Origin of the sequence: Paractinoplanes deccanensis, from assembly GCF_016862115.1 — a bacterium.
GTDB classification, from domain to species: domain Bacteria; phylum Actinomycetota; class Actinomycetes; order Mycobacteriales; family Micromonosporaceae; genus Actinoplanes; species Actinoplanes deccanensis.
In genome coordinates this window covers 1-55235 of sequence record NZ_BOMI01000178.1, presented here as the reverse complement: position 1 = coordinate 55235, position 55235 = coordinate 1, and the positions used below count along the sequence as shown (strand labels likewise).

The 55235-nt window shown below is 72.2% G+C and carries 56 protein-coding genes (1 of these 56 running past the window's edge); 21 read left to right on the top strand and 35 right to left on the bottom strand.

The window, feature by feature from the left end; all coding sequences use genetic code 11:
* Positions 1 to 160: the 5' portion of an ROK family transcriptional regulator gene (locus Ade02nite_RS42320; RefSeq protein WP_203776401.1), read on the bottom strand. The gene continues 1019 nt to the left of window position 1, outside the view; only the first 160 of its 1179 coding nucleotides appear in the window; it begins with the start codon at positions 158 to 160; its stop codon lies off the left edge, out of view.
* A gap of 42 nt (positions 161 to 202) precedes the next feature.
* On the opposite strand from Ade02nite_RS42320, the gene Ade02nite_RS42315 reads away from it, so the two are divergent.
* On the top strand, positions 203 to 1036 hold the full coding sequence (locus Ade02nite_RS42315; protein ID WP_203776399.1) for a LacI family DNA-binding transcriptional regulator: 834 nt from the start codon (positions 203 to 205) through the stop codon (positions 1034 to 1036).
* A 7-nt stretch (positions 1037 to 1043) separates the two neighbouring features.
* Here the strand turns inward: Ade02nite_RS42315 and Ade02nite_RS50860 are convergent, their stop codons facing one another.
* Positions 1044 to 1283, bottom strand: coding sequence for an integrase core domain-containing protein (locus Ade02nite_RS50860; RefSeq protein ID WP_369076684.1), 240 nt, complete (start codon positions 1281 to 1283; stop codon positions 1044 to 1046).
* An 85-nt stretch (positions 1284 to 1368) separates the two neighbouring features.
* On the opposite strand from Ade02nite_RS50860, the gene Ade02nite_RS50855 reads away from it, so the two are divergent.
* Positions 1369 to 1527 (top strand): hypothetical protein, encoded by a 159-nt coding sequence (locus Ade02nite_RS50855; protein WP_369076683.1) that lies wholly within the window; start codon positions 1369 to 1371, stop codon positions 1525 to 1527.
* Between the two features lie 281 nt (positions 1528 to 1808).
* Here Ade02nite_RS50855 and Ade02nite_RS42305 read toward each other — a convergent pair whose 3' ends face one another.
* Positions 1809 to 2423 carry a TetR/AcrR family transcriptional regulator gene (locus Ade02nite_RS42305; RefSeq protein WP_239169445.1) on the bottom strand — a complete coding sequence of 205 codons (615 nt, stop codon included), beginning with the start codon at positions 2421 to 2423 and terminating at the stop codon, positions 1809 to 1811.
* Between the two features lie 85 nt (positions 2424 to 2508).
* Here Ade02nite_RS42305 and Ade02nite_RS42300 point away from each other — a divergent pair, with 85 nt between their 5' ends.
* On the top strand, positions 2509 to 2991 hold the full coding sequence (locus tag Ade02nite_RS42300) for an ester cyclase (RefSeq protein ID WP_203776393.1): 483 nt from the start codon (positions 2509 to 2511) through the stop codon (positions 2989 to 2991).
* Between the two features lie 32 nt (positions 2992 to 3023).
* Here Ade02nite_RS42300 and Ade02nite_RS42295 read toward each other — a convergent pair whose 3' ends face one another.
* The 4 genes from Ade02nite_RS42295 to Ade02nite_RS42280 are packed head-to-tail and all read right to left on the bottom strand — an operon-like array spanning position 3024 to position 8389.
* The gene (locus Ade02nite_RS42295) at positions 3024 to 5399 is read right to left on the bottom strand and encodes a glycoside hydrolase family 2 protein (protein ID WP_203776391.1); all 2376 of its coding nucleotides are present in this window, start codon (positions 5397 to 5399) and stop codon (positions 3024 to 3026) included.
* A gap of 16 nt (positions 5400 to 5415) precedes the next feature.
* Positions 5416 to 6231, bottom strand: coding sequence for a carbohydrate ABC transporter permease (locus Ade02nite_RS42290; protein WP_239169444.1), 816 nt, complete (start codon positions 6229 to 6231; stop codon positions 5416 to 5418).
* The gene (locus Ade02nite_RS42285; protein ID WP_203776389.1) at positions 6228 to 7076 is read right to left on the bottom strand and encodes a carbohydrate ABC transporter permease; all 849 of its coding nucleotides are present in this window, start codon (positions 7074 to 7076) and stop codon (positions 6228 to 6230) included. The genes Ade02nite_RS42290 and Ade02nite_RS42285 overlap by 4 nt, the downstream gene beginning before the upstream one ends.
* Positions 7073 to 8389 (bottom strand): ABC transporter substrate-binding protein, encoded by a 1317-nt coding sequence (locus Ade02nite_RS42280; protein WP_203776387.1) that lies wholly within the window; start codon positions 8387 to 8389, stop codon positions 7073 to 7075. The genes Ade02nite_RS42285 and Ade02nite_RS42280 overlap by 4 nt, the downstream gene beginning before the upstream one ends.
* 243 nt (positions 8390 to 8632) lie before the next feature.
* Here Ade02nite_RS42280 and Ade02nite_RS42275 point away from each other — a divergent pair, with 243 nt between their 5' ends.
* Entirely contained in the window at positions 8633 to 9631 is a 999-nt protein-coding gene (locus Ade02nite_RS42275; protein WP_239169443.1) for a glycoside hydrolase family 26 protein, read from the top strand.
* Between the two features lie 6 nt (positions 9632 to 9637).
* On the opposite strand, the gene Ade02nite_RS50505 is transcribed toward Ade02nite_RS42275, so the two are convergent.
* The 5 genes from Ade02nite_RS50505 to Ade02nite_RS42250 all read right to left on the bottom strand — a co-directional run bounded on the left by Ade02nite_RS50505 (position 9638) and on the right by Ade02nite_RS42250 (position 14525).
* Entirely contained in the window at positions 9638 to 11068 is a 1431-nt protein-coding gene (locus Ade02nite_RS50505) for an FUSC family protein (RefSeq protein ID WP_203776378.1), read from the bottom strand.
* 191 nt (positions 11069 to 11259) lie between these two features.
* Positions 11260 to 11580 carry a hypothetical protein gene (locus Ade02nite_RS42265; RefSeq protein ID WP_203776376.1) on the bottom strand — a complete coding sequence of 107 codons (321 nt, stop codon included), beginning with the start codon at positions 11578 to 11580 and terminating at the stop codon, positions 11260 to 11262.
* Entirely contained in the window at positions 11577 to 11924 is a 348-nt protein-coding gene (locus tag Ade02nite_RS42260) for a hypothetical protein (RefSeq protein WP_203776374.1), read from the bottom strand. Before Ade02nite_RS42260 ends, Ade02nite_RS42265 begins: the two co-directional genes overlap by 4 nt.
* Positions 11911 to 12237, bottom strand: a complete 327-nt coding sequence (locus Ade02nite_RS42255) for a hypothetical protein (protein WP_203776372.1) — start codon at positions 12235 to 12237, stop codon at positions 11911 to 11913. The genes Ade02nite_RS42260 and Ade02nite_RS42255 overlap by 14 nt, the downstream gene beginning before the upstream one ends.
* Before the next feature lie 107 nt (positions 12238 to 12344).
* Complete coding sequence (locus Ade02nite_RS42250; protein ID WP_203776370.1) at positions 12345 to 14525, bottom strand: S1 family peptidase; 2181 nt, start codon at positions 14523 to 14525, stop codon at positions 12345 to 12347.
* Positions 14526 to 14754: 229 nt separating this feature from the next.
* On the opposite strand from Ade02nite_RS42250, the gene Ade02nite_RS42245 reads away from it, so the two are divergent.
* Both Ade02nite_RS42245 and Ade02nite_RS42240 read left to right on the top strand, forming a co-directional pair.
* Positions 14755 to 15390, top strand: coding sequence for a hypothetical protein (locus Ade02nite_RS42245; RefSeq protein WP_203776368.1), 636 nt, complete (start codon positions 14755 to 14757; stop codon positions 15388 to 15390).
* A 15-nt stretch (positions 15391 to 15405) separates the two neighbouring features.
* Entirely contained in the window at positions 15406 to 15999 is a 594-nt protein-coding gene (locus Ade02nite_RS42240) for a dihydrofolate reductase family protein (RefSeq protein ID WP_203776366.1), read from the top strand.
* An 86-nt stretch (positions 16000 to 16085) separates the two neighbouring features.
* Here the strand turns inward: Ade02nite_RS42240 and Ade02nite_RS42235 are convergent, their stop codons facing one another.
* Positions 16086 to 16664, bottom strand: a complete 579-nt coding sequence (locus Ade02nite_RS42235) for a TetR/AcrR family transcriptional regulator (RefSeq protein ID WP_203776364.1) — start codon at positions 16662 to 16664, stop codon at positions 16086 to 16088.
* Between the two features lie 71 nt (positions 16665 to 16735).
* Here Ade02nite_RS42235 and Ade02nite_RS42230 point away from each other — a divergent pair, with 71 nt between their 5' ends.
* The 4 genes from Ade02nite_RS42230 to Ade02nite_RS42215 all read left to right on the top strand — a co-directional run bounded on the left by Ade02nite_RS42230 (position 16736) and on the right by Ade02nite_RS42215 (position 20614).
* Positions 16736 to 17518, top strand: a complete 783-nt coding sequence (locus Ade02nite_RS42230; RefSeq protein ID WP_203776362.1) for an SDR family NAD(P)-dependent oxidoreductase — start codon at positions 16736 to 16738, stop codon at positions 17516 to 17518.
* A gap of 167 nt (positions 17519 to 17685) precedes the next feature.
* The gene (locus Ade02nite_RS42225) at positions 17686 to 19131 is read left to right on the top strand and encodes an SIR2 family protein (protein ID WP_203776360.1); all 1446 of its coding nucleotides are present in this window, start codon (positions 17686 to 17688) and stop codon (positions 19129 to 19131) included.
* A complete protein-coding gene (locus Ade02nite_RS42220) occupies positions 19128 to 19586 on the top strand; it encodes a toll/interleukin-1 receptor domain-containing protein (RefSeq protein ID WP_203776358.1) in 459 nt (152 codons plus the stop codon). The genes Ade02nite_RS42225 and Ade02nite_RS42220 overlap by 4 nt, the downstream gene beginning before the upstream one ends.
* Positions 19583 to 20614, top strand: coding sequence for an NAD-dependent epimerase/dehydratase family protein (locus Ade02nite_RS42215; protein ID WP_203776356.1), 1032 nt, complete (start codon positions 19583 to 19585; stop codon positions 20612 to 20614). Before Ade02nite_RS42220 ends, Ade02nite_RS42215 begins: the two co-directional genes overlap by 4 nt.
* Before the next feature lie 10 nt (positions 20615 to 20624).
* Here Ade02nite_RS42215 and Ade02nite_RS42210 read toward each other — a convergent pair whose 3' ends face one another.
* A complete protein-coding gene (locus Ade02nite_RS42210) occupies positions 20625 to 21065 on the bottom strand; it encodes a MerR family transcriptional regulator (protein ID WP_203776354.1) in 441 nt (146 codons plus the stop codon).
* A gap of 115 nt (positions 21066 to 21180) precedes the next feature.
* On the opposite strand from Ade02nite_RS42210, the gene Ade02nite_RS42205 reads away from it, so the two are divergent.
* Positions 21181 to 21618, top strand: coding sequence for a hypothetical protein (locus Ade02nite_RS42205; RefSeq protein ID WP_203776352.1), 438 nt, complete (start codon positions 21181 to 21183; stop codon positions 21616 to 21618).
* A 1-nt stretch (position 21619) separates the two neighbouring features.
* On the opposite strand, the gene Ade02nite_RS42200 is transcribed toward Ade02nite_RS42205, so the two are convergent.
* Positions 21620 to 22417, bottom strand: coding sequence for an SDR family NAD(P)-dependent oxidoreductase (locus tag Ade02nite_RS42200; protein ID WP_203776350.1), 798 nt, complete (start codon positions 22415 to 22417; stop codon positions 21620 to 21622).
* Positions 22418 to 22486: 69 nt separating this feature from the next.
* Between Ade02nite_RS42200 and Ade02nite_RS42195 the strand changes: the two genes are divergently transcribed.
* On the top strand, positions 22487 to 23083 hold the full coding sequence (locus tag Ade02nite_RS42195) for a TetR/AcrR family transcriptional regulator (RefSeq protein ID WP_203776348.1): 597 nt from the start codon (positions 22487 to 22489) through the stop codon (positions 23081 to 23083).
* 15 nt (positions 23084 to 23098) lie between these two features.
* On the opposite strand, the gene Ade02nite_RS42190 is transcribed toward Ade02nite_RS42195, so the two are convergent.
* The 14 genes from Ade02nite_RS42190 to adhE all read right to left on the bottom strand — a co-directional run bounded on the left by Ade02nite_RS42190 (position 23099) and on the right by adhE (position 40408).
* Entirely contained in the window at positions 23099 to 24544 is a 1446-nt protein-coding gene (locus tag Ade02nite_RS42190) for a sensor histidine kinase (protein ID WP_203776346.1), read from the bottom strand.
* On the bottom strand, positions 24541 to 25251 hold the full coding sequence (locus Ade02nite_RS42185) for a response regulator transcription factor (protein ID WP_203776344.1): 711 nt from the start codon (positions 25249 to 25251) through the stop codon (positions 24541 to 24543). Before Ade02nite_RS42185 ends, Ade02nite_RS42190 begins: the two co-directional genes overlap by 4 nt.
* Before the next feature lie 156 nt (positions 25252 to 25407).
* A complete protein-coding gene (locus Ade02nite_RS42180) occupies positions 25408 to 26559 on the bottom strand; it encodes a hypothetical protein (RefSeq protein WP_203776342.1) in 1152 nt (383 codons plus the stop codon).
* Entirely contained in the window at positions 26559 to 27335 is a 777-nt protein-coding gene (locus Ade02nite_RS42175; RefSeq protein ID WP_203776340.1) for an ABC transporter permease, read from the bottom strand. The genes Ade02nite_RS42180 and Ade02nite_RS42175 overlap by 1 nt, the downstream gene beginning before the upstream one ends.
* The gene (locus Ade02nite_RS42170; RefSeq protein ID WP_203776534.1) at positions 27332 to 28240 is read right to left on the bottom strand and encodes an ABC transporter ATP-binding protein; all 909 of its coding nucleotides are present in this window, start codon (positions 28238 to 28240) and stop codon (positions 27332 to 27334) included. Before Ade02nite_RS42170 ends, Ade02nite_RS42175 begins: the two co-directional genes overlap by 4 nt.
* A 99-nt stretch (positions 28241 to 28339) precedes the next feature.
* Positions 28340 to 30565, bottom strand: a complete 2226-nt coding sequence (locus Ade02nite_RS42165) for a penicillin acylase family protein (protein ID WP_203776338.1) — start codon at positions 30563 to 30565, stop codon at positions 28340 to 28342.
* A 35-nt stretch (positions 30566 to 30600) separates the two neighbouring features.
* Positions 30601 to 31254 (bottom strand): response regulator, encoded by a 654-nt coding sequence (locus tag Ade02nite_RS42160; RefSeq protein WP_203776336.1) that lies wholly within the window; start codon positions 31252 to 31254, stop codon positions 30601 to 30603.
* Positions 31251 to 32381, bottom strand: a complete 1131-nt coding sequence (locus tag Ade02nite_RS42155; protein ID WP_203776334.1) for a sensor histidine kinase — start codon at positions 32379 to 32381, stop codon at positions 31251 to 31253. The genes Ade02nite_RS42160 and Ade02nite_RS42155 overlap by 4 nt, the downstream gene beginning before the upstream one ends.
* On the bottom strand, positions 32378 to 33223 hold the full coding sequence (locus tag Ade02nite_RS42150; RefSeq protein ID WP_203776332.1) for a CPBP family intramembrane glutamic endopeptidase: 846 nt from the start codon (positions 33221 to 33223) through the stop codon (positions 32378 to 32380). The genes Ade02nite_RS42155 and Ade02nite_RS42150 overlap by 4 nt, the downstream gene beginning before the upstream one ends.
* Before the next feature lie 122 nt (positions 33224 to 33345).
* Positions 33346 to 35007 carry a hypothetical protein gene (locus Ade02nite_RS42145; protein WP_203776330.1) on the bottom strand — a complete coding sequence of 554 codons (1662 nt, stop codon included), beginning with the start codon at positions 35005 to 35007 and terminating at the stop codon, positions 33346 to 33348.
* Between the two features lie 80 nt (positions 35008 to 35087).
* Entirely contained in the window at positions 35088 to 36074 is a 987-nt protein-coding gene (locus Ade02nite_RS42140) for an NAD-dependent epimerase/dehydratase family protein (protein ID WP_203776328.1), read from the bottom strand.
* Between the two features lie 67 nt (positions 36075 to 36141).
* On the bottom strand, positions 36142 to 37155 hold the full coding sequence (locus tag Ade02nite_RS42135) for a 1-aminocyclopropane-1-carboxylate deaminase (RefSeq protein ID WP_203776325.1): 1014 nt from the start codon (positions 37153 to 37155) through the stop codon (positions 36142 to 36144).
* Positions 37142 to 37780: a GntR family transcriptional regulator gene (locus tag Ade02nite_RS42130; protein ID WP_203776323.1), complete on the bottom strand. Its 639-nt coding sequence runs from the start codon at positions 37778 to 37780 to the stop codon at positions 37142 to 37144. The genes Ade02nite_RS42135 and Ade02nite_RS42130 overlap by 14 nt, the downstream gene beginning before the upstream one ends.
* Before the next feature lie 42 nt (positions 37781 to 37822).
* Positions 37823 to 40408, bottom strand: coding sequence for a bifunctional acetaldehyde-CoA/alcohol dehydrogenase (adhE, locus tag Ade02nite_RS42125; protein WP_203776321.1), 2586 nt, complete (start codon positions 40406 to 40408; stop codon positions 37823 to 37825).
* A gap of 337 nt (positions 40409 to 40745) precedes the next feature.
* Between adhE and Ade02nite_RS42120 the strand changes: the two genes are divergently transcribed.
* Together Ade02nite_RS42120 and Ade02nite_RS42115 are read left to right on the top strand one after the other, a co-directional pair.
* A complete protein-coding gene (locus tag Ade02nite_RS42120) occupies positions 40746 to 41267 on the top strand; it encodes a 2'-5' RNA ligase family protein (RefSeq protein ID WP_203776319.1) in 522 nt (173 codons plus the stop codon).
* Positions 41268 to 41336: 69 nt separating this feature from the next.
* Entirely contained in the window at positions 41337 to 41756 is a 420-nt protein-coding gene (locus tag Ade02nite_RS42115) for a hypothetical protein (RefSeq protein ID WP_203776317.1), read from the top strand.
* 47 nt (positions 41757 to 41803) lie between these two features.
* On the opposite strand, the gene Ade02nite_RS42110 is transcribed toward Ade02nite_RS42115, so the two are convergent.
* Positions 41804 to 42427: a TetR/AcrR family transcriptional regulator gene (locus tag Ade02nite_RS42110; protein WP_203776315.1), complete on the bottom strand. Its 624-nt coding sequence runs from the start codon at positions 42425 to 42427 to the stop codon at positions 41804 to 41806.
* A gap of 126 nt (positions 42428 to 42553) precedes the next feature.
* On the opposite strand from Ade02nite_RS42110, the gene Ade02nite_RS42105 reads away from it, so the two are divergent.
* The 3 genes from Ade02nite_RS42105 (at position 42554) to Ade02nite_RS42095 (ending at position 45265) form a co-directional block, all read left to right on the top strand.
* The gene (locus Ade02nite_RS42105) at positions 42554 to 43714 is read left to right on the top strand and encodes a glycosyltransferase (RefSeq protein ID WP_203776313.1); all 1161 of its coding nucleotides are present in this window, start codon (positions 42554 to 42556) and stop codon (positions 43712 to 43714) included.
* Between the two features lie 47 nt (positions 43715 to 43761).
* A complete protein-coding gene (locus Ade02nite_RS42100) occupies positions 43762 to 44589 on the top strand; it encodes an MOSC domain-containing protein (RefSeq protein ID WP_203776311.1) in 828 nt (275 codons plus the stop codon).
* 61 nt (positions 44590 to 44650) lie between these two features.
* On the top strand, positions 44651 to 45265 hold the full coding sequence (locus Ade02nite_RS42095) for a TetR/AcrR family transcriptional regulator (protein WP_203776309.1): 615 nt from the start codon (positions 44651 to 44653) through the stop codon (positions 45263 to 45265).
* A gap of 3 nt (positions 45266 to 45268) precedes the next feature.
* On the opposite strand, the gene Ade02nite_RS42090 is transcribed toward Ade02nite_RS42095, so the two are convergent.
* The 3 genes from Ade02nite_RS42090 to Ade02nite_RS42080 all read right to left on the bottom strand — a co-directional run bounded on the left by Ade02nite_RS42090 (position 45269) and on the right by Ade02nite_RS42080 (position 49949).
* Complete coding sequence (locus Ade02nite_RS42090; protein WP_203776307.1) at positions 45269 to 46042, bottom strand: hypothetical protein; 774 nt, start codon at positions 46040 to 46042, stop codon at positions 45269 to 45271.
* Positions 46027 to 46590: an RNA polymerase sigma factor gene (locus Ade02nite_RS42085; RefSeq protein WP_203776305.1), complete on the bottom strand. Its 564-nt coding sequence runs from the start codon at positions 46588 to 46590 to the stop codon at positions 46027 to 46029. The genes Ade02nite_RS42090 and Ade02nite_RS42085 overlap by 16 nt, the downstream gene beginning before the upstream one ends.
* Before the next feature lie 62 nt (positions 46591 to 46652).
* Positions 46653 to 49949 carry an ATP-binding protein gene (locus Ade02nite_RS42080; protein WP_203776303.1) on the bottom strand — a complete coding sequence of 1099 codons (3297 nt, stop codon included), beginning with the start codon at positions 49947 to 49949 and terminating at the stop codon, positions 46653 to 46655.
* 94 nt (positions 49950 to 50043) lie between these two features.
* Here Ade02nite_RS42080 and Ade02nite_RS42075 point away from each other — a divergent pair, with 94 nt between their 5' ends.
* Positions 50044 to 50259: a hypothetical protein gene (locus Ade02nite_RS42075; protein ID WP_203776301.1), complete on the top strand. Its 216-nt coding sequence runs from the start codon at positions 50044 to 50046 to the stop codon at positions 50257 to 50259.
* A gap of 16 nt (positions 50260 to 50275) precedes the next feature.
* On the opposite strand, the gene Ade02nite_RS42070 is transcribed toward Ade02nite_RS42075, so the two are convergent.
* Positions 50276 to 52234, bottom strand: a complete 1959-nt coding sequence (locus tag Ade02nite_RS42070) for an ATP-binding protein (protein WP_203776299.1) — start codon at positions 52232 to 52234, stop codon at positions 50276 to 50278.
* A gap of 68 nt (positions 52235 to 52302) precedes the next feature.
* Complete coding sequence (locus Ade02nite_RS42065) at positions 52303 to 52551, bottom strand: hypothetical protein (protein ID WP_203776297.1); 249 nt, start codon at positions 52549 to 52551, stop codon at positions 52303 to 52305.
* 189 nt (positions 52552 to 52740) lie between these two features.
* Here Ade02nite_RS42065 and Ade02nite_RS49940 point away from each other — a divergent pair, with 189 nt between their 5' ends.
* The 3 genes from Ade02nite_RS49940 to Ade02nite_RS42055 form a co-directional block, all read left to right on the top strand.
* Positions 52741 to 52977 carry an ATP-binding protein gene (locus Ade02nite_RS49940; RefSeq protein WP_239169442.1) on the top strand — a complete coding sequence of 79 codons (237 nt, stop codon included), beginning with the start codon at positions 52741 to 52743 and terminating at the stop codon, positions 52975 to 52977.
* Positions 52978 to 53066: 89 nt separating this feature from the next.
* Positions 53067 to 54797, top strand: coding sequence for an ATP-binding protein (locus Ade02nite_RS42060; RefSeq protein WP_239169441.1), 1731 nt, complete (start codon positions 53067 to 53069; stop codon positions 54795 to 54797).
* 84 nt (positions 54798 to 54881) lie between these two features.
* The coding region (locus Ade02nite_RS42055; RefSeq protein WP_203776295.1) for an SRPBCC family protein at positions 54882 to 55235 on the top strand (354 nt) is incomplete at its 3' end.

Sequence of the window (55235 nt, the reverse complement as noted above, 5' to 3'; positions counted from 1 at the left end):
CGTCGGCGATCAGGTCGCGCACGATGTTGGAGATCGACGGCTGCGTCAGGCCGGTCTTCTCGGCCAGCTCCACGCGGCTGATCGTCTCGGCCGAGCGGATCACGTCCACGATCAGGGCACGGCTGCCCGGGCCGCCCGCGGGCGCTTCTCGACGTGCCATGGCGGTACCGTATCTCGTGATGAACGGGAACCGGAGGAGCTGGTGACGCAGCCGCCGCGGCGGGTCGGCCTGGTGCTCACGCGCGCGTCGCGGGTCCTCGGCGAGGAACCCTACTACCACGAGTTCATCGAGGGGCTGGAGCGCGTGCTGACCCCGGCCGGGGTCTCGGTGCTCGTCAAGGTCGTCACCGACCGGCCGGCCGAGAGCGAGACGTACGAGCGCTGGGCCGCCGAGGACCGCGTCGACGGTGTCGTGCTCGTGGACCTGGCCCCGGACGACGATCGGGTCGGCCTGGTCAACCGGCTGCACCTGCCCGCGGTCGTGCTGGGCGCGCCGTCGACCGCCTCCGGCCTGCCCACGGTCTGGACCGACGACGCCGGGTTCGCCCGCGAGGTGATCCGGTTCCTGGCCGAGCGCGGTCACCAGGTCATCGGCCACATCAGCGGGCCGATGACCTTCGCGCACACCCAGCTGCGCCGCGGCGGCGCTCAGGCGGAGGCCCGGGCCCGCGGCGTACGGCTGGTGCCGGCCGTCGGCGACTACTCGTACGAGTCCGGCCGAGCGGCGGCGGGCGAGCTGATCGCGACGGGCGCCGGCCCGACCGCGATCGTCTGCGACAACGACGTGATGGCGCTCGCCGCGCTCGACGCCCTGGCCGAGCGCGGCCTGACCGTGCCGGGCGACATCTCGGTGGTCGCCTGGGACGACTCGGCCCAGTGCCAGCTGGCGGTGCCCGCCCTCTCCGCGATGAGCCACGACGTGAGCCGCATCGGCGAGCTCGCCGCGAGCGCCCTGCTCGACGCGATGGCCGGCGCGGCGCCCGCCGTCTACGAGGCTCCGGCGGCCCACATCGTGGCGCGCGACAGCACCCGGTGACGGGGTCCTAGGTGTAGTGACCAAGACCGTTGTTGACGCGGGTGATGGGTGGTTGGCCTGCGAGCGCGGTGTGGGCTCGATGGTAGTTGTAGGTGTGTAGCCAGCCGGGTAGTGCGTCGGCGCGGTCCTGTCCGCTGGTGAAGGGCCGGGAGTAGATTCCATTCGTCGGCCATGGTGTGGTTGAAACGTTCGGCTTGCCGTTTGTTTGAGGGCGGTAGCGGCGGGTGTCGCGGGCTTGGGCGCCCAGGTCGGTCAGGGCTTGGTGCCAGGCGTGGGCCGCGGCGGTAGGTCAGGGCGTTGTCGGTCATGACGCGTTCGATGACCGGGATGCCGTGTCGGGCGACGTGTTCGGCGGTTCGGCGCAGGAAAGCGGCGCAGGTGCCGGTCTTCTCGTCGGGGTGCATTTCGGCGTAGGCCAGCCGGGTGTGGTCGTCGATGGCGGCGTGCACGTATTCGTAGCCGACCCGGGTGCCGACCCGGGCTTCTTGTAGCCGGTCGCGCGAGAACAGCCGAGTTCGCCGACCACATGCGCAACCGGGCGGCCGTCGTGATGACACGCTGGGTCAACAGGCGTCGGCCATGCAAAGTCAGCTGGGCGTTACGGTGGGCCATGAAGACCTCCGGTCTCGGTGAAAGCGTCGCAACTTCCACCTCGCCGGAGGTCTTCTCACTTCTCAAGCAGCCACGCCGCCCTGTCAACAACCCTCATGGTCACTACACCTAGGCGTTCGGGTATGCCTTCACAGCGTGGGCGTGGCCGGCGACGTGCTGCTCACGGTTGCTTGTCGACCACTTCCGTTCGCTCACCGTGCAGGGTACGGAGCGCGTCGAGTGCAATCGCGGTGAGAACGGCGCGCCCGACGCCGGCGCGGCCCAGCAGTTCCATTCCCCGGCTGACGGCGACGAAGTACATAGCGAGCGATTGCACGTTCGCGTCCTCGGCGATCTCCCCGCTCTCGCGCGCATGTTCCAGGCATTGGGCATACACCCCGGCGAGCTGTTCGATCCCGGCCTTCGTGGCAGTCGACAGCGGATCCTGCTCGCCGGTCGATTCGACCAGCGCACGGGTGGTCAGCGAGACCCGGCGATCGCTGCTGCTGAACTCGATCGCCATGAGCAGCATGTGACCCCGGATGCGTTCGAGTGGCGAGGCGTCGTCGTGGGCGAGCGCTTCCGATACGGCCCGCGTCGCCTCCTGCCGATCCTCGGAGAGCGCCCGGAGGAACAATTCCCGCTTCCCGCCGAACGCGTTGTAGAGGCTCTGCTTGCCCAGACCGGTCGCGCGTACGAGATCGTCCAGCGTCGCCGCGGCCAGCCCGTGCACGGCGAACACCTCGCCGGCGCTGGTGACGACGTCGCTCTCGACGAACTTGCGGGGCCGGGCCACGTGAGCAAGCATACGTTATGGACCACATGGTCAAAAACTTGCTACGTTGATGAAATCGACAGCGGGGCAGTAAGGAGAAGCAGGCGTGAGAAGTAACGAAGAGATTGTTCGCGAGGCGTACCGGCTGGCAGAAGGAGACGTCCTCGACGGAGACGCATTCCGCGCCCTGTTCGCCGAGGACGGCACGTTCAACGACATGCCCAATGCGCTGACCTTCCGCGGAGACCAGATCCCCCTGGCATTGCAGGGCTTCGCCGGCGTTTTCCCCGACGTGCACCGCGAACTGCTCGACGTCCATGCGCTCGGCGATGTCGTCGCCGTCGAACTCCGCATTCAGGGAACGCATCTCGGTGCCTTCCCGACCCCGATCGGTGAGATCCTGCCGACCCGAAACCGGATCGACGTGCCGACGGCGGACCTTTGGTACCTGCGCGCCGGCAAAGTCGAACGGTTCAACTGCTACAACTCGGCGAACGTGCTGCTCGCCCAGATCGGGGCCGCCCCCGACTTCAAGTCGGCCATCGAAGCCGCCGCCGGCCCTCGTCCCAGCGGAACGAGACTGCTTTGACGGCGAGGCCGCGGCGAAGACGCGCCTGAGCCTCATCGCAGAACCTCCGAGAGGGAGGTGAGCACCCAGGGCGCCTTGACGGCGCCGGGGTCCAGCTCGATCGGCGCGCGGACGCGGAACACGGCCGACTCGCCGGGCAGGAGGGTCACGAAACCGCTGTCGACGGTGGCCGACGGGTGGATGCGGTCGGCCTGCAGCAGCACGTCGCGGGCGAGGCCCACCGCCCGCACGTGGACGTCGAGGCCACCCGGCACGGTCGCGACCTCGGCGGTGAGGCCCGGGTCGTCGTGGGTGAAGTCGCGGTCCTCCACCGCGAACCACAGCGCGCGCACGTCGTCGATCCGGACGGCCAGCAGCTCGGCGGCCGGGTCCCCGAACTCGGACACGCCGGCCGGCACCGGGACGGTGGTCACCGACCGCGGCGCCACGGTGATCTGCCGGGTGGTGGTGGCGAGGACCGTGCCGCCGGTGTCCTGGCGCTCCAGCAGCAGGGTGCCGCTCCACTCGGCGGGGTGGTCGTTGAGGACGGCCACGACCAGGCCGCCGTCGCGCGGCTGGACGGTGAGCGCGCGCTCGGCGTACAGCTGCTTCATGGCGTGGTAAAGGGGTTTGTGCCGGCCGGCGCCGTCGATCGCCGACCACGAGGTGACCGGCCACAGGTCGTTGAGCTGCCACAGGATCGTGCCGCCGGTGTGCGGCCAGTGCGAGCGCCAATGCTCGACGCCGGTGGTGACCGCCCGTACCTGATTGAGCTGGGTTAGGTAGTGCCAAGCCTCGGTGCTGGTGGGCTCGGGAAAGTGCGGGGCCAGGCCGCGGGCCAGCTTGCCGTTGCCGTCCTCGGCCTTCTGGTGGTGCAGCACGCCGGGCGAGTCCGGCAGCAGCGGGTCGTCGGAGACCGCTTCGCGCAGCGTCGTCCACGCCGGCGGGGCCTGCCAGCCGAACTCGGCCACGAACCGCGGCGCCGAGTCGCGGTAGTGCGGGTAGTCCTCGCGGTTCCACACCTCCCAGGAGTGGAAGGTGCCGAAGGCCGGGTCGTTCGGCAGGTGATCCCACGAGCCGGACCACGGGCTGCCCGCCTGGTACGGCCGGGTCGGGTCCAGCTCGGCGACGATGGCCGGCAGCGTCTCGAGGTAGTACTTCTCGCCCCAGCTCACGTCGCCGGACGGCTCGTGCAGCCACAGGTTCTCGTTGTTGCCACTCCAGGTGATCAGGCTGGGGTGCGGCGCCAGGCGGGTCACGTTCTCCCGCGCCTCGGCCACCACCTCGGAGAAGAGCGGCTCCTCCTCGGGATAGTCGGCGCAGGCGAACAGGAAGTCCTGCCACACCATCAGGCCGAGTTCGTCGCAGACCTCGTAGAAGTCGCGGCTCTCGTAGAGGCCGCCGCCCCAGACGCGGATCAGGTTGAGGCCGGCGCCGGCCGCCTCGCGCAGCCGGCGCTCGTACCGCTCGCGGGTCATCCGGGCCGGGAAGATGTCGTCCGGGATCCAGTTGACGCCCTTGATCTGCACCGGCGACCCGTTGACGTGAAAGACGAATCCCTCGCCGGTACGGTCGACAGCGGCCGTCCGGAAGCCGGTGCGGCGCTGCCACCGGTCGAGCACGTCGTCGCCGTCGAGCAGCTCGACGGTCAGCTCGTGGAGCGCCGGCTCGCCGTAACCGCGCGGGTTCCACGGCTTTACCCAGCCGGCCTCGACGGCTTTCCGGGCGGAGGTGACGCCGCCCGGCAGATCGAGCGTGGCGATCTCGCGTTCGTCGAGCAGCACCCGGGCACGCAGGTCACGCTCGCGGGTGCGCTCGACGTCGACGGTCAGGTCGAGCCGGCCGGCGCCGTCGTAGGTAGCGAGGGGACGGACGGCGGCGATGCGGGCCGTGCTCCAGCCCTCCAGCCGCACCGGGCGCCAGATGCCGGCGGTGACCAGCGTCGGGCCCCAGTCCCAGCCGAACGAGCAGGCCATCTTGCGGATGAAGTTGAACGGCTCGGGGTAGGCGTTGGCCCGCGGGCCGAGCAGATCCCGTACGCGTTCCGCCTCGGTGTACGCCGACGCGAAACGCACGACCAGCTCGCCCGCGGGCTTCGCCGTGACGTCGTACCGATAGGTGCGGTGCATGTTGCGGGACGAGCCGAGGGCGACGCCGCCCAGCTCGGCCGACGCCACCGTGTCGAGACCCTCGAAGACCAGGTCGATGCGCTCGTGCGCGGGCCCGTCCCAGGCGATGTCCCGGCTGTAGCGCCAATCGGTGCGCCCGATCCAGGCGACCGCCTTCTCGTTGTCGTCGAGGAACGGGTCCGGGATCAGACCGCCGTTCAGCAGATCGACGTGGACACATCCGGGAACGGAGGCCGGGAGCGGATCCACCGCGTCGGCCCGCAGTTCCCACGTACCGCCGAGGTCCTGTGCGTGCAGCATGCGCACGTCCTTTCTCTTATTTGGTCGCTCCGGCGGTGACGCCGTTGTAGATGAAGCGCTGCAACACCAGGAAGACCACGACGGTCGGAATGATCACGATCATCGTGCAGGCCGCGATCGTCTCCCATTGCGCGCCGTACGGCCCCTTGAAGCGGAACAGCGCCGTCGAGATGACATTCAGGCCGGGTGAGCGCAGGTAGAGGAACGGGATGTAGAACTCGTTGTAGATCGCGATGCCCTTGATGATCACGACGGTCGCGATGGCCGGTTTCATCAACGGCAGGATCACCCTGCGGTAGACGGTGAACCGGGACGCCCCGTCGAGCACGGCGGCCTCGTCGAGGCTCCTCGGAATGGACTGGATGAACTGGATGAAGATGTAGATGGACACGATGTCGGTGCCCAGGAAGAGCACGACGGCCGAGCCGAGCGTGTCCACCAGGCCCATCGACTTGACGATCTGATAGGTCGCCACCTGGGTGGTGACTCCGGGCACCAGCGCCGCGACCAGGAAGAGCCCCAGCACGAGACGCTTGAACGGAAACGAGAAACGGCTGATGGCGTACGCGGCCAGCGTGCCAACGGCGATCGTGCCGGCCAGCGACACCACCAGGATGATCGTGGTGTTCACGAAGCCGCGCAGCATGTGCCCGTGTGACCAGGCCGTGGCGAAGTTGGCGAAGTTCAGCCAGTTCCGCGGCGGGGTCAGCGGCCCGGTGCTCGCATATTCGGCATGCGTCTTGAACGAGGCGAACAGCACCACCACGAGCGGAACGAGCACCACGAACGAGGCGAGCACGAGGGACGCGTACTTCCCGATCCGGGGGATCACGAGAGGGTCACCTCCTCGTCCGGCACCAGGCGGCGCTGGATCCACGTGACCAGCAGGACGATCAGCAGCAGCACCACCGCCATCGCCGAGGCGAGCCCGATCTTCCGGAATCCGAAGGCGGTCTGGTACGCCTGGATGACGAACGTCGTGGTGCCGTTGGCGCCGCCGGTCATGATGAACGGGATCTCGAAGGCCGACAGGCTGCCGGAGATCGCCAGGATGAAGGACAGGCTGATGATGCGTTTGATGCCGGGCACGATGATGTGCCGGACCTGGTGCCACCGGTTCGCGCCGTCGATCTCGGCGGCCTCGTAGATCTCGCCCGGGATGGACTGGATCGCGCCGAGGAACAGCACGAAGGTGAGCCCGGTGAAGCGCCAGACCGACGTACCGGCCAGGGAGAAGTTGGCGACGTCCGGGTCACCCAGCCACAGCGGGGTGTGGCCGCCGAGAAGCGTGTCGAGCGTGCCGCCCGGCTGGAAGAAATAGAGGAAGACGAAGCCGACGGCGACGCCGTTGAGGAGGTACGGGAAGAACAGGATGCCCTTGAACAGATTGCGGAACCGGGTGCTGAACGACAGGATCACCGCGAAATACAGGGCGATCGCGATCTGCGCGAACGACGCCGCGAAGTAGTAGAGGCTGATCAGGAAGACCCGCCAGTACTGCTCGTCGGTGAAGACCCGGACGTAGTTGCCCAGACCGACGGGCTCCATCGCCGGCTTCAGCCCGTCCCAGCTGTGGAAGCTGTACCAGATCATGTTGCCGACCGGCACGTACGTGAAGGTGATCAGCAGGATCAGCGCGGGAGCGAGGTACAGCCAGGGGCTGCGCCTTCGGGTCACTTCATGACCTTCGACCGGGCGGCGCCCCAGCGCTTGTTCAGGTCGGCGAAGTACGAGTCCTTGTCGCCCTTCGCGGCGCCGCGCGCGATGTCGACGAGCTTCTGCCGGTAGATGTTGCCGGCCAGGTCGATCTCGGACTCCTTGATGATCTCGTCCTCCTTGCCGCTGTTCGTGGTCGCCGCCGGGAGGCTGAGCAGCTCCACGCCGGCGTTCTCGAAGTCCTGGATCACCTTCGGCATCGGCTGGCTGAGCGCGGTCGGGATCGCCTGCTGCCCGGCCGCGAACCCGGACTCGTTGACGAACCAGTCGAGGAAGGCCTTCGCGGTCGCCTTGTTCCCGGAGCTCTTGCTGACCGCCGCGGAGTAGTCGCCGGTGATCTGGGCGTGGAACTTGCCGTCCTTCTGGTACGGGAACGGCCAGAGCGCGATGTCGTCCGGGCTGACGTTCGCCGTCTTCGCCGCGGCCTGCATCTGCGGCACCGCCCACGAGCCGAGCAGCATCGCCGCCGTCTTGCCGGTGGCCAGCATCGGCTTGGAGCTCTCCCAGTTGGTCGTCAGCGGGTCCTTCTCGCTGAGGCCGTTGTGGACGATGTCGTAGAGCAAGCCGTCGGTGAGGTACTGGATCTTGCCGGGCTGCCACGGCGACGCGTCCTCGGGGAACCTGTCGTTGATGTCCGGCTGGTTCAGGATGCCGCGCTGGTTGTTGAACTCGCTGAGCGGCCAGCCGTCCTTGTAGTTCGTGTAGTACGGGATCGCGCCGGTCCTCTGCTTGATCGCCTGGAGGCCGGCGAGGAACTCCTCCGGCGTCTTCGGCGGCGCGGTGATCCCGGCGTCCGCCCAGACCTTCTTGTTGACCACGAGGCCCTTGGCGATGCCGCCCAGGGACAGGCCATAGACCTGACCCTCGTACGCCTTCTCGTCGGTGAAGCGGTACTTCTTCGCGAGCTCGTCCACGGTGCCCAGCGGCTCGAAGAACTGGCCGAGCTCGGGACGGGCGACGCTGTTGGGGATCAGCAGCACGTCGCCGTAGTCGCCGCCGCTGAGTTGCGTGGTGACGTCGCCCTCGTAGTTCGTGACGGCCTGGAACTGGACGGTGGTGCCGGGGTGCTCGGCGCTGAACTTCTTCGCGTACTCCGCCAGCGTGGTGTCCACCAGGTCGGTGCGGTTGGTGAGAACGGTGATGGAGCCCTTGACGTCGCCGGAGAAGTCGCCGGCCGCGCCGGTGTCGTCGTCGCCGGCCCCGCCGGTGCAGCCGGCCACCAGGGCGAGCGTGGCGGCGGCGCCGATACCGAGGAAGTGCCGTCTATCGATCATGTTGAGGTCCGTCCGCTGAGAATGGATCCCGGCGGCCTTCGCCGCTCGGGAGCGCCCAGCATGGGGCGGCCGTTACCGCCATGTCAAGATTAGATTACTAATTAAATTTAAGTCTGGCCGTCGTTTGCCCAGATCACGGGGCTTCTCAGTTTTCTTAGTTTATTTATGTAAGTCTTGACGGCATCGAAGCAGAGCACTAGAAAGGGAGGACCGCCGATCCCCGATCCCCAGGAGGTCCTCCCCGTGAAAGTCCCCCGCATCCCCGCCGCCGCGCTGACGGCGGTGGTTGCCTCGGCCGCCTTGACCGGCCCGGCCCACGCCATACCCGCCGACACCTTCGCGCCGGCGCCGAAGACCACGGTGATCAACTACCTGAAGACGATCACCGGCAACCACATCGTCAGCGGCCAGCACAACAAGGAGCCCGCCACCTCGCCCGGCCAGTACACCCGGCAGGTGCACGACATCACCGGCCAGTGGCCCGGCCTCTGGGGCGGCGACATGATGTTCACCTCGGCCGACATCGCCAACCGGCAGAGCGTGATCAACCAAGCCAGGACCGAGTGGGCGAACGGATCGCTCGTCGCACTCACCTGGCACGCCTGCTCCCCCACGGTCGGCGCCACGTGCGACTTCGAGGGCGGCGTCAAGACCACGGTCAGCGACGCCCAGTTCCAGCAGATCGTCACCGGCGGCACCGCGCTCAGCAACACCTGGCGCAGCCGCATGGCCGCCGTCGTCCCGTACCTCCGGCAGCTCAAGGACGCCGGCATCCCGGTGCTGTGGCGCCCCTTCCACGAGATGAACGAGAGCTGGAACTGGTGGGGCCACCGGCCCGGCGCCAACGGCTCGCTGAAGCTCTTCCAGCAGATGCGCGACTACTTCACCAGCCAGGGCCTGGACAACCTCATCTGGGTGTGGAACGTGCAGGACAACCCCGCCGGCGGCTGGGCGAGCTACTACCCCGGCGCCGGCTACGCCGACGTCGTCAGCCTCGACGCCTGGTACAAGAGCTATCCGTCGGCCGCCGACTACGCGCAGATCCAGTCGATCGCCGGCACGAAGCCCATCGCGATCGCCGAGATGGGCAAGGTGCCCACCGCGGCGCTGCTCGACAGCCAGCCCAAGTGGACGTACTTCATGATCTGGTCGGAGCAACTGCGCGGCAACAACACCAACGCCGAGATCCAGAACGCGTACTTCCTGCCCCGAGTCCACAACCAGGGCGAGATCAAGTTCTAGCGCGCGTCACTGGCGGCGAGTCCGCCGGTACGCCCACTTCGACGCGGCCGGAGCCCGCCGTGCGCTGCGCTCCGGCCGCCGGCCCGCCTGGTCCGGCTCCGCCTTCGTGACCACTGCCTTCTCCCAGAAGCTACGCACCACGGGCACGACCTCGGAGACCGCCGGGATGCCCGGGCCCGGTTCCCGCACGCCGACGGTGAGCGCGGGCGCCGACCGTTCCAGCGAGCCGGCCATCCGGTCGATGTCGGTGATGATCGAGCCGGTGAGGACCAGCACGCCGGTGTCGTCGATCTCGGAGCGCACCTTGTGCAACGTCTGCTTTCGCGCCTCCCGCAGGCCGTCGAGCAGGTCCTCCAGGTCGTCGGCGTCCTCGGTGGGGTCGGCGTCCGGGTCGGTCTCGAGGCGGGCGTGCGCGGCGAACGCCTCGGAGGCGGCGGTGAGCAAAGGTCCGATGTCGTCCGGCACGCCCGGACAGTGCGGCGCCGCGGCGGCGTCGAACATCGACCGCGCCACCGAGTTGACCTGCTGCACGCCGTGCTCGAGCACGCGGAACGTGTGGTGCACCGGGGCCACCTCGGTGAGCGGGGTCGTCAGCGACCAGCGGGCCTGCCGGTCCAGGTCCTCCACCGCGTCGACCGCCTCGCCGAGGGTCTCGCCGAGCTCGCGCGACCGCGCCAGCCACTGGGCGGCCTGGTCCCGGCCGTACCCCCGGGCCGCACCGGTCCCGAGGTCACCGAGCAGGCGCGCGATCTCGGTGGACAGGTGCGCCAGCTTGTGGTGAGCCCGTTCCAGCGGCGTCATCCCACCGACGAGCGGCGACAGGATCATGCCGACCACGATGCCCAGCGCCGTCGCACCGACCCGCTCCCAGACAAACGTCTGGGTGACGGCGCTGCCGGCGACCAGCACGCCGAGCGAGGTCGCCGGCACGGCGACGGCGCCGTCACCGAGGCGCAACAGCCGGCCGACGATGAGCCCGCACCCGGCGATGGCCGCGATCGACACCGGGCTCGGGCCGAACACGCCCCAGACGCCCACCGCGAACCCGATGCCGGCGAGGCTGCCGACCAGGCGCTGGGAGCCCTCCCGCACCGAGGCGTGCGAGCTCAGGTGCACCGACAGGATCGCGGAGATGGACGCGGTGACCGCGCCGGTCAGGTGCAGCGTCTCGGCGAGCGCCCACGCGATGCCCGCGGCGATCGCCGCCACCAGGATGGACCGGGCGACGGCCGGATCGACCCGCTCGTACCACCGCGCCGCGACACGGCGCAGCCTCTCGGGAACATGCGGGCCCACCTCGGCGAGCACCGCCCGCCCGGCCGCCTCGACAACCGGCTTGACCTTGCGCCGCAGCACCGCCGTCGCCAGCGCGCAGAGCGCGAGGCTCACGGCAACGACCACGATCGGGTCAGCGGACTCGACGAGCGACTGGGGCAACGCTGCGGCTTCCTCTTCACGAGCGGTCGATCCGGTCGCAAAAAGTATCCTCAGCAGCGAAGTCAAATGTCCCGAATACGGGAATTGTGACAGCCGTCGCGGTCGTCACGCCAGGGCGCCGCCCACGCCGCACGGCGGCCGTCGCGGTCACTGCGCCGGGCGCCGCCCACGCCGCACGGCGGCCGTCGTGGTCACTGCGCCGGGCGCCGCCCACGCCGCACGACAGCGGCGATGAGAAGCGCCGTCCCGGCCACGTTCACGACGGTCAGCAGCAGCGTGCTCACCACCAGGCCGGGCGGCAGGTCGGCGACGCCGGGCAGGCCCCCACCCGCGGGCAGCCCGCCGAAACCGCTCCCCCACGTCTCCCACACCATCGGGGCAAGGTCGGCCACGACCAGCAGGGCGAAACCGGCAACCGCCGGACCCGCCGCCGGCCCCAGCCTTCGCCGCCGCAGCACCGAAGCGACCAGCCCGGCGACCAGAACGATCGAATATGCCGCGCCGAACATCATGCTCCGTCCTCAATCCCGGGCGGCCGCAGAAAGAGAGATCCGGCAAGGGCCGCGATGCCGCACACGGCCGCCACCCCCGTTGCCGTCCCGACCGTCGAGTTCCACCGCAGAAACGCCGGGATCCCGGCACCCTCCTCGGCCATCCGCCACGCGAACAGCAGCCACGCGACATCACCGACCGCGCCGACGGCCAGCAGCCCGATCCCGCACGCCGCCATCCACGCCACCCGCCCCAGATGCCCGCGGCGGCGTGCCACCCACCCGAGGCCGACCACCAGGACGCCTACCCAAACCAGCGTGTCCAGGACAACAAGCGCTTTCACCGAGACCTCACCACCACTCATCACGCGGGAAGTGCGTCGCCCTGACGCACTCGTCGTCGAACGTCAGGAGAAGCCGGTACCGGCCCAGCGCCGCCAGCCGGTCGAACAGCGCATGCGCGAACGGCTCCTCCGGTCCCGTCGTGTGAAATTCCAGGTCGAAGGGATGGGACCGGAACGGCTCGTCCGGCGAACGGTATTCCGTCAGCCAGGCGCGCTCATCCTCTGTGCCGCCGTAATACATCTCGTCGTCCGGCAGAAACTCGAGCGAGTACCCGAGCACGTCCTTCAGCACCTCGGCCACCTCGGACATCGACAGATCCTGATCCTGATCCACGGGTCCCAGCCTGATCGACTTGTCCAACGGCTTGCTCCCGGGTGAGCGCGCGGCCCAGGCGCTGGTGCGCCTGGGCCGCGAGGTGAACGTTCAGCGTGCAGTGTCGATCATGATAGATACGGCTGGGCGGACAGCGCGATCTGATTCCAGCCCGCCGTGTCCACCGGGTCGTTCGGGAACGCCTTGATGTCGGTGCCCGAGCCGTTCGCCGGGTCGGTGTCCTTGAAGCGCAGCAGGGCGCCCGCGCTGGTGCGGACGTAGTACTCGCCGTTGCCGGGCGACACCAGCGACTCGTACGTCCAGCCGGAGGCGGCCAGGACGTGCGCCGGGGACCACTGGCCCTCGCGGCTGATCGGGTAGCTGAGCAGCCGGCCGTCGGTGGTGCTGCCGAGCAGGTAGCCCAGCGTGGGCGCGGCCATGGTGTTCTGGCTGAAGCCCGTGCCGACCTGCACGTTGTCGGTGATGTCGGCCTGGACCGGCTTGGGCTTGCCGACCCGGTAGCGCCGCAGGGTGCTGCCGGCGATGCCGTACAGCGTGTCGTTGCCGTCGAAGCTGAGCAGGCGGTGCGTCCAGCCGTCGCCGATGTCGAGCGGCGTGCCGTACAGCAGCGGCTTGGTCGCGATGATGTCCACCCGGTAGAGGTTGCCGGCCGTGTCGGTGACCAGCAGGGTGTTGTAGTTCAGGGTCGCCAGGGTGCGCGGCGTGAACGGCAGCGTCTGCGCCGAGACGACGGTCGGCCCGTCCCGGTCGCCGGTCACCGAGTCGATAGCGGTGTAGGTGAGGCGCCGGTCGGCGGTGAGCCCGAAGATCGAGGTGTCCACCCGGCTCTGCGGGTTCGCGGCGAACGGCACCGCGGCGAGGATCGGCGTGGCCCAGCCCGCGGTGTCCACCGGATCGTTCGGGTAGGACACCAGGCCGGCGCCGTTCAGGTCGTTCGGCGTCGGGTCGGAGAACCGCGACAGACCACCCGAGGCCGTACGCCCGTAGTACAGCCCTCGGCCGGGCGAGACCACGGCGTTGAACCCGGCCCACACGGTGCTGGTGGTCAGCGTCGCGGACGTCCAGGTGCCCAGGCGCGGGATGCGGTAGGCGCGCACGGCGCCGGTGGTGGCCGAGCCGATCACGTAGTCGGGGCCGGTGGCGGCCAGGTTCTGGATCGACCCGAGCCCGTCCGCGATGACCAGGTTGTTGTTGATGATCTGCGCAGCGCCGGGCTTGGCCGACGTGACGGTGTAGCGGCGCATGAAGTCGCCGGCGATGCCGAAGAGCGTGCCGTCGCCGTCGTAGCTGAGCAGCCGGTGCGACCAGCCGCTGGTGAACACCGGCACCGGGGCGGCGAAGGTCAGCGCCGGGTTGTTGCCGGTGATGTCGATCCGGTAGAGCGCGGCCTGGTCGGAGGTGACCAGCAGCGTGTTCTGGTTGAGCGCGGCCATCGCCCGCGGCGTGAAGCCCAGCGTGGCGGTGGAGGTGACCGTCGTGAGCCGGTCACCGGAGGCCGAGTCGATGACCGAGAAGGTCAGCCGGCCGTCCGGCAGGGCGCCGTAGATCTGCACGTCCGCGACGGTGGTCTGACGGATCCAGCCGGCCAGCGCGTCGGCCCGGGTCTCCACCGCTGTCGCGTCGGTGCCGGTCGCGCCCAGGCATCCGCCGCCCGCGGAGGTGTGGTGCAGGCCCACGAGCTCCGGGCCGGTGGACGTCTCGCGCAGCGCCGGGCCGCCCGCGTCGCCCTTGCAGATCACGCCGTCGCCGGCCGGGCTGATCGCCACGGTGCCGGCCTGCACGTCGCCGACCGTGAAGTCGGCCGCGTGCAGCCGGTCCGGCACCCACGTCGTGCGGGTCCGGCCGTAGCCGGCCGCCCGCAGCGTCTCGCCGGCGACGGGTGCGGTGCCGGCGACCCGGACCGGCGTGATCCCGGTCGCCGGGGTGGCCAGCCGGGCCAGCACCACGTCCCGGTCGGGATGCGGCACCAGCCACACCACCGGGGCGACGTGCCCGCCCGAGCCGGCCAGGTCGGTGCGGCCCACGGTGACCGTGGTGTCGCGGGCCGGCGCGCCCAGCTGGATCGGCTCCGGGCCGAAGCAGCCGCGCGCGGTGATCACCCACTGCGGGGCGACCAGGGCGCCGCTGCACGCCTGGGCGTCCGGCTGCGTGCCGACCGTGACCTTGGCCGCGAACGCGTACGTGCCGTCCGGCACCTCGTCGCCGTCGACCGCCTGGGCCGAGCCGGCCGCCAGGACGGTCACGACGACGGCCGTCGTGGCCAGCGTCAAGCCACGTAAGAACCTCATGCGAATCTCCCCCGTGCTCATCGGCGGTGCACAGCGCCTTCACCTTCGGACACACCACTGTGGACATTCGGCTCGGTGGCGGGCCCTTCACGGAAGTGCCGGCCTGGAGATGCCACACGGAGGCCGAGGATCAGCGTGCAGATCACGCCTCGACGTGCACTCACCCTATACATTGATCTCGATCTCGGCTGCCCCGCTCGGACGGCCGGCCCGATCGTGGAGGAACCCCGTGACCTTCCTGTGGGACGAGGCCGAGGAAGCCCCGCCCAAGCCCCGCGTGACGCTGCGGAGCCGCCGCGGCCTGCTCCAGGCGGCCCTCAGCGGCGCCGGCTGGCTGCTCGTGATCCCGCTCCTCCGGTTCACCCAGCGGCCGCCGCTCCTCGGGTCGTGGCTGAGCCTGCCGCTCTGGGTGGCCGGGTTCCTGCTCGCCGCGGCGGTGTCGACCATCGCCATCGTGGTCGCCTGCGCGCGCCGGTCCTGGGGAGTCGCCCTGGCGAGCCTGCTCCTGGCCGCCATCGGCGTCGTCGCCGACACCCGGCTCAACTCGCAAGTCGACTACGTCGACTACCAGTACCGCGAACATCGCACCGAGCTGGCCGCGCTCGCCGGGGACTACCGCGCCGGCCGCCTGGACGGCAGGCTCACCCTGCCGCCCGGCCTGCGCTCGCTGTCCCCGTCCGGATACGCGTACGCCGCTCCCACCGCGCTCTTCATCCAGATGTGGCAGAACGCGCGAGCCGAGTCGGGCACCGGCCTCGCGTACTTCACCACCCCGCCCACCGCACGGACAACGATCAACACCGCCGACGGAGACACCGGCCACCCCCAGCGCAAGGTGGGTGACGGCTGGTGGTGGATCGCCTAGGTCATGATGTCCACCATGCGCACCTTGACGTACTACGTCGCCACGACCCTCGACGGGTTCATCGCGGGCCGCGACGGCGGAGACCCCTCCGGACCGGACGGGTTCTTCACCGTCACCCCGGACTATCTCGAGCACATGATCGCGGCCTACCCCGAGACCCTGCCGGTGCACGCGCGGCAGGCGCTCGGTGTCACCGCGCCGGGCACGCGCTTCGACACCGTGCTCGAGGGCCGGCGCTCGTACCAGGTCGGGCTGGACGCGGGGGTGACCAACGCGTACCCCCATCTGCGGCACCTGGTCTTCTCACGCACGCTCGGCCGTGGCGCGGACCCGTCCGTGGAGATCGTCGACGGTGACCCGGTGGCCACCGTCCGGCGGCTCAAGGAGGAGGACGGCAAGGGCATCTGGCTCGTCGGCGGTGCCGAGCTGGCCGGCGCCCTCTACCCGGAGATCGACGAGCTGATCCTCAAGGTCAACCCGGTCACGATCGGCGCGGGCATCCCGCTGTTCGGCACGAAGGCGCAGGCCGGCGTGCGCCGGTTCACGCTGACCGACAGCACCGTCCTGGCGCAGGGCACGGCGTTCCTCACGTACACGAGAAACGCCTGACGACACGCACGTGACGGCCGGCACCGGCGTCGCGGGCGGGGCCCGGCAACCGTCGTGGATCTCGCGGCACACACCGGGGGCCGCCGTCAGCGCGACGGCGGCTCGACCACCACGGCGAGCATGCGGGTGACCCGCGCGACCAGCGACTCGGGGTCGGCGTCGCGCAGCCCGGGGGTGCCGATGAGCCGCCGCATGAGCCAGGTGCCGGCGAGCAGCGCGAGCCCCAGCTCGGCGCGCTCCCCGGCCTGCGGGCCGGTCAGGGCCGCGGCGAACCGGGCGCCGACGTGCTTCTGGATGCCGGCCCGGATGATCTCGGCGGCTCGGGGGTTGGCCGCCGACTTGAGCATCAGCTCGAACGGGCCCAGATGGTCCGCCTGGGGACCGGTGCGCTCGACCAGGGCACGGGCCGTCTGCTCCGCCAGCGCGGCCGGATCCGCGGGCACCATGGTCGCCGGGGCGAACGACACGTCCACGACCTCGGTGAACAGGCCCTCCTTGGAGCCGAAGTAGCGGTTCACGAGCATCGCCGTCACGCCGGCCTCGGCAGCGATCTCCCGCACCCCCACGCCGTCGTAGCCGTGCCGGGTGAAGGCCACGACGGCCGAGTCGAGGATGGCCTGCCGGGTGGCGGCCGCGTTGCGGGGCCGGGGTGTGCTGCGCGTCATGACCGACAAGTCTACAGGTGATAACTTCGTCGCCGTAGTCTACGTCTGTAGACAAAGTGAGGGAGCCAACCATGGATCTACAGCTCACCGGCCGCCGCGCCCTGGTCACCGGATCGACCTCGGGCCTCGGGGAGGCCACCGCCCGGCTGCTCGCCGCCGAGGGCGCGTCCGTCGTCATCCACGGCCGCGACGCCGGCCGTGCCCGGGCGGTCGCCGACTCCATCGGCCCGAACGCGTCCGTCGCGATCGGTGACCTCGGCACGGACGCCGGCGCCGACGAGGTGGCCGCCGCCGCCGGCGACATCGACATCCTGGTCAACAACGCGGGCGCGTACGAGCACCTGCCGTGGGCCGCCGCGACCGCGGATATCTGGCAGCACACCTACAACATCAACGTCGTCTCCGGCGTACGGATGATCCAGCGTCTCGTGCCCGCCATGCGCGAGAAGGACTACGGCCGGGTCATCACGATCGGCGGCGGCCTGAGCATGCAGCCGTTCGACAACCACCCGCACTACAACGCCTCGCTCGCGGCCCGGCACAACCTCGCCGTCTCGCTCGCCCGCGACCTGGCCGGCACCAAAGTCACCTCGAACGTCGTGGCGCCCGGCGCGATCCTGGTCCCCGCCGTGCGCGACTTCCTGGTCAAGCTCTCCCCCGAGCGCGGCTGGGGCGACACCTGGGAAGAGATCGAATACAACTCGGTACGCGAGATCGTCCCGAACGACCGCGTCCGCTACGGCCGCCCCGAGGAGATCGCCGGCGCCGTCGCCTACCTGTGCGGCCCCTACGCCGAATACATCAGCGGCGCCACCATCCGCGTCGACGGCGGCACCGTGCGCGGCGCCTTCTGACCCGCCCCCAGCCGGCCCGCCCGGCCGTCGAGGCAGAAGCCGGGCGGGCCTCACCCCGGGAGGCCAGGCGCGCTCAGCCGGGCAGTCATTTCACGATGAGCTGCGCTGTGGGAGATTAGCCCGGCAGACCGCGCAGGACTTGAGCGACCAGGCTGGGGAAAGACAACATGACCGTTGTTGACGGACCGGAGATGCGGACCTTCCTCGACCTCTACCTCAAGGCCCTCGTCAGCGGGCAGGCCTGCGTTTTCGCCGGGGCCGGGCTTTCGGTTCCCGCCGGCTATGTGGACTGGCGGGCGCTGCTCAAACCGCTGGCCGAGGATGTCGGGCTCGATGTGGCCAAGGAGCACGACCTGATCCGGGTCAGTCAATACGCCATCAACAGTGCCGGTGGCCGCGCCCGGGTCAATCAGCGCATCATCGGCGAGTTCAGCCGGACGGCTCGCCGGGTGCCCAGTCATGACATTCTCGCCCGGCTGCCGATCGCCACGTACTGGACCACCAACTTCGACACCCTTCTCGAGGAGGCGCTGCGCGCGGCCGGGCGGCGCCCCGCCGTCGTGCACGCGCAGGAGCAGCTGACCAGCAGGGAAGACGACGCGGACGCGACGGTCTACAAGATGCACGGCGACAAGAGCCGCCCGGACCAGTGCGTGCTCAGCATGGACGATTTCGAGCAGTTCGCGGAGACGCGGGGGCAATTCCTCGAATTGTTGCGCGGTTCCATGGCCGAGCAGACGTTCCTCTTTCTCGGATACAGCCTGACCGACCCGAACATCGACCTGGTCCTCGCCCACCTGCGCAGCCGTTTCGGGCGCGACCGGCGCGAGCACTTCTGGCTCACCAAGCGCGTCACCCGGGAGGATCACGACTCCGACGAGGAGTTCCACTACGAGCGGGGGCGGGAGTCGCTGCGCATTCAGGACCTCAAGCGGTACGGGATCCAGACCGTGCTGATGGATTCCTACGCCGATCTGGAGACGATCCTGCGGCGGATCCAGTTGCTGTACCGCCGGCGCTTCGTCTTCATCTCCGGCGCCGCGCACGACTACGACCCGCTGGGCCAGGACAGCCTGGAGACCCTGTCGCGCAAGCTGGGCGAGAGGCTGATTCATGAGGGGTACGGACTGATCAGCGGCGGCGGGGTGAGCATCGGGACCGCCGCCGTGCTCGGTGCCGCCTCGCAGTCGGCCCGCACCACCGGAGCGGCCCGGTCCCGGCTCCGGGTCACCGCGTTCGACCAGAACATCGAGGACGCGGCCGTCCGCAACGCGGTCTACGAGCAGTACCGCAAGTCCATGCTCAGTGAGGCCGGGTTCGCCGTCTTCATCGCCGGCAACAAGCTTCAGGGCACGGAGACGCGACCCGCGGGAGGCATCCGCAACGAGTACGAGATCGGCCGCGATCTCGGCGTGCTGCCCATTCCCATCGGTGCCACCGGGCACATGGCCCGGACCCTGTGGGACAAAGTGCGTGATGACCCGATCGCGGTGTACGGCGACGACCGCGCCACCACCCTGCTGGATCGCCTGGCTCCGGGGCGGACCGACGTCGCGGACATGCTCGACGCCATCTTCGAGATCATCTACCGGTACGACGGCCGCCGGCGTTGACCAGCCCCGCGCTCTTCCTGTCCCACGCGCGAGCGGACGCCGATCTCGTGCCCGACGTCCGCCGGGCGGCGTATCGAACCGGCTTCCGGATGTCGATGGAACCGGGCACTCCGGGGACGGGAGACGCAACGGACGCCTTGGCCGGCCTGATCGGCGAGTGCGCCGTCTTCGCCGTGTTGCTGACCAGCCGGTCGGTCCACCGCCCGTGGGTGCGCTGGGAGCTCAGCCACGCCCTCCGGCTCGGCAAACGCATCGCTCCGATCGCCGGCGAGCAGGACCTCCTGCTGCCCCCGCCGTTCGACCGTCTCCCCCGCGTCACGCACCTGCCGCTTCGCCCGATGGGCACGCTGGCCACCCGGTTGGCGCGGCTTCACCCCGCTGCCGCGTACGGCGGAGGTGGCGGGCGTCACCCTTGCCCTCAAGCGCTTCAGGGCGCGAACACTCGGGTGTCATGACGAACGAGAACACCACTGTCCTGGTCACCGGCGCCACCGGCCATCTCGGCGGCCATTCCGTAGCGCGCCTGCTCGGCGAGGGTTACCGCGTCCGCGTGACGATCAGGCACCCGGACCAGGAGCGGGAGGTCGTCGCCCGGGTCCGCCGGGCCGGCGCCGAGCCGGACGGCCGCCTGCACTTCCTGATCGCGGAGCTGACCTCGGACGGCAACTGGGACAGGGCCGCCGCCGGCGTCCGCTACGTGTGGCATCACGCCTCGCCGTTCCCGTTCACGCCGCCGCGCGACGACGACGAGGTGATCGTGCCGGCCCGTGACGGCGCGCTGCGGGTGCTGGCCGCGGCGAGGGCGGCGGGCGTCGAGCGCGTCGTGATGACCTCGTCGTACGCCGCCGTCGGCTACACCGTCAAACCGGACAGCCGGTACGACGAGTCGGACTGGACGGACCCGGCCGGCGACATCCCCGCCTACATCCGGTCGAAGACGGTGGCGGAGCGCGCCGCCTGGGACTACGTCCACGACCACGGCGGACCGGAGCTGGCGGTGGTGAACCCGACCGGCATCTTCGGGCCGCTGCTCGGCGACCGGCTGTCCGCCTCGACCGGCCTGGTGAAGGCGTTCCTCGACGGGTCCATGCCGGTCGTGCCGCGCATGTACTTCGGGGTCGTGGACGTGCGCGACGTCGTGGACCTGCACCTGCGCGCGATGACCGGCCCGGGCGCCGCGGGACGGCGTTTCATCGGCGTCGGCGGCCCGGCGATCAGCTTCTTCGAGATGGGCCAGATCCTGGCCCGGCACCTGCCGGCCTTCGCCGCACGGGTGCCCGCCACCGAGCTGACCGACGAGCAGGTACGGGAGGCGGCCCGCACCGAGCCGACACTGCGTGAGGCGGCCGCGCTGCGCGGGCAGATCCCGGTGATCAGCAACGAACGGGCCCGCCGGGTGCTCGGCTGGCGGCCGCGCGACGTCGCCACGACCATCGCCGACACCGCGGACAGCCTGCTGCGGCTCGGCATCGTACGACCCTGATCCGGGCCGGTCAGAACGCCCGCGCGGTCTTCTCGACGCGGGCGACGACGTCGGCCTCGGTTTCCCGGTCGCGCCGGCTCCGGGCGTCCCACAGCTGCGCCTTGAGGGTGAGATATTCGTGGCGCACCCGGAGCCGGTCGATCTCGGCGGCGAGCTCGCCGGCCTGATCGGCGAAGAGCTGCCGCAGGTCGCCGGCCGCCTCGTCGCCGCGAGCCAGCAGCCGCACGTACCGGCGCAGGCCCTCCACGGTCATCCCCGACGACCGCAGACAGGCCAGCGCCTCCACCCGGTCGGCCGTGGCCGGGCCGTACCGGCGGTGGCCGTTCGCCCGGTCACGCTCGACGGCACCGAGCAGGCCGATCCTCTCGTAGTAGCGCAGCGTCGCCTCGCTGAAGCCGCTGCGACGCGACATCTCGTGGATGGTGAGCGGCCTCGCTCCGGTCGGCGTCATCGGCGGCCTCCCTTTCCTCGGCATGATCCACTCGTACACCGGCAAGACAAGGCGAGGCCCGGGGGCGTGACAGTCTCCGGTGTCACGATTTCGGGCGGTGGACGGTCCTCACGGCATGACTCCTGTGAGAACGTGGCTGCGCACGGGCCTGCTGATCCTGGCGGGGCTGCAGACGATCGCCTCGGTGTGGCAGTACGTCTTCCCGAGGGCGTTCTACGACCACTTCCCGACGGTGAAGCTGGATCCGCCGTACAACGAGCACCTGGTGTCCGACGTCGGCGGACTGGGGCTCGCGCTGACGGCGATGCTGTACTTCGCCGCCGTGGTGCTGGAGCACAAGGTCGTGATGTCGGCGCTGATCGGCTATGTGATCTATGCGAGCACGCATTTCCTCTTCCACGTCACCCACTTCGGCAACTTCTCGCTGGCCGAGGCGCTGGGAGTGGGCACGGGGCTCGGTGTCGAGGTCGTGCTCGCTGTCCTGCTCCTCTACGTCACGTGGGCCACGCGGGGAGCAGAGACGAAGGCACCGGCAGCGCCGCCTCGGGGCTGAGTCAGCGTGGCTGGTGCGCGACCAGGTTGGCGGCGGCCTCGCCGAGCATGCGCCCGTTGATCCGGACGGACATCGCGCGCGGTGTCAGCCGGGCCGCCGCTCGCATCCGGCGGTCCGGCACGATGGTCGGCTTGTTGTTCAGCAGGGCCCGGACGGTCTGGTCGACGGCCTTGCCCGCCGGTATCGGCTTGATCGGCAGCCGTGCCCGGTCCAGTCCGAAGCGGTCGATGATCGGGGTGTCCACGTTGCCGGGCAGCATGACGGTGACCTTGACACCGGACGCCGCCAGCTCGTGGTGCAGCGCTTCGCCGAGATTCAGCACGTACGCCTTCGAAGCGCTCTCGTGTGCCATGTTGGGCAGTCCGTGCACGGCGCCGAGCGCCGCGACCAGCACCATGGCGCCGCCGCCGCGGGACACGAAGCGCCGGCCGAAGCCGTACGCCAGGTCGAGGTGGGTGATCGTGTTGAGGGTGAGCCGCCGGCGCAGGTCGTCGGGCGGCTGATCGAGGAACCGGCCGGGCCGGCCGTCACCGGCATTGGACACCAGCATGCCGACGTCGAGGCCGGCGGTGGCCTCGATCAGCTCGCCGGCGGCGCCGGGCAGGCTGAGGTCGACCGGCACGATCCTGTGCTCGACCCCGGGCAGCTGCCGGCCGACAGCCCGCAGCCGATCGGCCGACCGCGCGGCGAGCACGACATTGAGGCCGTCGGCCGCGCAGCGCCGGGCGAACGCCTCGCCGATCCCGGACGAGGCGCCGGTGATCACGGCCCAGTCTCCGTACGCGGAGAGCACGCCCATGACATCCTCCAGTAAGTTAGTTGGATAACTTACTTCCTGACGGTAACAGGGCGGTAGGCTCTAAGTAAGATGACTGACTCACAAAACAGCGAGGCGCGCCGGCCCGGCAAACGCGAGCGGCTGGTCTCGAGCGCCGCCGACCTGATGCACCGCCGCGGCGTGAGCGCGACCAGCCTGGCCGACGTCGCCCACCGGGCGGACGTGCCGCCGGGCAACGTCTACTACTACTTCAAGACCAAGGACGAGCTCGTCCGGGCGGTTCTCGCCGCGCAGACGCTCCAGGTCACCGCGATGACCGAGGAGCTCGGGGCGCTGCCCGGGCCGGTCGAGCGGCTCAAGGCGCTGACCTCGCGATGGGACGAGATGCGCGACGTCGTCGCCCGGTACGGCTGCCCGTTCGGCAGCCTGGCCAGTGAGCTCGACCGCCGCGACGACGGTCTCGACCGTGACGCCGCCGGGCCGATGCGCCGGCTCCTCGACTGGGCCGCCGGACAGTTCCGGGAGCTCGGCTGCGAAGACCCCGACGACCTCGCCACGGCCCTGCTGGCCGGGATCCAGGGCGGCGCCCTGCTCGCCGCGACCCTGCGCGAGCCTCATCTGATGACCGCACAGGTCGGCCGCCTGCACGCCTGGATCGACACCGTGGGCACGCCCGCGCAGCGATAGCGGGCGGCCGCGGCCTCAGCCGGGCGGGCCGCTGAGAACGGGAAGCGTCAGGCGGAAGCGGGCGCCCGCGCCGACGGCGGTCCTCAGGTCGACGTCGCCGCCGTGGGCACGGGCGAGCGATCGGGCGATGGCGAGGCCCAGGCCGGCGTTCGCGCCGGCGGTGCGGGTGCGCGACCTGTCCGTGCGGTAGAAGCGGTCGAAGACCCGGCCGGCCTGCTCCGCCGTCATTCCCGGGCCGCTGTCCTCGACCTCCAGCACCGCCCGGCCGTCCACTGTGCCGACGCCGACGCGGACCGCGGTGCCGGGTGGGGTGTGCGCGATCGCGTTGCCGACGAGGTTGGTGACCACCTGCCGCAGGCGGGCCTCGTCCGCGTCGACCGGCGCCGGGCCGGGCGGGCCGTCGCCGTCCGGGCCGGTGAGCGAGACCGGGCGGGACGGGTCCAGCGCGCGCAGGTCGTGCCGGGCATCGGTGGCCAGCGTGCGCAGGTCCATCGGTCCCCGGTCGAGCCGGCCCTCGGGGGCGTCGTCGAGCTGGGCCAGCAGCAGCAGGTCCTCGGTGAGCGCGGTGAGCCGGGCCGCCTCGCCGCCGATGCGGCGCATCGCCTCGTCGGCGTCGGCCGGCGCGGTCAGGGCGCCCATCCGGTGCAGGTCCGCCGAGCCCTTGATGACGAACAGCGGCGTCCTCAGCTCGTGGCTGACGTCCGACACGAAGGTCCGCATCCGCGCCTCCGAGGCAGCCCGGTCGGCGAAGGCCGTCTCGAGCTGGCCCAGCATCGTGTTGAGGGAGCCGGCGAGGTGCCCGATCTCGGTGCCGGGCGCCGCGATGCGCGGCACGCGTGAGGACAGGTCGCCGGCGGCGATCGCGGCGGCCGTACGCTCGATCGTGCGCAACGGCCGCAACCCGCGGCCGAGCGCGAGCCAGCCCAGCCCGGTCAGCAGGACGAGCAGCACGCCCCCGCTGGCCAGGCTGGTCGTGCGCAGCTGGGCGACGGTGGCGTCGGCCTCGGCCATCGGCGCTGCGGCGATCACGGTGGCGTTGCCCGGCGCGGTCCGCGCGGCCACCGCCCGCCAGCGTCCCGAGTCGTCGGCGGCGTGGAGGAAGACCCCCTTGCCGTCGGTGGGGATCGCGCGGAGCTCCTCGGCCGGCGGCAGGCCGGCCCGGTCCTGGCGGGACGAGAGGATCCCCTCGGCGATCGCGCCGTTCGCGTCCAGATAGACCAGATAGGGCGCGCCGATCAGGTCGAGGGCGGGGTCGAGCAGCCCGGTGTCGGCGGCGGGCCGCGCCGGTCGCGGCCCGTCCGGCGGCACCCGCGAGAGCAGCGACGTGAGGGAGCCGAGCTGGGTGTCGAGGCGGTCGAGCTGGTAGTGCTCCAAACGGTCGGAGACGACCGTGCCGACCAGGCCCAGCCCGGCCAGCAGCAGCGCGGTGGTGATCAGCAGCAGCCGTACGCGCAGGCTCATCGCCGCGGCTCGCGCAGGACGTAGCCGACACCGTGGACGGTCTGGATGAGCCGGGGCTCCGCCGTGTCGACCTTTCTGCGCAGGTACGAGATGTAGGTGTCCACGATGCTGGCGTCGCCGCCGAAGTCGAAGTGCCACACCCGGTCGAGGATCTGCGCCTTGGTCACCACCCGGCCGGCGTTCTCCATGAGGTAGCGCAGCAGCCGGAACTCGGTCGGCGAGACGCGCACCGGCACCCCGTCGCGGGTCACCTGGTGCCCGTCCGCGTCGAGCGCCAGCGCGCCGACCGTCAGCAGGCCGGCGTGGTGGCCGGAGGTGCGGCGCAGGATGGCCCGGATGCGGGCGATCAGCTCCTCGAGGTCGAACGGCTTGGTCACGTAGTCGTCGGCGCCGAGCGACAACCCGGTCACCTTGTCGGCCTGCCCGTCGCGGGCGGTCAGGAACAGCACCGGGACCGGGCCGGCGCGCCCCTGGGTGCGCTGCTCGCGCAGGCGCCGGACCACCTCGAAGCCGTCCATGTCCGGCAGGCCGACGTCGAGCAGCACGAGGTCGGGCGGCTCGCCGGTGGCCGACGCGATCGCCTCGGCGGCGGTGCCCGCCGAGGCGACCCGAAAGCCCGCGAACCGCAGCGTCGCGGAGAGCAGTTCCCGTACGGTGGCCTCGTCGTCCACCACCAGCAGCCGTTCGGCGTCGTCCCGGGGCGTCATGACCGCCAGCCTACGAAGCCCCGGCGACGGAACGCGCCGTCCCCGGACGTCATGGCCGCCCGCCCCCGAAGCCCCGGCGACGGAACGCGCTGTTGCCAGGCGTCACGGCCGCCCGCCCACAAAGGCCGCGGCGACGCAGCGCGCAGTCCCCAGTCGTCATGGCCGCCCGCCCCCGAAACCCCGGCGACGCAGCGCGCCGACGAGGAGGCTCCCGGCGAGTCCACCGGCGGCACCCGCGGCCAGCGCCGGCCACGGGTTCGCGGTCAGCCGCACCTCCAGCAGGGGCAGCGAGAAGACGAACGCCTGGGCGCTCAGCTCGGCCGAGGCCCGGGCCAGCAGGGCCAGGACCGCCATCAGGACGCCGGTCACCGCCGCGGTCCGCACGGCCGCGGCAGTGGCCCGGCGCGGCTGCCCACCGCCGGCCGCGAGGGCGGCACCGCAGGTCAGCGCCACGGTCGCGCAGACCAGAAGTAGCGCGCCGGGCAGGGGCGGCCCGCCGTTCAGCGCGCACGAGAGCACCCCCTCGGCGTGCCACGTCCACGGCCCGCCGACGGCCACGATCGGCCAGGCGAGCAGGGCGGCGCCGGCCGCCGCCGGGCCTCCGAACGCCCCCGCCGACAGCACGCACACCGCCGCCACCACGACGGCCGGCCACCGCATCGCGCGCAGCGCGGCCGTCCCCGGCGGAGACAACCGGCACAGAGCGGCGACCACCAGGGCACCGACGGCGGCTCCGGCCATCGCGGGGCCGACGGCGACGGCGAACCCAGCGTCGAACGCCCCCGGCAGACCGCCCGACAGACCGCCCGGTAGGCCGCCCGGCAGGCCGCCCGCGCCTGGGCAACCCCGGGCCTCGACGGCCGGCGACGCGCCACCGGTCGGCAGTGCCAACGGCCCCCGTGCCGCCCACGCCACCGCGCCCATGCCCGCCGCGAAGACGACCGCCGCCGAAGCTCCACGCACGAGCCACCCGTCGCGCCCGCGGCGCAGCAGCATGAAGCCGAGCACGATCGCGCCGACCGCCGAGACGCCCAGCGGCATCACGTCGACGCGGCCGTGCACGGCGACCGGCAGCCCACCGTCCGGCGCGGCGTCGATGCCGGCCGGGGCTCCCGCCGCCATCGCGACGACGGCAGCGGTCAGCCGGTCGAGCCGGCCCACCCGGCCCGCGTCGAGCAGCAACAGCCCGGCGGCCGCCGTGCCGGCCATGGCCACCAGCGCCACGGCGGCCGCGACCGTCCCCTCGCGCAGACCCCGAAGCGCCGCGCCGGTGGAGGCCGCGCCCTCGGGCACACCCCGGACGGCCATCAGACGTCGCGGCGCCGGAAGAGCACGAACGCGACCGCCAGCACCGCCGCCACACCGAGGCACATGCCGCCCAGGTTGAGCCACGGGTGCGGGTAGTCCGGGTCGGCGACCGTGCCCATGGCGGCGGCCCCGCCGATGGTCGGCCAGTAGTCGAAGACACCCTGCATCCACGACGGGAAGAGGCCGGCCAGCGCCGGCACCAGCAGGATGATGCCGACCAGGGTGGCCAGCGCGCCGGCCGTGGCCCGCATGACCGTGCCGAGCCCGACCGCCAGCAACGCGATCGCCGCCAGATAGAGCCCTCCGGCGACCACGGCGGAGAGCACCCCGGGGTCGCCGAGCTCGGCGCTCGGCACTCCCTGCCGGGCGAGCAGCGGCTGCCCGATGAGGAAGGCCGCGAACATCAGCACCTCGCCCGCCACCACGGCGACGGCCGCGGCCAGCGCCACCTTGGCCGCCAGCACCCGGCCGCGCCGGGGCGTCGCCGTCAGCGTCGTCCGCATCAGGCCGGTCGCGAACTCCGAGGTGACCACGAGGATGCCCAGCACCCCGATCACCAGTTGGGCCACGATGTACGAGGTGAGGCTGTGCTCCGTCGGGTCCCACGCCAGCCGGTCCGCCTCGCTGAGCGTGTCCCAGTCCCGGCCGGCGCCGTTGGCCGCCAGGGCGGTGATGCCGAGCCCGACGGCGAACAGGCAGGCCAGCGTGTACCAGGTGGAGCGCAGGCTGCGCAGCTTGATCCACTCGGCGTGGAGGGTGTGTACGGCGGGCCTCATGCCGCCACCCCCTGGTATTCGACGCTGTCGCGGGTGAGCTCCATGAAGGCGTCCTCGAGCGAGACCCGCTGCGGGGTGAGCTCGCTCAGCGCAACCCCGTGGTAGGCGGCGAGCCGGCCGATGTCGCCGGCGCTCATCCCGGACACCACGAGCGACCCCTCGAGCCCCTCCCGCACGCCCGCCCCGGCGGCGGACAGGCGCAGCGCGAAGTCGCCCGGTTCGGCCGCCCGCACCAGCACGGTGCCCTCGCCGCTCGCGTGGGTCAGCTCGCTGACGGCGGCGTCGGCGACGAGCCGTCCCCGGCCGATGACGATCAGGTGGTCGGCGGTCTGCGCCATCTCGCTCATCAGGTGGCTGGAGACCAGCACCGCGCGGCCCTCGGCCGCGAGCGACCGCATCAGGTCGCGCGCCCAGCGGATGCCCTCCGGGTCGAGGCCGTTCACCGGCTCGTCGAAGATCAGCACCTTCGGATCGCCGAGCAGGGTGGCCGCGATGCCGAGCCGCTGCCGCATGCCGAGCGAGAAGCCGCCCGCCCGCTTGCCGGCCACGCTCTCCAGCCCGGTGCGGGCCAGCACCTCGCCGACCCGGCGCCGCGGCAGCCCGTTGCTCACCGCCAGCGCGTGCAGGTGCGCGTAGGCCGTGCGGCTGCCGTGCACCGCCGCAGCGTCGAGCAGCGCGCCGACCTCGAGCAGCGGCACCGGGATCTCGGCGTACCGGCGCCCGCCGATGGTGACCGACCCCCGGTCCGGCGCGGCCAGCCCGACGATCATCCGCAGGGTGGTGGACTTGCCGGCCCCGTTGGGGCCCAGGAAGCCGGTCACCTGGCCGGCCTCGACGGTGAACGACAGGTCGTCCACCACGGTGTGCGGCCCGTACCGCTTGGTCAGGCCCCGTACGTCAATCATGCTCATGCGGCCGATGCTGGCCGCCCTCGCTGACCGGCTCCGGAGGACTTCTGGGAGAGCTCTGAGAGATCCGCCGCTCCGGACGGCGTCGCGGCCGCGTCACACAGGAAACTCTCCGGGCCGGTACCGCCGTTCGACGTGCCCCGCCAGGTCGCGCGGCGAGAAGTAGACGGGCCGCAGGTCACCGTTCGCGTAGCGGACGGCCTGGTCGTTGAAGTGGGGCGACTCCGGATGCCCGCTGGCGCCGCCCGCGGTGATCGCCCACGCCCGCAGCTTCGGCCCGAACTCGACGACCGCCACGAAGCTGTTGCCGCTCGTGCCGTAGTAGCGCTTGGTGCCGGGGTAGCGCCGCGCCCCGAACGAGGCGAGCGAGCCCCATTGCCCCGAGGTGAACGGCACCGGGATGCTCGGCTTGCGGTCGTCGAAGGTCTGGGTGATGGCGCCGTCGTTGCGCTGGAACCGGTTGATCTCGCCCCAGGGCACCCGCCAGCCGCCGAAGTCCTGGCTGAGCCGGTTCACCGCCTCGTCGAGCGCGGCGAGCCGCTGCGGGTCGGTGGCGCGTTCGGCGAGGTAGTCCCACATGGACATGCCGGCGTCGCGGGCGGCCTGGGCGAGCGGCGCCCACAGCGCCTCACCCCAGAACACGGCCAGCGAGGTGGCCGTCGACTGGTAGCCCCAGCGGAAGTCCCACCGCCGCAGCAGGTCGACCGGCCCGGCCAGCCGCGCCCGCTGCGGGTCGCCCGGCGGCAGCTTGTCCCAGGCCGCGACCAGCTGCGGCACCAGGCGGGCGAAGGCGGTGAGGTACGGGTCGAAGGCGGCGTCGCGCAGCGTCCGGGGGGTGAACTCGTGCCGGGCGGAGAGCACCCGGATCGCCTGGGGGCCGCGCGGGTTCTCGCCGGCCTGGTCGAAGTAGCGCGGATAGTCCTCGGCGTCGGGGCTGTCCGGGCCGGCCGCGGTCCACGGCCAGTTGTTGGTGTTGAACGCCCAGCCGATCCGCGGGTTCACCGCCTGCGGCAGGCTCGCGAGGCTGTGCAGGCCGCGCCAGTCGGTGGCCGGATCGCTGCCGTCGACCGGCCGCCGGTAGTCGAAGCGGTCGTCGCGGACCGGCATGAACTGCGGGACCAGGAACGCGATCTCGCCGCTGCTGTCGGCGTACAGCGTGTTGTTGGAGCTGTTGGCCTTGAGACCCGCGACCCGGAGGAACTCCTGGAAGTCGCGCGTCTTGGTGCGCAGGAAGCTCTGCTGGAGCGCCGGGACCGGCCTGTTCATCAGGGCGAACGCGATCCACTTGCCGTCCGCCTCGCGCACGATCGGGCCGTGGTGCGTGGCGTACGTGGTGAAGGTGCGCCTGGCCCGCCCCCCGTCGGCCGTCCGGTACGCGAGCGTGACGGTCTTCGTGGTGATCGGGCGCCACTGCTTGCCGTACCGGTAGCGAAGGTTCTCGGGGTCGACGGTCTCGGCGAACTCGTCGACGTTGTCCACGCCGCTGGAGGTGTGCATCCAGCCCGCGTGCGCGTTGAAGCCCTGGTAGACGAAGAACTGCCCCCAGGTCGCGGCGCCGTAGACGTCGAGCCCCTCCTCGCTGGTCACGTGCTGCTCGGAGCGGAAGAAGAAGCTCGTGTGCGGGTTGATCAGCAGCAGCGCGTGCCCGTCGCGGGTGCGGTGCGGCGCGATCGCGAAGCCGTTGGAGCCGCGCGGCTCGCGGAACAGTAGACCCCGCTCCTCGTCGGTCAGCTCCACCGAGCGCCGGGCGTAGAAGGCTTCGAGCTGGCTGAGCGGCACCCGCTCGATGTCACCGCCGATGCTGCCCTCCGAGAAGCTGAGTGGCATCCACGGCTCGAACCGGGTGAGCACCTTGGGGCGCACCTCGGGGTGGGTGGCGAGATAGAAGTTGAGCCCGTCGGCCCAGGCCTGCATGAGCCGGCGCAGCCAGGCCGGGCAGCGGGCGTAGTCGCGTTTCAGCTCGCCCGGTTCGAGCCACAGCCGCTGGCGCAGGTCCTGCCAGATCGCGGTCTCGCCCTCGGCCTCGGCGAGCCGGCCGAGGCTCACCAGATAGTTGCGCTCGACCCGGGGGAAGTCGTCCTCGGCCTGCGCGTACATCATCCCGAACACGGCGTCGGCGTCGGTGCGGCCGGCGATGTGCGGGATGCCCCAGTCGTCACGCGTGATCGTCACCCGCGCGGCCTGCTTGCGCCAGCGGGCGACCTCGGCGGTGTCCTTTCCGGCGGCGGTCGCGGTGCCCGGCGGCAGCCCCACCGCGGCGACGGCCGCGGCACCCACTGCTCCGCCGAGGATCCGGCGACGGCTCAGTCCCTGGTCCATCATCTCCGCACGATATCGTCAATCGTCGATGCGTGGGGTCAGGTGACCAGCCCGCGGCGGTAGGCGTAGACGACGGCCTGGACTCGGTCGCGCAGGCCGAGCTTGGTGAGGATGCGCGAGACGTACGTCTTGACGGTCTCGTGGCTGATCACCAGCGCTGTCGCGATCTCGCTGTTGGACAGGCCGTTGGCGAGCAGGCGCAGCACCTCCAGCTCGCGGGCGCTCAGCGGCACGTCGTCCGGGGCCGGGCCCTCGGCGGGGCGGATCCGCGCCGCGTACCGGCCGACCAGCTGGCGGGTCACCTCCGGGGCGAGCAGGGCGGCGCCCGCCGCGACCGTGCGGATGCCGTGCAGCAGGTGCGCCGGCGGCGCGTCCTTGAGCAGGAAGCCGCTGGCCCCGGCGCGCAGCGCGCGGTAGACGTACTCGTCGAGGTTGAAGGTCGTCACGACCAGCACCTTCACCGGATCGGCGACGCCCGCGCCGGCCAGCAGCGCGGTGGCCTCGATGCCGTCCAGGCCGGGCATGCGCACGTCCATCACCACCACGTCCGGGTCCCGCTCGCGGGCGAGCCGGACCGCCGCATGGCCGTCGCCGCACTCGCCGACCACCTCGAGGTCGGGCTGCGCGCCGATGATCGTGGCGAAGCCGGTGCGGATCAACGGCTGGTCGTCGCAGACGAGGACCCTGATCACGACGTGGCCCCCACCGGGATGCGTGCCGTCACCACGAAGCCGCCCTCGGGCCGTGGCCCGGCGTCGAAGTCGCCGCCCAGGGTGCCGACCCGGTCGCGCAGGCCGCGCAGCCCGCGCCCGCTGCCGCCCGGCGCCGCCGTGCCGACCCCGGAGCCGTCCGTGCTGACCCGCACGTCGATCTCGCCGGCGCCGTACCGGACCGTGACCGTGGTGCGCGCGCCGTGGTCGTACTTCAGCGCGTTCGTCAGCGCCTCCTGAGCGACCCGGTAGGCCGTCGCCTCCGCGCCGCCCGGCGTCTCGGGGGAACCGCCCTGCTCGACCAGCTCCACCGGCTGCCCGGCCCGCCGGGTCTGCTCCACCAGCGCCCGCATGTCGCCGCCGTGCCCGGGGTGGAGCACGTCGAGCAGGTGCCGCAGCTCGGCGATCGCCTGCCGCCCGGTGCCGCTGACCGCGGTCAGCGTCTCGTCGAGGCGTTCCGGCGCCGCGGTCAGATAGCGGGCGGCCTCGGCCTGCACCACCATCGCGGTCACGTGGTGGGTCACCACGTCGTGCAGCTCCCGGGCGATCCGGGTGCGTTCGGCGGCGCGCGCCGCCTCCTCGGCGTGCCGGGTGCGTTCCGCCTCGGCGAGCCGGCCGAGCCGCAGCGCCGACCCGATCCCCCACATCGCCGCGAAGCAGGCGTAGAACAGCACGGCATCGGGGGCGCCGACGCTGCCGGCCCGGCTCAGCGCGACCATCAGCACGGCGTACGCGGCGGACGCCGTGACCATCGTGGCCGGCCGGTGCCGGTCCACGTGCGTGCCGGCGCTGACCAGGGCGACGGCCAGCGCCGTACCGCCGATCGTGTGAAAGCCGAGGAGCTGGTCGCCCGCGAACCCGGCGAACACGAGCGCCAGCGCGGCCGCGGGCCACCTGCGCCGTACCGCCAGCGGCAGGCACTCGACCGCCACGACCAGCACGCCCACCGGGCCGAACGGCCGCTCCGGCACCAGGTCGGCCAGCCGGGTGCCGTGCTGATGCCAGGACGGCACGAGGGCGACGGCGGTGAGCACCACCGCGAAGGGCAGGTCCCGGACCGTGACATCCAGCCGGCGCCAGACCCGCGGCACCGTCGACAGGCTCCTCACCGGGCGAGTGTAGAAGCCGCGGCAACCTCGGCGGCACGGTCCTTGCGGCGCATCGGCACGAGGTGGCCGCGGCGGCGGGCCAGCCACAGGAACGCCGCCGTCACCAGGACGCCGGCGATCAGGGTGGACAGGCTCGCCTCCGGCCCGAACTGGCCGCCGCTGATCCAGGCGTTGCCGGTCGGCTCGGCGTCCAGCAGGCCCTCGTTGGCGCCGTTGCCGGACACCTCGGAGCTGAAGATGGCGGACTGGGCGTAGTTCCAGCCGAAATGCAGCCCGATCGGCAGCCAGAGGCTCCGGGTGGCGATGTAGGCCGAGGTGAGCATGCCGCCGCCGGCCATCGCGACGCAGAGCGCGCCCCACAGCGTGGCGTTGTCGTTCAGCAGGTGCGAGGCGCCGAAGACCAGGGCGGAGAGGGTGAGCGCGAGCCACGTACCGGTCAGTCTCTCGACGTGCCGGAACAGCACGCCGCGATAGAGCAGCTCCTCGGTGACCGCGGCGCCGGCCATGAAGCCGATCAGGCCGATCGCGTCGGTGGGATGGTCGTTGAGACCGTGGATCCGGTACCCGCCGTTGACCGCGATGTTGCCGATGACCGCCGAGAACAGCACGAGACCGAGCAGCGTGCCGCGGACCAGGCCGGACGCGGCCGCCGGCGCCGACAGCTCGGTCACCTCGCGCTTCTCGGTGAGGCGGACCGTCCACGAGTAGACGAGCACCGCGAGCACGGCCGCCGCCACGCCCGCGACCAGCGACAGCCATACGTTGTCACCCGCCGCCGTGACTGCCAGCCCGGCGGCGAACGACACCGCGAGGACGGCGACCAGTTGCACGAAGAACCGCATGGTGAGCCTTTCGGGACATCCGCGGCCTTCCGCCGCGGCTGTGCCGAAAACTACGGATCCGTACGCCCGAAATCGTCCCCATCGAGCGGACACTTCGCTGTAGCTCGCGCGAGCGACAGCGACTACGCCCGGGCCGGGCAGACCAGGATCTGCGGCGGTGCCGGCACGCGGGCCGCCGGGGAGCAGTCGAACCGCTCGTCGATCAGCGCGCGCACGTCCGGTGCCGACTTCGGCAGGCTGAACCAGGTCGTCTGCACGATCAGGTACCGGGCGTCGCTCGCCTCGGTCAGGCAGCGCAGGTTGTCGGCGTAGCTGGGCCGGTCGCGCATCCGCGGGGTGACCGCCCCCCGCTGCAGCCACAGCGGCGACGGGTAGCGGCAGGTCGTCGGGTTTCCCATGCCGTAGTTGATGGCGCCGTACGTCAGATAGAGCACCGGGGTGTCCGGGCCGAGCCGCTCGCCCAGCGCGGCCAGCGGCGCGTCGCCCGACGGCGAGATGCGGATGTTGTAGTTGTAGGTGCTGAACGTGTACGGGTAGCCGGGCAGCACGGCCGGCAGCAGCGCGAAGGTCAGCGCGACCACCCCGGCGGCCCACGGCAGCGCCACCCTGGTGCGCTCGGCGAGGAACCAGGCGGCGACGGCCAGGGCGAGGGCGCCGATCTGGTACGCCCAGATCACCGGCTGAGCGTGGTCCAGCCGCCAGGAGGCGGGCTGCCGCAGCAGCACGAGGCTGAGCACCGTGACGAGCACCGTGGCGACGACCAGCGGCACCCGGAACCCCGGGCGCAGCGCGAACGCGGCACCCCACACCCCGCCGGCGAGCACGAGACTGCCCGCGAAGTGGTAGTTGAAGAACTCGCCCTGCCCGTACGCGGGAGCCAGCGACAGCAGGCCCGCGACCACCGCGATCGCCGCGAACAGCCACCGCCGGCGGCCCTCCACCCGGCTGACCAGCGCCGCCGCGGCGGCCGGCGCCAGCACCAGGACCGGGCTGAGCACGGCGGCGTCGCCGATCGCGAAGCGCAGCTTGCGCAGGTCGGCGATGTGGATGCCCTGCGGGTGGCTGTGCACGAGGTTCGCCAGGTCGCTCAGCCAGGTCCACTCCCAGGGCTGGAACACCCGCATCAGCACGAACCAGACCCCCACCCAGGCCACCGTGGACAGTGCCGTCCACGCGGCGCGGCGCCGGTCGAGCACGAAGATGACGAGCAGCGCGATCAGCGCGATCGGGAAGGTGGACGCCTTGACCGCCACGACCACCATCGCGGCGAAGCCGCCCAGCACCGCGCCGAGCCACGGCCGCCGGGGCGCGCACGCGGCGCCGACGGCCAGCACGGCGGCGAGCGCGCCGGCCCAGTCCGGCTCGAGGAAGTGCCAGGGCGGCGCGACCAGCAGGGTCAGCCCGGTGGCGCCCGCGATCCCGGCCGCCGCCTGCCACCCGGCGAGGCGCCGGACCCCCACGAACAGCAGCGCGACCACGGCGACGACCAGGACGTACGTCTCGATCCGGATCACCAGCTTGGCGGCGTCCAGCGACATCCCGTCGCCGAACAGGAGGCGGCCCTGGTCGAGCGCGGCCATCAGCAGTTTGTAGGCGAGCGGCCGCGACACGAAGATGTCCCAGATGCTGACGCCTCCCCCGCCGGCCGTCTGGAGGCCGCCCAAGGCGTACCGCACATCGCCGTTCAGGTCGGGCCGGCTGGCCACCACCACCGCGGCCAGCGCCGCGATCGCGGCTGCCACCAGGCCGGCAGTGCGTGCTGTTCTCCCGTGCAACGTGTTCATCAGACCCTTCCGGTCGTGATGTCAGGCCGATCGCCCATACCGATTGCTGAGTGGAGCCGGTGGCGATTGTAATGATCCGCTCAGGCCGATCGGACCCCGTACTCGCCGAGGCCGCGCGCACTGGCTTCGATCGCCTCGGCCGGCGGGCGGGTCGTCCAGCCCAGCATCCGCCGGGCCTTGGCCGAGCTCCGGATCCGCCGGTGCCCCAGATTGGGCACCGTCGTCCGCAGATCGGCGTCGCGGCGCGCGGCCAGCTTTACCACCAGGTCGGGCAACCGCCGGCGGGGCACGCGTCGCACGTCGACGCCGGGCAGCGAACGGACGATCCGCGCGATCTCGGTCATCCAGAGGAAGTCACCGGTGCCGAGGAATCGCTGACCGGCCGCGGCCGGGTGGGTCATCGCCCGCAGGTGCAGGTCGGCGATGTCGCGGACGTCGACGATCTCGAAGCCGAGCCGGGGCAGCCCGATCAGCGAGCCGTTGAGCAGGCGCTGGACCACCTGCAACGAGCCCAGCCGGCCGGGCGTGGGCGGCAGCGGCCCGAGGGTCCACCCGGGCAGCACGGTGCTCAGCTCGGTCGATCCGCCCTCGCGCGCCATGAGGTCCCACGCGGCTCGCTCGGCGAGCACCTTCGATCTGCGGTACGGGCTGACGCCGGGCCCGTCCGGATCGGTCCACAGCGTCTCGTCCGTGACGCCGTCGGGGTCCGTGGCCCGCGGTGTCGCGGCCGCCGAGGACGACGTGTACACCACCCGCCGCACCCCGGCTCGAACCGCCGCCCGCAGCACGCGCAGGGTGCCCTCCCGGGCTGGAGCCACCAGCGCACCCGGATCGCTGTCGGACGTGGTCACCGGCGACGCGACGTGCAGCACGAAGTCGCACCCGGCCACGGCCTCGTCCCACCCGTCGTCCCGCGTCAGGTCGGCGAGGAAGGCCCGCGTCCCGGCCGGCGCCCGGGCGGGATCCCGCACCGTCGTCCGGACCTGGTAGCCGCGCTCCAGCAGCTCCGCGGCGCACCAGCTGCCGATGAACCCGGACCCGCCGGTCACCAGAACGGTCTCGCCCATACGCGTCATCACCGGACCCGACTCTCCCCCGAGCAGCGCCGTCGATGCTAACGCCCGCCGGGCAACCCTAGGAGAAGAGCGCGGAGTAGGCGTTCAGCGCCGGCTGGCCGCCGAGGTGGGCGTAGAGCACCGTCGCGTCCGCCGGGATCTCCTTGCGGGAGATGAGGTCGATGGCCGCGGCCAGGCTCTTGCCCTCGTAGACCGGGTCGGTGACCATGCCCTCGGTGCGGGCGCCCAGCTTCATCGCCTCGATCGTCGCCTCGTCGGCGATGCCGTAGGTGCCCGCGTGGTATCGGTCGTCGAGCAGGATCTCGTCGTCGGTCAGGTCGCGGTCGACGCCGATCAGCGCGGCGGTGGCGCGGGCGATCCGGGCGACCTGCTCGCGGGTCTCGGCGGGCTTGGCCGAGGCGTCGATGCCCAGGACCCGGCGGGGGCGGTCGTCGCCGAGCGCGGCGAAGCCGGCGATCATGCCGGCCTGGGTGCTGCCGGTCACCGAGCAGACCAGGATCGTGTCGAAGAAGACGCCGAGCTCCGCCTCCTGCCGGGCGACCTCGGCCGCCCAGCCGGCGAAGCCGAGCCCGCCGAGCCGGTGATCGGACGCTCCGGCGGGAATCGCGTACGGCTTGCCGCCCGCCGCCTCGACCTCGGCGAGCGCGAGGTCCCAGCTCTCCTTGAAGCCGATGCCGAAGCCCGCCTTGACCAGCCGGACGTCGGCACCGGCGAGCCGGCTGATCAGGATGTTGCCGACCTTGTCGTAGACGCTGTCCGGCCAGTCGACCCAGCTCTCCTGGACCAGCACGCACTTCAGCCCGGCGTGCGCCGCGACGGCCGCCACCTGGCGGGTGTGGTTGGACTGCACGCCACCGATCGAGACGAGCGTGTCGCACCCCTGGGCCAGGGCGTCCGCGACCAGGTATTCGAGTTTGCGGGTCTTGTTGCCGCCGTACGCGATGCCGGAGTTGCAGTCCTCACGCTTCGCCCAGAGCGCGGCGCCGCCGAGGTGGCGGGTGAGCCGGTCGAGCCGGTGCACGGGCGAGGGGCCGAACAACAGCGGACAACGGTCGAAGTCATTCAGCGGCACTGTCGTCTCCTTGGTGGATGTGGCCCCAGATGGTGCGGTTGACGGCCCGGGCCCGCCGGCGGTCCCCGGCCGCCAGGGCGCCGATCAGCTCGTCGTGCCGGCGCACGGAACGCTCGCCGTGCGGGGAGGCCCAGAGCAGGCGCTCGGCGCGCCGGATCAGCGGGGTGAAGCGTTCGATGGTCATCGCCGCGGCCACGTTGCCGCAGGCGAGCACGGGCACGGCGTGCAGGGCGTCATCGGCGTCGAGGGCGGCGTCGAGGTCCCCGGCACGGACCGCCGCGGCGAAGCGCTCGCCGGCCGCCCGCATCCGGTCGAGCTGCTCGCCGGTGAGCGCGACCGACTGCAACGCGAGGTCGTGCATCGCGCCCACGACCGCGGCGGCGTCGCGGACGTCCCTCTCGACCAGCGGCGTGACCCGCGTGAAGCTCTGCGGCTTGCTCTCCACCAGGCCCTCGGCCGCGAGCCGGCCGAGGGCGTCGCGGACCGGCGCCCGGGAGAGCCCGAGCCGTTCGGCGAGGTCGTCGCCGCGCAGCACCAGCCCCGGCTCCAGCGTGCCGTCCACGATCGCCGCGCGCAGCCGCTCGTACGCGGCGTCGCGCAGCAGGCTGCGTCCCACTCTCTCCATAACTGAAATGTTAGATGTCAGTGCACGCCCGGGCAACCGGTGTCAGCCGTAGTACGCGTCCCGCATCAGCTGCTGCATGTCGTCGAGCATCGGCATGCGCGGGTTGGCCGGCGCGCACTGGTCCTCGTACGCGTTGAGGGCCTGCCGGGGCAGCGCGGCGAGGAAGTCGCTCTCGTCGACGCCCAGCTTGGCGAACGACGGTTCGATGCCGACCGCGTCGCGCAGGGCCTCGACGGCGGCGGCCAGCGACTCGACCGCCTCGGCCGGTGTGGCGGCGGGCAGCCCGAGCATCCGCGCGATGTCGGCGAAGCGCTCGGGGGCCCGGTAGCTCTCGTACTTCGGCCAGCCGGACAGCTTCGACGGCATGGTGCCGTTGTAGCGGATGACGTGCGGCAGCAGCACCGCGTTGGTGCGGCCGTGCGCGATGTGGAAGGTGGCACCGAGCGTGTGCGACATGGCGTGCACGATGCCGAGGAAGGCGCTGCCGAAGGCCATCCCGGCGATCGTTCCGGCGTTGTGCATGCGCTCGCGCGCCCCCGGGTCACCGGCCACGACCGACCGCTCGAGATTCGCGAAGATCAGGCGGATGGCGTGCAGGGCGAGCCCGTCGGTGAAGTCGCTCGCGTAGACCGACACGTAGGCCTCGATCGCGTGGGTCAGCGCGTCGAAGCCGCTGTCCGCCGCGATCACCCGGGGAAGGCTCGCGGTGAGGCCGGGGTCGACGATGGCGACCGTGGGGGTGAGGGCGTAGTCGGCCAGCGGGTACTTCTTGCCGGTGACATGGTCGGTGATCACCGCGAACGGCGTGACCTCGGCCCCGGTGCCCGAGGTCGTCGGGATGCAGACCAGTTGGGCCAGGTCGCCGAGCGCCGGGAAGGCGAACGCGCGCTTGCGGATGTCGAAGAACTTCTCCCGCATGTCGTCGAAGTCGACCTCCGGGTGCTCGTACTTGAGCCACATCACCTTGGCCGCGTCCATGGCCGAGCCGCCGCCGAGCGCGATGATCGTGTCCGGGCGGAACGAGCGCATCAGCGCGGCGCCGCGGTCGACCGTCGTCATCCGGGGCTCGGGCTCGACGTCGTCGATGATCTGCAGGGCCACCTTGCCGGCGCGGCCCTGCAGCACCCGGTTGACCCGGTCGACGAAGCCGAGCCTGGTCATCGTCTCGTCGGTGACCACGGTGACCCGTCGCACGTTCGGCATGTCGGCGAGGTAGCGGATCGCGTGCGGCTCGAAGTAGATCTTCGAGGGCACCTTGAACCACTGGAGGTTGTTGGTCCGGCGGCCGATCCGCTTGATGTTGATCAGGTTGACCGCCGAGACGTTGTCCGACACCGAGTTGCCGCCGTAGCTGCCGCAGCCGAGCGTGAGCGAGGGCAGGAACGCGTTATACATGTCGCCGATGCCGCCCTGGGACGCCGGCGAGTTCCAGATGATCCGGATCGCCTTCATCCGGCGGCCGAACTCCTTGACCAGGTCCTCGTCCTCGGTGTGGATGACGGCGCTGTGCCCGAGGCCGTGGAACTCCACCATCTCCGCCGCTCGGCGCAGGCCCTCCTCGCGGGATCGTGCGCGCAGCACGGCCAGCACCGGGGCGAGCTTCTCGCGGGTCAGCGGCTCGCGCGGCCCCACCTCGCCGACCTCGGCGAGGATGATCGAGGTCCGCGGCGGCACGTGGAAGCCCGCCTGCTCGGCGATCCACGCCGCGGACCGGCCCACCACGTCCGGGTTGAGCCGGTCGCCGTCGCAGCCCGTGCCGTCGGCGGCGAGGCCGAAGACGAACCGTTCCAGCTGCGCCTTCTCGGCCGGGGTGGCGACGTACGCGTGCAGCCTGGCGAACTCGGCGAGCGCCTCGGAGTAAACGGCGTCGTCGAGGATGACCGCCTGCTCGGAGGCGCAGATCATGCCGTTGTCGAACGACTTCGACAGCACGATGTCGTGCACGGCGCGGCGCAGGTTCGCGCTCGCCTCGACGTACGCGGGAACGTTGCCGGCGCCGACGCCCAGCGCGGGCTTGCCCGCGGAGTAGGCCGCCCGCACCATGCTGTTGCCGCCGGTGGCGAGGATGGTCGCGACGCCGGGATGGTGCATCAGCGCCGCGGTCGTCTCCAGCGACGGCTCCTCGATCCACTGGATGCAGTGCTCGGGCGCGCCCGCCGCCACGGCGGCGTCCCGCACGATGCGAGCCGCCTCGGCGCTGCATCGCTGGGCCGCCGGATGAAAGGCGAAGACGATCGGGTTGCGGGTCTTGAGCGCCATGAGCGCCTTGAAGATCGTCGTGGAGGTGGGGTTGGTGACCGGCGTGATGCCGGCGACCACGCCGACCGGGTCGGCGATCTCGACGATGCCGTTGATCTCGTCCTCGGCGATCACCCCGACCGTGCGCAGCCTCGCCATGCCGTGGGTGACGTGCTCGCAGGCGAACAGGTTCTTGACCGCCTTGTCCTCGAAGACGCCGCGGCCGGTCTCCTCGACCGCGAGCCGGGCCAGCGTGGCGTGCTGGTCGAGCGCCGCCACGGACGCCTTGCTCACGATCCGGTCGATCCGGTCCTGATCGAACGCGGCGTACTCGTCCAGCGCCCGGAGCCCTCCGGTCACGAGCGCGTCCACCATGTCGGCTGCGGACATCACGTCTCCTCGTCGGAAAAGTCGGCGGACGCTCGTCGCCCTCCCGGTTCCGACGCTAGGACCGGGCCGCGGGGCGGGGCAGGACCGACAGTCCCGCCCGGACGGGACTTTGGGCCGGCGAGCACCAAGCGGCAACCGCTCGGCCCGCCGGAGCCGCGTTGTCCCTCCGCCGCCCTAGCCGTGCGGGCGACCGGACGTTCTACGGCGGCCTCTACCGCACCGTCTGGCGCGTCACTCAATCCAGAGCAGGAGAGATATTCACCTCCACTTCTGCACAGCGTCGCGCGATACTCGCGGGGCAGGCTGGTGCCCGCTCGCGAGGAAGGACGTGATCGGCATGGCGTACGGAGTGGTGCTGCGGCCGGACGCGGAGACGTCCCGCTCCCTGGTCGACCTGTCCCACGCGATCGGCGACGGCCACCAGCCACTCATGCTGCTCGGCGAAAAAGCGCCACCCCACGTCTCGGTCCTCCACGTCGACTGCCCCGGCGACCAGACGGCCGGCATTGCCGCGGCGACCGCTCCACACCGATCCCGCACCTTCAAGGCCACCATCATCGGCCTGCTGTACACGCTGATCCCGCCCGGCGACTACTACGTCCCGGCCGGCGGCCACTACTTCGGCCTGGAGATCATCCGAAGCCCCGAACTGGACGCCCTGCACCAGGAGTTCCTGCGCCTCGGCCACACCCCGCTGGGCCTCGTCGGCGACGACTACCGCCCCCACATCACCCTCGGCGTGACCGCCGGCCCGCCGTCCCTGCCCCCGCTGTCGACGGTGCCCACGGGCACGCTCCGGCTGACCATGCGCAGCGGGCCGATCGGCCCCTTCGGCACGTTCCCCGACCTCGCCGCATGAGGATGGACAGCACATAGACGCATGTATATGATCTCCGCCAATATCCAGACAGGACAACGGGGGAACGGCATGCGTAAGACTGTCCGTAGATTGATCACCGGGGTGCTGGCGACGGCGTCCGCGACGGGGATGGCGCTCGCGCTGGGCGCCACGGCGGCGCACGCGGAGAGGAACCTGACCCTGGTGACCAAGGCGGGGAACGGGTACGGAGCCAGCGGCGGGGGCCTCTTCTTCAACGCCACCGGCGAGATCTTCACCGTCTACGACCAGAGGTCCGACGGCGCCGGGGTGAACGTCGAATACCACTACCAGGAGCCGAGCGGCGTCTGGGTCTACCCGGCCGATCTCTACAACGGCGACGGCGCGGGCACTTCGAAGAGCTTCAACAAGAGCATCGTGGACGGCTCCACGGTCTACATCACGCTCTGCCTCATCGACAACGGCGACATCAAGGAAGCCACCTGCTCGTCGGGCACCGCCATCGCCTGACACCGACGCGGACGGCGCCGAGCGGTCGGGCGGCGCCTCCAGCGGGATCAGGGTGCCCGGCCCTCGGCCAGCAGTGCCAGCGAGGCCGTCGAGCACAGCCAGGCGCCGGCCTCCTCCCACGTCCAGGTCGCGCCCTTGAGGACGCGCGGCCAGGAATAGAGGCCGAAGAAGAACCAGAGAACGTCGGTGGCCCGCTCGGTGTCGAGGTCCGGCGCGAGCACGCCGAGCCGCCTCAGCCGTTCGGCGGCCTGGGCCAGCGCCGTGCGGTAGACGCGCACGGACTCCTCCAGCAGCCGCTGCGCGACGGGCTCGTGCGAAGCAGTGTCGAGCAGCAACGCGATGACGCCGTCATGCCGGCGATAGGCAGCGCCGGTGCCTTCGGCGATCGCAAGCACGACCTGCTCGCCCGTCTCGGCCCGCGCGACCCGATCGAGGGCCTCACCGACGGCGGCGTCCTCCATGCCCCGGCGCACCAGCTGCTCCAGCAGCACCGGCTTGCCCCCGACACTGGTGTAGACGGTGGCCACCGCGACGCCGGCCGCCGACGCGATCTCGTTGATCGTCGTACCGGCATAGCCGCCCGCGGCGAAACACTCCCGCGCCGCGCCGAGGATCAACTCGCGCGTCTCGGCCGCCGCCTGGGCGCGCCGCGTGCCTCGTGCCGTCGTCATGGGGGTCCCTTCTCCGCAGGTGAGGCTACCGCTCACCGGGCACGGCGCCGCCGGGCGGAGGCGGATTATTTGTTCCGTCAATCACAAGAATGGCGTTCTGATTAACGTAACTATAAGCTACTGATCATGAGGGTTCTCTTCTCTTCGGTGCCGTCCCAGGGACACTTCTATCCGCTTCTCCCGCTCGCCCGGGCCTTCGCCCGCCGCGGTGACCAGGTCGCCGTCCTGAGCGGCGCCGCCCTCGCGGCCGACATCGCGGCCGAGGGCTTCGAGTTCCTGCGAGCCGGTGCCTCTGCCGAGGAACTCTTCGCCGAGGCCGCCCGCCGCACCGGCGCCGACGCCGGAGCAGGCGCTTCCCCGGCCGCGGTGGCCGAATTCTTCGCCGGCGCCCGCCTCGACCTCGGCGGCGACGCCGCTCTCGACGCCGCCCGCGCCTGGCAGCCCGACCTCATCGTCAACGAGATGTTCGACTTGGTCGGCGTGTTCGCCGCGGCCGGCCTCGACGTGCCCCTGGCCACCGTCTCGACCGGACCCGGCGTCCCGCCGGAATTCCTCGGCGCCATCGCGGCCAACGCCGCCCCCCGCTTCGAAACCCGCGGCTTCCCGGTGCCGACCGCCCTGCCGGCCGGCCGCTGGCTCCTCGAGACCTGCCCGCCTGACCTCGGCGCATCCCAGGCCCCGACGTCGGCGCAACGCTGGACGCTGCGCCCCGAGGCACACCGGGGCCCCGCCGGCGACACCACCTCCCCGCCCGTGCCGGCGCCGCGCCGTCCCCGCGTCCTGGTGACCCTCGGCTCGCACTTCGCCGCCCCGGACGTCGTCGGCCGGCTGCTCGACGATCTCACCGGCGGCGACGACCCTCTCGACGTCGAATTCCTCGCCACCACCCTGCCCGGAACCGACGCCACCGCCGTACCGCACAAGTCGGAACACGTCACCCTGCTGCCCTTCCAGCCCTTGTCCCGGCTGCTCACCGGCGCGGCGGCGGCGCTGATCCACGGTGGTGCCGGAACCACCCTCGGCAGCCTCGCCGAGGGCGTACCGCTGGTGGTCTGGCCGCAGGGCGCCGACCAGCCCGTGCAGGCCGCCGCCGTCGGCCACGCCGGAGCCGGCATCGGTCTCGCTTCCGGCCCGGTCGACCCGCAAGCGCTGCGCGACGCCGTCCGCAGCGTCCTCACCGATCCGGCCTACGCCGGCGCCGCCCGCCGCGTCCAACAGCAGATCGCCGCCATGACCGCCCCCGACCAGGTGGCCGCCGACCTTGCCGAGGCGCTGACCGAGCACTGAGACCGCGCCACCACAGCCGTCCGCGGGCCGGGGCATAGTGTGGCGGCATGATCACGGTGCAGTCGGCCTTTCGGTATCCGGTCAAGTCGATGCTCGGGGTGCCGGCCGACGCCGCCTCCGTGGTGGCGAGCGGGCTCCTCGGCGACCGCGGGTGGGCGCTGGTCGATCTGGAGACCGGGAAGGTCGCCAGCGCCAAACGTCCGCGGCTCTGGCGCCGCCTGCTGCGGGTGCGTGTCGAGCAGCCCGCCGAGGGCGGGCCGATCGGCATGGTGTTGCCCGGTGGGGAACGGGTGGTCGCGGGCGCGCCGGAGGCCGACGAGGCACTGTCGCGGTTGCTGGATCGCCCGGTGGCGATGCGGCAGGCTCGGGAGCCCGGCGCCGAGATCGACCGGGCGGTCCCCGAGGAGGTTCTGGACCACGGCATGGACGCGGAGGTGGACGCCACGGTCATCGAGCTGTCCGCGGCGGCGCCGGGGCAGGGGTTCGTGGATTACGCCCCGCTGCACCTGATCACCACGGCGACCTTGGCGACTGTGGACACCGCGCTCGGGCGGCATGTCGACCCGCGGGTCTTCCGCCCCAACCTGGTGCTCGCCACGCCCGGCCTGAGCGGTTACGCCGAGAACGGGTGGATCGGATCCGAGCTGGCCATCGGGCAGGAGGTCCGGTTGGCGGTGTTCCAGCAGACCCCTCGGTGCGCGGTGCCCACCCTGCCGCACGGCGACCTGGTCCCCGACCCGGACGTGCTGCGCATGCTGTCCCGGGACAACCGCGTCCCGGTCGAGGGTGCCGGGCGGCAGCCCGTCGCCGGCGTCTACGCCACGGTCCTCGCCGGCGGAACGATCCGTCCCGGAGACCTCGTCCGGAGAACCTGAGTTGCCGGGACGGAGCACTCCGTCACATACTGGGAGGCTCGCACTTGATCGAGGGAGACCCGTGACCAGACGCTCGGCAGCGGAGACCCGGCGGCACATCCTGGACGTCGCCGGCGACCTCTTCTACTCGCGCGGCGCGCGTGCCGTCGGGATGGACCTGGTCATCAAGACGGCGGAGGTCGCCAACGCGACGCTCTACCGCCAGTTCCCCACCAAGGACGAGCTGCTCACGGCCTACCTGGTCGACCGCAACACCGGGTGGTGGCAGCGACTGCGGGAGACGACCGAGCCGCTGCCGAGCGCCCGGGAGCGCCTCCTCGCCCTGTTCGACATGACGGTCGCCGACATGGGGCAGCCGGGATATCGCGGGTGCGCCACCCTGAACGTGACCAGCGAGTTCCCCGACGAGACGCACCCGGCCCACCGGGCCGCCGTCGAGCACAAGCGCGAGGTGCTGCACTGGCTGCGCGAGCAGGTCGCCGAGGCCGGCGCCGCCGACCCCGGCGCGCTGGCGGACCAGCTGATGATCATCTTGGACGGCGCGCAGGCCCTCGCCGCTGCGATGGGTCCCGACGGGCCGTCACGTCAGATGACGGCCCTGGTGGAGGGCCTGTTGCCGGCCGCCACCGGCCGGCAGCAGCGCCGAGGGACCCCCGCCCGCGCGCGCCGGGCGTAGCCGTCAGGGCAGGTCGGAGGGCCGGTGCTCGGTGACGCCGGCGCTGGTGCGCACGATCACGGTGAACGTGTCCCGGCCCTCGCCGCCCTCCGGTCCCGGCCACCAGGCGCCCCACCATCCGCCACGCACGCTGGCCTGGAACGTCCTGCCGCTGTCCAGCCGGATCTCCACGGCGGTCACCTCGGGCGCGGCCAGCCCGACGACGTTCGACCACATGTCGTCGCCGTCCCCGGCGGAGCTCATCGTCTCGATGTTGACCGTGCCGGCCGGCGGCGCGGGCAGGGGCTTGCCGTCGGTCAGGCCCATCGACGCGAGCTGGTCCTTGCCCACGAGCAGGCACTCGACGACGGCGCCGGTGCTCTTGCGCATGATGAGGAGGGTGGCGTCGCCGCGCTGCTCCGCGAGGATCACGTCGGACGGGCGCACCGCCGACGAGGTGCCGCCGACATCGCCGGCCCCGCACGCCTTGGCCTGGTCCATGACTTGGTCTCCGGTTCGAGCGGTCGGCGTCGCGGTCCACGAGGCCACGGCCTTCTCGGCCGTGCCGGGCACCAGCACGGGCACGGCGACGACCGCCAGCGCCCCGGCGGCCACCGCCGCCGCGCCCGCCGTGATCCACCGGCGCGTCGCGGGGTTCGCCGTGCGCCGTGCGCCCTGACCGGCCATGGTGCGCTCGATGAAGGCCCGCGAACGAGCCCATTGCATCGGCGTCGGCTCGCTGCCGCGGGCCGGGTCCAGAACGGCGAGACGGGTGAGGTCCTTCATGCTTTCGTCCACGACTGCTCCTGAAGGGTGTGCGAGCGCGAGGGTGCGGCGGTGGTGGATGCGGCCGGGTCCAGGGCCGCGTGGAGGCGTTTGCGGGCTCGGGTGAGACGCATGGCGAACGTGGAGCGGCGGCAGTTCAGCACGACCGCGGCCTGGTCACCGGTCAGACCGTCGAAGGCGACGAGCGCCAGGACCTCGCGGTCCGCGGCGCCGAGGGACTGCCAGGCGCGTTGCAGGTCGAGGCGGGCCGCCGTATCGGCCGTGTGGTCGTCGGTCCCGGGCTCGGCGAGGGCGGTGAGCCGCACGTCGAGGGCTCGCCGCCGCAGCCAACCACGGGTCTGGTTCGCCATGGTCCGGCGGGCGACGGCGAACAGCCAGGGGCGGGCGTCCTCGGGCAGTTCGCCGAGCCGGCGCCAGGCGGTGAGGTAGACCGTCGAGACGATGTCCTCGGCCTCGCCGGCCGGGACCCGTCGCTCGACGAAGCGGAGCAGATCGGCGAAGGTCTGCTGGTGCAGCGCACGGAACCGGTCTTCGGCTCCGGCCTGCTGTGGCCCGGTCATCCGGGTGATCCTGGGTGGTTCATGACCCCTACCTGTCCGGGACGGCGCGGACTGCCACACCGCTACGCGAGATTTCCGGCGGCGATCTCCCGGGCCGCCCGGCGGGCGAAACCGGCGGCGCCGATCTCCAGCAGCGTGGCGTGGGCGGTGTGCAGATGGCGGCGTGCGCCGGCGCGCCGGCCCTCGCGGCGCAGCCACTCGCCGTAGAGCAGTTCGGCGCGGGCGCGGTCGGCTCGCATGCCGCTGCGGCCGAGGGCCTCCAGCGCGGTCTCGAAGTGGGTCTCCGTGTCGTCGCCGAGGTGGATCAGCGCCGCGCAGCAGGCTTCCACCCCGGCCGCGAAGTCGGTGCCGGCGGCCCTGGTGCGCACGCGCAGCCTGGCGTACGCCGCCTCCGCCGTCGCCCGGTCACCGGACCGGGCGGCCGCCTCGACCAGCTCGCGCAGGGCGATGCCCCGGAAGCCGAAGTCGAGGTGCTGGTCGGCGTAGGTGGCCGCGGCGACGGCCGCCGGGTGGTCGCCACGGCTGTTGTGGTGGACGGCCAGGGCGAAATGCGCGTACGCGACGAACAGCCCCTCGCCGCGGGCCGTGGCGTCCGCCACCGTCGCGTCGAACATGGCGGCGGTCCGCGGGTCGCCCGACCAGGCGGCCAGCGCCAGGTGCGGATAGCCGGGCGCGCCGCCGGTGATCCCGGCGAGGTCGGCGCCCTGCTCCAGCACCGAGGCGGCCTCCCGGAACCGGCCCTGACGCAGGTAGACGCCGGCCATCGTGGCGAAGGCGTCGGGCAGGCGGGTCAGGTTGCCGACCGTGCGGGCGCGCTCGATCTGCCGGTCGAGGACGGCCTCGCAGGTGCCCAGGTCCCACAGCTCCCACATCACCGCCGCGGCGAACTTGACGCGGGGCGGCCAGTCGTCGTCGGTGGACCGGGCCACCGCACGCCGCAGCAGGCCGAGACCCCTGGCGTGCTCGCCGTCGAGCACCGCGACCAGCCCGTCGAGCAGCAGGTCGGCGGTGGTGGGCGCGCCGGAGGGCCGGACGGCGGTGCGCGCGAAGCCGACCGCCTCGGCGAGCGGGACGCCGCCGAGAGCGCCGGCGGCGGTGGCCGCGGTGAGCGCGTCCAGGTGCACCTCTCGCGCCAGGGCCGGGTTCAAGGGCTCGAGCAGGGCCGCGGCGCGTCGCAGGGGTGCCACGGCGTCCCGGCCGCGGTGCCGCGCGAAGGCGGCGCGGCCACGCACCAGTTCCATCCGGGCCCGCGCGACGGCGTCCGCCCCGGCCGGGTCGACCGCGGCGAGCAGCCGTACGGCTTCGGCGGGCGCGCCGGACTCGAGCCGGTCCGTCGCCGCGGTCAGGATCCGCTCGCGCCGCCGATGCGGATCCGCGGTGAGCCTGGCCGCGTGTTCCAGGAACGCGGCGGCCGCCGAGAGGCCACCCCGGGTACGGACCCGCTCCGCCGAGATCGCCAGCTGCGCGGCCAGCGCCTCGTCGGTCCCGGTGGCGGCCAGCGCGCGGTGCCAGGCGTGCCGGTCCGGGTCGGCGGTCGAGTCGGTCGCCTCCGCCAGCGCCCGGTGCGCCTGGCGCCGGACCGAGGCCGGAGCGCTGTGGTAGGCGGCGGAGCGAACCAGCGGATGCCGGAACCGGACGCGGAGGTCGACGGAGAGCAGGCCGGCGTCCTCGGCCGGCGTCAGCGCCTCGGCGGGGAGGCCCAGGGCGCCGGCCGCGGACCAGAGCAGCGTGGGGTCGCCGAGCGGTTCCGCCGCCGCGACGACCAGCAGCAGCCGGGTCCGGTCCGGCAGGGCGGCGAGGCCGGCGTGGAACAGCTCCTCGGAGGCGCCTCTCGCCGCCGGCCGGCCGAGGCCGCCGGCCGGCGTGGCCGGGCCATCGGACCGGGCCAGTTCCAGCAGGGCCAGCGGATTGCCCCGCGACTCGGCCAGGATCCGGCCGGCCACCCGCTGGTCCAGCGGGCCGTGCAGGGCATCGCCGAGCAGCGACCGCGCGTCCTGATCGGCGAGCTCGCTCAGCGGCATCGAGGGCAGGGCCGCCAGCTCCGTGCCGCCGGCGGGCTCCCGGACACCGAAGAGAAGCAGCACCGGCACGCCGCCGAGCCGGCGCCCGGCGAAGGCCAGCGCCTGCGCGCTGGCCGGATCGAGCCACTGCGCGTCGTCGACCAGGCCCAGCAGAGGCCGGTCGCGGGCGTGCTCGGTGAGCAGGGTGAGAGTCGCCATACCCACCATGGCCGGGTCCGGCCGGGTGCCCTCGCGGCGACCGGCGGCGACGTCGAGGGCCTGCCGTTGCGGCCCGGGCAGCCGGTCGCCGTGCTCGGTGAGCGGACCGAGCAGCTGGAACAGCGCGGCGTACGGCAACGCCACCTCGAATTCGGCACCGGTGGCCCGCAGCACCCGCATGCCGGTCGCCGCGGCGCTCACCTGCTCGATCAGCGCGGTCTTGCCGATGCCGGCCTCGCCGCGGATCACGAGGGCACCGCCGGCGCCCTCGACCGCCCTGTCCCGCAGCGAGAAGAGGCTGCTCAACTCGCGGTCGCGCCCGCGCAGCCGCCGGTCGTGCCGGGCGGGGCGGCGCGGTCGTGCCGAGCCGCCGCCGAGGCGTTCCCGCGGGGAGGCCGGCTGCTCGGTCAGGATGGCCGTTTCGAGATCCGCCAGTTCCGGGCTCAGGTCCAGCCCCAACTCCGTACGCATGACCTCGCGGCACCGGCGCAGGGCGGCGAGAGCGTCCGCGCGGCGTCCCGCGGCCCACAGCCCCGCCGCCAGCAGCCGCCAGCCCTCCTCGCGCAGGGGGTGCTCATGAGTGAGGGCCTCGGCGGAGGCCACCGCCTCCCCGGTCCGGCCGGTCCGCAGCGCCGCGCCGGCGAGGGCCTCACGAGCGGAGAGCCGCAGGCCGTCGAGCCGGGCCGCCTCGGCGACCGCCCACTGCTCGTCCGCGAACTCCGCGTAGGCCGGCCCCGCCCACCAGCCGAGCGCCTCGGTCAGCAACGTCCACGCCGCCGCCGGCTCCGCGGTGTGCGCGGCCGTGACCGCCGCCTCGAACTGCCAGGCGTCGACCGCGTCGGCGGGAAGCCGGAGCCGGTAGCCGGACGCGACGCTGACCAGCAGCCGTGCCGGGGCGTGCGGCGGGCGGTCCGGCTCGAGCAGGCGTCGCAGGTTCGACACGTAGGTCTGCAACGACGTGGTCGCCTTGCGTGGCGGGTCGCCGCGCCACACGGCGTCGATGAGCTGGTCGGTGGAGACCGCCTCACCGTGCCGAGTGAGCAGCAGCGCGAGCACGGCGCGCTGCCGAGGACCGCCGAGGTCGATCGGCCCGGCCGGCCCGGTTGCCTCGACGGGGCCGAGGACGCGCAGCCTCACCATGGCTCCCTCACCCCGTTCCAAGAATTCCCCGAGCGCAGGTCAGCAAGCTAATGGACGTCCGCAGAGGTGCGCCGAGGAGAGGAACGCGAACGTGATGTCCGACATCGCGCCGGGGCCGGAGGACGCCGGCGAGGACGGCCTCCGGAAGGCCTGGGCGAAACTACGGGCCCTGCCCCGCGACGACCAGCGCGAGGATCTCCTCGACCGCGGCCTCGGCATCCTGCTGTTCCTCCGGGCCGGCGAGATCACCACGGCGGACGCCGTGCCGATGCTGCGCGCGTTGCTCAACAGGAATCGTCCGGAGGCGTAGGGGCGATCCGCCGGCGTCAGCGCTTCGCCCCGCCGGTCGTCTCCCTGAGCCAGAGCAGTTCGCACACCCGCTGCTGAGCACGGTCGAGGTGACGACGATAGGTGCTGAACGGCATACCGAGTCGCTGTGCCGCGGCGGTCTGGGTGGGCACCCGGTGGAAGTACGTGGTGGCGAGGACCGCGTGCAGTTTGGCCTCCCGAGGATCGTCGCGCAGGGCGTCGACCGCCTCGGTGATCAGTTCGGGAAGCACCTCGCTCGGGTCGCCGTCGACCATGCGGGTGTGCCGCAGCGGGTTCGCGGAGAGGGCGTCCGGGCGGTGCACGTCCCGCAGGGCCTCGCGTACGGCCTGGTCGAAGGCCTCACGGGGCAGCGCCTGCTCGGCCTCGGCGGCGAGGTCGTCGCCGAGCGGCCCGGGCTGGGTGCGGTCGAACCAGATCGACAGCGGCGTGACACGCCAGTCGCACGAGAACAGGCAGTACGGCGGTGTCTCCACCGTGCGGTAGTGCCCCAGGTGCTCCATCAGCGGCGTCCACAGCTCGGGGAAGGGGCTGATGATGAACGACCAGGCCAGCCCCGGCTGCCTGATCCAGTCCGCACAGATCCGCAGCTGCATGAGATGCAGGCACGCGGAGATCTCGTAGTAGGCCGGCGGGTAGAGGCAGTAGCGGGCCAGGCGTACGTGCTCGCCGGGCCGCAGCGGGCCGGTGCGCTCGGCGTACTCCCAGGCGGCCTCGGCCACCGGGTCGTCGCCGGACGGCGGCTCGGTGAGCCGCAGCGAGCACAGGAACCCGGCCGGGTCGCCGGTGCGGGAGTCGCGGTAGACCCAGAACGCCTCCGGCTGGCGGCGCAGCCAGTGCGCGACGACGGCGGCCGACTCGGGGCCCTCGCTCTCGGTGGCGAACCGGATCAGGACCTTCTCGTCGCCGGGGCGGAGCCTGTCCTCGTGGAAGTCGCCCTCGCGGCGCATCTGGAAGAACTCGCCCATCGAGCCGTACCGCTTGAGGTAGCTCAGCTCGCGGATCGCGACCATGGCGTCCGCCTCGGCCGCGGTGCGGGCCTGCTCCAGCAGGTGGTGCCCGACCCGGGCGTGCATCTCGGCGTAGCCCTCCGGGTCGCGCCAGCGCAGGTCGGCGTCGATCGTGTCGCTGACCAGTTCGTGCAGGTAGAGCCCCTGCCGTCCCCAGTCGGCGACCGGCAGCCGGCGCAGCCAGTCGAAGAGCTCGGCCGCCCGGTCGGGGCCGGCGACCGCCCGCAGGAGCCCCTCGGTGGTCGTCATGGCGTGCGCGGCGACCTCCAGAGCGAGCCGGTGTGCGGTGTCGGGCACGTCGCCGACCAGCCGGTCGAGCAGGGCGGCGAGCAGGTCCGGGGTCGGCTCCCACGCGTCACCGCCGGCGACAGCGGCCGCGAGGCTCAGGGCGAGCGGGTGGGTGCCGGCAAAGGCGAGGATCCCGTCCCGTACGGCCGGCGCCAGTCCCCGGGACCGCAGCAGGGCCCGCGCCTCCTCGCTGGTCAGCTCGCCGAGCCGCCGCACCGCCATCGTCTCCTGCCAGGCGAGGTCGCCGAGCCACGCGGCGCTCGGCGCCTCGCGCCCGGCGATGACCGTCAGGACGGTGGCCGGCAGCGTGGGCAGATAGCTCTCGCGGAGCCAGTCCTCCAGGCCCTGGCAGTGCTCGAACGCGTCGACGACCAACACGGCGCCGTCCGGCACGGTGGCGCCGGCCTCGGCGGTGAACCCCTGCGGGGAGGGATCGATGAGCCGCCCGTTGACCTCGACCACCGGCCGTCGCGCGTCGCGGGCCTCGTCGGCGAAGCGGCGCAGCAGCGTGGACTTGCCCAGCCCGCCGGGCCCGTGCAGGTAGAGGACCGCCGGGGCGCCGCCGCCACCGCGCAGGGCGGCCCGGAACTGCTCGAGCTCCGCGGCCCGGCCGACGAACGCTCGCTCGCGGGCCCACCGCAGACGCTCAGCCAAGGTCATGCGGGGCATCGTACGAACAGTGGTGCACCGGAGCGCGGCGAATCCGCGCCCCGGTGACGGCCGACTCCTCAACCCGTGACCGAGCGCAGCAGGTCCGCGTACTGCTTGTGACCGGACACGTTCGGGTGCAGGGTCTTGACGGGCTCGTCCAGGCGGACTCCCTGCATCCACGGGGCGGCGGTGCAGGCTGCCTCCGAGCCGATCACGCAGGTGGTCAGCGACGGGGTGAAGCCGGCGGCCTGGGCGGTCGTCACGGTGGCGACCACCGCCGTGACCGCCGTCGCGGCAATGGCCAGGGCCTTGGTCCAGCGTCGCATGGGGAATGCCTCCGAAAGCCGAAATCGGTAGATGCCCGGCAGAGCGTAGGGACTCGGGCTGCTCATTCGGTCGCCACTTGTTGCTCATTCCCCGCCACATGGCGACCACCGGGCGAACTGTCCGCATTGTCCCTACCGCGCATGCGGCATCCTCGACTTGAAGCTTCAACTCCCAAAGGAGAACCGACGGTGGGTAGCGAATCCCGGCAAGAGGGGACGGTGCGCCGGTCGCTGAGCGAGCGGTTGAGGCTGGCGCGTTCCCGCGCTTTCGTCGGCCGCGAGGAGCAGGTCGCGGCGTTCGGCGCCGCGGTGCGCAACGACCCGGCCGCCGCGCTCGTGTTCTACCTGCACGGTCCGGGCGGCGTCGGCAAGTCGACCCTGGTCCGGCACCTGGCCGATGAGGCTCGGCACGCAACCGCCTGCTGATCGAGCTGGACGGCCGGTTCGTCAGCCGGTCGCCGGCCGACTTCGAGCAGGCGGCCCAGGCCCTGTTCGACCGGCCCGACGCCGTGCTGGTGGTCGACTCGTTCGAGCACTGCCAATGGCTGGAGACCTGGCTGTGGCAGCGGTTCCTGCCCCGGATCGCCGACGGCGCGCTGGTGGTGCTGGCCGGCCGCCAGGCGCCTGCGGTCGAATGGACGGCGGATCCCGGATGGGCCGGCGCCCTGCACGTCGCCGAGCTGGGCCCGCTGACCGAGGAGCAGGCCAGACGGCTGCTGGCGATCAACGGCGTCCGGCCGGAGAGCACGGACGCGGTCCTGCGGTTCGCCGGCGGCAACCCGCTGGCGCTGTCGCTGGCCGCGGCGGTCGACTCGGCGCATCCCGGCTCGGCACAGGAGTGGTCGCCGTCGGCCGAGACGCTGGGCACGCTGATCGCCGGCCTGATCGGGGAGGTGCCGTCGCCGGAGCACCGGCGTGCGCTCGAGGTGGCCGCGCAGGCGTACAACACCACGGAACAGCTGCTGCAGGCGGCGCTTCCCGAGCACGACGCGCACGAGTTGTTCGCCTGGCTGCGGGGCCTGCCGTTCATGGAGAGCACCCCGCACGGCTGCTACCCGCACGACGCGGCCCGGGAGTCGGTGGTGGCCGACCTGCGCTGGCGGGCGCCGGAAGCCTTCCAGGCCATGAAGCGACGGCTGTCGGCCGAATATCTGCGCCAGATCCGTGAGCTGCCGGAACAGCAGGCCCTGGGCGTGATGAGCCAGCTGTACTACCTGTTCCGCGACCAGAAGAAGATCCGTGACGTGTTCCGGTGGGCGCGCACCGGGCAGGTGCAGGACGACCCGCTGCGCCCCGAGGACATCGAGACGGTCGTGCGGATGGCCGCCGACACGGAGGGGCCGGAATCGGCCGCGCTCGTGCGGTACTGGATCGGCCGGCAACCCGAGGGCTTCAGCGTCTACCGCTCCATCGACACGGGGCAGCCGGTCGCGTTCGTCGGGCGGATCGACCTTCCGGCGCCGCCGGACCCGCGGGACATCGCGGTCGATCCGGTCGTCGCCGCGGCCTGGGACTACTGCATCAGCACGGCGCCGCCCGCACCCGGCGAGCACATCGCGATCACCCGGTTCGTCATCCATCCGGACGCCTATCAGGTTCCGTCACCCGTCACCAGCCTGCATCACTCTCGGGTGCAGGCGACGGCGGCGCGCAGCCGCGGCCTGGCCCAGGGCATGATCGTGCTGCACGACTGCGAGCTGTGGGGCCGCCTGCTCAAGGGAGCTCTCACCGACGCCGGCGTGCGGCCGCGCGTGGGCGATCGGACGTACGGGCTGTTCGTCACCGACTGGCGGCAGGTGCCGTTCGAGATGTGGCTCGCCAACATCCTCGACCAGACCGACCTTCCCGCGGCGCCGGCGCCGGCCACGCGCGCCGATTTCGACCGCTGGGTCCGCGAGACCTTGCAGAACTGGCGCTCCCCGCGCGCGTTCGCGCTCAGCGAGCTGGTGAAGTCGAAGCTGGTGGCCGACGCGGCCGATCCGGTGGCCAACCTGCGCGCGCTGATGCGGCAAACCGTCGACGAGGTCGGGCAGGACGCCAAGATGATCAAAGCACGGGAGGCGCTCGTCGCCACCTACTTCTCCGGCGCGCCCACCCAGGAGGCAGCCGCCCGCCGCGCCGGCATGTCGTTCAGCACCTATCGGCGGCACCTGCGGCAAGGCATCGACACGGTCTGCTCGGCGCTGTGGGAGATCCAGCTGCGCGGCCGGAGCGACCAGGGCCGAGCACCGGTGGCCAGCGGTTGACCATGCGGTTGACCACCACGATCCGCGACGGTGAGTGCCGCACCTCATTCGACAGCGAATGACGACTGATCAAGGAGACGTGACATGGGTGTCACCGGCATCGACGAGAACGCGGCCGTCGTCGCGCGCCACGAGTTTCGCATCGACGCCCCGATCGGCCGAGTCTGGGCGCTGCACACGGACGTGAACCGCTGGACCACGTGGCAGAGCGACATCGACACCGCGTACGCCGACGGGCCGTTGCAACTCGGCTCGACGTTCCACTGGAGCACCGCCGGCCTGCACATCGCGTCGACCGTCTACGCCATCGAGGCTCCCCGCCGGATCCTCTGGGGCGGCCCGGCCCAGGGCATCGTCGGCATCCACGAGTGGACCTTCACCGCCGACGGTGACGCCACCGTGGTGACCACCGCCGAGTCCTGGGAGACATCCCATGGC

What these genes read in the sequence shown, in the direction of transcription:
- Ade02nite_RS42115 (WP_203776317.1), top strand. Translation starts at nt 41,337, where the DNA reads ATGCGTAAGACTGTCCGTAGATTGATCACCGGGGTGCTGGCGACGGCG.
- Ade02nite_RS42075 (WP_203776301.1), top strand. Translation starts at nt 50,044, where the DNA reads ATGTCCGACATCGCGCCGGGGCCGGAGGACGCCGGCGAGGACGGCCTC.
- Ade02nite_RS42235 (WP_203776364.1), bottom strand. Translation starts at nt 16,664, where the DNA reads ATGACGCGCAGCACACCCCGGCCCCGCAACGCGGCCGCCACCCGGCAG.
- Ade02nite_RS42100 (WP_203776311.1), top strand. Translation starts at nt 43,762, where the DNA reads ATGATCACGGTGCAGTCGGCCTTTCGGTATCCGGTCAAGTCGATGCTC.
- Ade02nite_RS42295 (WP_203776391.1), bottom strand. Translation starts at nt 5,399, where the DNA reads ATGCTGCACGCACAGGACCTCGGCGGTACGTGGGAACTGCGGGCCGAC.
- Ade02nite_RS42280 (WP_203776387.1), bottom strand. Translation starts at nt 8,389, where the DNA reads ATGATCGATAGACGGCACTTCCTCGGTATCGGCGCCGCCGCCACGCTC.
- Ade02nite_RS42260 (WP_203776374.1), bottom strand. Translation starts at nt 11,924, where the DNA reads ATGAGTGGTGGTGAGGTCTCGGTGAAAGCGCTTGTTGTCCTGGACACG.
- Ade02nite_RS42065 (WP_203776297.1), bottom strand. Translation starts at nt 52,551, where the DNA reads ATGCGACGCTGGACCAAGGCCCTGGCCATTGCCGCGACGGCGGTCACG.
- Ade02nite_RS42195 (WP_203776348.1), top strand. Translation starts at nt 22,487, where the DNA reads ATGACTGACTCACAAAACAGCGAGGCGCGCCGGCCCGGCAAACGCGAG.
- Ade02nite_RS42105 (WP_203776313.1), top strand. Translation starts at nt 42,554, where the DNA reads ATGAGGGTTCTCTTCTCTTCGGTGCCGTCCCAGGGACACTTCTATCCG.
- Ade02nite_RS42110 (WP_203776315.1), bottom strand. Translation starts at nt 42,427, where the DNA reads ATGACGACGGCACGAGGCACGCGGCGCGCCCAGGCGGCGGCCGAGACG.
- Ade02nite_RS42210 (WP_203776354.1), bottom strand. Translation starts at nt 21,065, where the DNA reads ATGACGCCGACCGGAGCGAGGCCGCTCACCATCCACGAGATGTCGCGT.
- Ade02nite_RS42070 (WP_203776299.1), bottom strand. Translation starts at nt 52,234, where the DNA reads ATGACCTTGGCTGAGCGTCTGCGGTGGGCCCGCGAGCGAGCGTTCGTC.
- Ade02nite_RS42240 (WP_203776366.1), top strand. Translation starts at nt 15,406, where the DNA reads ATGCGCACCTTGACGTACTACGTCGCCACGACCCTCGACGGGTTCATC.
- Ade02nite_RS42120 (WP_203776319.1), top strand. Translation starts at nt 40,746, where the DNA reads ATGGCGTACGGAGTGGTGCTGCGGCCGGACGCGGAGACGTCCCGCTCC.
- Ade02nite_RS42230 (WP_203776362.1), top strand. Translation starts at nt 16,736, where the DNA reads ATGGATCTACAGCTCACCGGCCGCCGCGCCCTGGTCACCGGATCGACC.
- Ade02nite_RS42250 (WP_203776370.1), bottom strand. Translation starts at nt 14,525, where the DNA reads ATGAGGTTCTTACGTGGCTTGACGCTGGCCACGACGGCCGTCGTCGTG.
- Ade02nite_RS42215 (WP_203776356.1), top strand. Translation starts at nt 19,583, where the DNA reads ATGACGAACGAGAACACCACTGTCCTGGTCACCGGCGCCACCGGCCAT.
- Ade02nite_RS42085 (WP_203776305.1), bottom strand. Translation starts at nt 46,590, where the DNA reads ATGACCGGGCCACAGCAGGCCGGAGCCGAAGACCGGTTCCGTGCGCTG.
- Ade02nite_RS42185 (WP_203776344.1), bottom strand. Translation starts at nt 25,251, where the DNA reads ATGACGCCCCGGGACGACGCCGAACGGCTGCTGGTGGTGGACGACGAG.
- adhE (WP_203776321.1), bottom strand. Translation starts at nt 40,408, where the DNA reads ATGTCCGCAGCCGACATGGTGGACGCGCTCGTGACCGGAGGGCTCCGG.
- Ade02nite_RS42150 (WP_203776332.1), bottom strand. Translation starts at nt 33,223, where the DNA reads ATGCGGTTCTTCGTGCAACTGGTCGCCGTCCTCGCGGTGTCGTTCGCC.
- Ade02nite_RS42140 (WP_203776328.1), bottom strand. Translation starts at nt 36,074, where the DNA reads ATGGGCGAGACCGTTCTGGTGACCGGCGGGTCCGGGTTCATCGGCAGC.
- Ade02nite_RS42200 (WP_203776350.1), bottom strand. Translation starts at nt 22,417, where the DNA reads ATGGGCGTGCTCTCCGCGTACGGAGACTGGGCCGTGATCACCGGCGCC.
- Ade02nite_RS42265 (WP_203776376.1), bottom strand. Translation starts at nt 11,580, where the DNA reads ATGATGTTCGGCGCGGCATATTCGATCGTTCTGGTCGCCGGGCTGGTC.
- Ade02nite_RS42225 (WP_203776360.1), top strand. Translation starts at nt 17,686, where the DNA reads ATGACCGTTGTTGACGGACCGGAGATGCGGACCTTCCTCGACCTCTAC.
- Ade02nite_RS42165 (WP_203776338.1), bottom strand. Translation starts at nt 30,565, where the DNA reads ATGATGGACCAGGGACTGAGCCGTCGCCGGATCCTCGGCGGAGCAGTG.
- Ade02nite_RS42130 (WP_203776323.1), bottom strand. Translation starts at nt 37,780, where the DNA reads ATGGAGAGAGTGGGACGCAGCCTGCTGCGCGACGCCGCGTACGAGCGG.
- Ade02nite_RS42145 (WP_203776330.1), bottom strand. Translation starts at nt 35,007, where the DNA reads ATGAACACGTTGCACGGGAGAACAGCACGCACTGCCGGCCTGGTGGCA.
- Ade02nite_RS42205 (WP_203776352.1), top strand. Translation starts at nt 21,181, where the DNA reads ATGACTCCTGTGAGAACGTGGCTGCGCACGGGCCTGCTGATCCTGGCG.
- Ade02nite_RS42190 (WP_203776346.1), bottom strand. Translation starts at nt 24,544, where the DNA reads ATGAGCCTGCGCGTACGGCTGCTGCTGATCACCACCGCGCTGCTGCTG.
- Ade02nite_RS42170 (WP_203776534.1), bottom strand. Translation starts at nt 28,240, where the DNA reads ATGATTGACGTACGGGGCCTGACCAAGCGGTACGGGCCGCACACCGTG.
- Ade02nite_RS42080 (WP_203776303.1), bottom strand. Translation starts at nt 49,949, where the DNA reads ATGGTGAGGCTGCGCGTCCTCGGCCCCGTCGAGGCAACCGGGCCGGCC.
- Ade02nite_RS42175 (WP_203776340.1), bottom strand. Translation starts at nt 27,335, where the DNA reads ATGAGGCCCGCCGTACACACCCTCCACGCCGAGTGGATCAAGCTGCGC.
- Ade02nite_RS42180 (WP_203776342.1), bottom strand. Translation starts at nt 26,559, where the DNA reads ATGGCCGTCCGGGGTGTGCCCGAGGGCGCGGCCTCCACCGGCGCGGCG.